Origin of the sequence: Flavobacterium araucananum (genome assembly GCF_002222055.1) — a bacterium.
In the GTDB taxonomy this organism is placed as follows: Bacteria; Bacteroidota; Bacteroidia; order Flavobacteriales; family Flavobacteriaceae; genus Flavobacterium; species Flavobacterium araucananum.
In genome coordinates this window covers 57672-115342 of the sequence record NZ_MUGS01000015.1, presented here as the reverse complement: position 1 = coordinate 115342, position 57671 = coordinate 57672, and the positions used below count along the sequence as shown (strand labels likewise).

At 33.0% G+C, this 57671-nt stretch carries 52 protein-coding genes (2 of these 52 cut by a window edge); 22 read left to right on the top strand and 30 right to left on the bottom strand.

Annotated features, from left to right (window positions below; translation table 11 throughout):
- The 4 genes in view from B0A64_RS10580 to B0A64_RS10565 are tightly spaced (at most 31 nt apart) and all read left to right on the top strand, a layout consistent with a single transcriptional unit that may run on beyond the window.
- A protein-coding gene (locus B0A64_RS10580) for a porin family protein (RefSeq protein ID WP_123875910.1) crosses the window boundary here: on the top strand, positions 1-1118 show its 3' end. It extends 1387 nt beyond the left edge of the window; the window shows 1118 of its 2505 coding nt (coding positions 1388-2505); its start codon lies beyond the left edge, outside the window; the stop codon is at positions 1116-1118.
- Positions 1119-1149: 31 nt separating this feature from the next.
- A complete protein-coding gene (locus tag B0A64_RS10575) occupies positions 1150-6567 on the top strand; it encodes a fibronectin type III domain-containing protein (RefSeq protein WP_089479485.1) in 5418 nt (1805 codons plus the stop codon).
- A 6-nt stretch (positions 6568-6573) separates the two neighbouring features.
- Positions 6574-7368: a hypothetical protein gene (locus B0A64_RS10570; protein ID WP_089479484.1), complete on the top strand. Its 795-nt coding sequence runs from the start codon at positions 6574-6576 to the stop codon at positions 7366-7368.
- Positions 7365-7910, top strand: coding sequence for a hypothetical protein (locus B0A64_RS10565; protein ID WP_089479483.1), 546 nt, complete (start codon positions 7365-7367; stop codon positions 7908-7910). The genes B0A64_RS10570 and B0A64_RS10565 overlap by 4 nt, the downstream gene beginning before the upstream one ends.
- Positions 7911-8213: 303 nt before the next feature.
- Here B0A64_RS10565 and B0A64_RS10560 read toward each other — a convergent pair whose 3' ends face one another.
- The 3 genes from B0A64_RS10560 to B0A64_RS10550 all read right to left on the bottom strand — a co-directional run bounded on the left by B0A64_RS10560 (position 8214) and on the right by B0A64_RS10550 (position 12733).
- Positions 8214-9131: a LamG domain-containing protein gene (locus tag B0A64_RS10560; protein WP_089479482.1), complete on the bottom strand. Its 918-nt coding sequence runs from the start codon at positions 9129-9131 to the stop codon at positions 8214-8216.
- A 354-nt stretch (positions 9132-9485) separates the two neighbouring features.
- The gene (locus B0A64_RS10555) at positions 9486-10526 is read right to left on the bottom strand and encodes a PLP-dependent cysteine synthase family protein (protein WP_089479481.1); all 1041 of its coding nucleotides are present in this window, start codon (positions 10524-10526) and stop codon (positions 9486-9488) included.
- Between the two features lie 71 nt (positions 10527-10597).
- On the bottom strand, positions 10598-12733 hold the full coding sequence (locus B0A64_RS10550; RefSeq protein ID WP_165769794.1) for a S9 family peptidase: 2136 nt from the start codon (positions 12731-12733) through the stop codon (positions 10598-10600).
- Between the two features lie 67 nt (positions 12734-12800).
- Here B0A64_RS10550 and B0A64_RS10545 point away from each other — a divergent pair, with 67 nt between their 5' ends.
- Both B0A64_RS10545 and adhE read left to right on the top strand, forming a co-directional pair.
- Positions 12801-13121, top strand: coding sequence for a YbaB/EbfC family nucleoid-associated protein (locus B0A64_RS10545; protein WP_089479480.1), 321 nt, complete (start codon positions 12801-12803; stop codon positions 13119-13121).
- Between the two features lie 477 nt (positions 13122-13598).
- Positions 13599-16298, top strand: coding sequence for a bifunctional acetaldehyde-CoA/alcohol dehydrogenase (gene adhE / locus B0A64_RS10540; RefSeq protein ID WP_089479479.1), 2700 nt, complete (start codon positions 13599-13601; stop codon positions 16296-16298).
- A gap of 97 nt (positions 16299-16395) precedes the next feature.
- On the opposite strand, the gene B0A64_RS10535 is transcribed toward adhE, so the two are convergent.
- Positions 16396-17415: a threonine aldolase family protein gene (locus tag B0A64_RS10535; protein ID WP_089479478.1), complete on the bottom strand. Its 1020-nt coding sequence runs from the start codon at positions 17413-17415 to the stop codon at positions 16396-16398.
- Positions 17416-17769: 354 nt separating this feature from the next.
- On the opposite strand from B0A64_RS10535, the gene prfB reads away from it, so the two are divergent.
- From prfB to lpxD, 3 genes are all read left to right on the top strand, one after another.
- Positions 17770-18868 (top strand): peptide chain release factor 2 gene (gene prfB / locus B0A64_RS10530; protein WP_109746178.1). Its coding sequence is split into 2 segments (ribosomal slippage): positions 17770-17832 and positions 17834-18868, totalling 1098 coding nucleotides; the frame shifts between segments, so codons are not numbered across the junction.
- An 86-nt stretch (positions 18869-18954) separates the two neighbouring features.
- Positions 18955-19401, top strand: coding sequence for a peptide-methionine (R)-S-oxide reductase MsrB (gene msrB, locus B0A64_RS10525; protein ID WP_089479476.1), 447 nt, complete (start codon positions 18955-18957; stop codon positions 19399-19401).
- A gap of 632 nt (positions 19402-20033) precedes the next feature.
- Entirely contained in the window at positions 20034-21032 is a 999-nt protein-coding gene (gene lpxD / locus B0A64_RS10520) for a UDP-3-O-(3-hydroxymyristoyl)glucosamine N-acyltransferase (RefSeq protein ID WP_089479475.1), read from the top strand.
- A gap of 52 nt (positions 21033-21084) precedes the next feature.
- Here the strand turns inward: lpxD and B0A64_RS10515 are convergent, their stop codons facing one another.
- The 4 genes from B0A64_RS10515 to B0A64_RS10500 form a co-directional block, all read right to left on the bottom strand.
- Entirely contained in the window at positions 21085-21291 is a 207-nt protein-coding gene (locus tag B0A64_RS10515) for a hypothetical protein (protein ID WP_089479474.1), read from the bottom strand.
- 2 nt (positions 21292-21293) lie between these two features.
- Positions 21294-21608 carry a DUF3817 domain-containing protein gene (locus B0A64_RS10510; RefSeq protein WP_089479473.1) on the bottom strand — a complete coding sequence of 105 codons (315 nt, stop codon included), beginning with the start codon at positions 21606-21608 and terminating at the stop codon, positions 21294-21296.
- Between the two features lie 6 nt (positions 21609-21614).
- Entirely contained in the window at positions 21615-22073 is a 459-nt protein-coding gene (locus tag B0A64_RS10505; RefSeq protein WP_089479472.1) for a hypothetical protein, read from the bottom strand.
- Positions 22074-22141: 68 nt separating this feature from the next.
- Positions 22142-22732: a TetR/AcrR family transcriptional regulator gene (locus B0A64_RS10500; protein WP_089479471.1), complete on the bottom strand. Its 591-nt coding sequence runs from the start codon at positions 22730-22732 to the stop codon at positions 22142-22144.
- 261 nt (positions 22733-22993) lie between these two features.
- Here B0A64_RS10500 and B0A64_RS10495 point away from each other — a divergent pair, with 261 nt between their 5' ends.
- The 5 genes from B0A64_RS10495 (at position 22994) to hemN (ending at position 27708) form a co-directional block, all read left to right on the top strand.
- Complete coding sequence (locus B0A64_RS10495) at positions 22994-24622, top strand: acyl-CoA carboxylase subunit beta (RefSeq protein ID WP_089479470.1); 1629 nt, start codon at positions 22994-22996, stop codon at positions 24620-24622.
- 119 nt (positions 24623-24741) lie between these two features.
- A complete protein-coding gene (locus B0A64_RS10490) occupies positions 24742-25164 on the top strand; it encodes a DoxX family protein (RefSeq protein ID WP_089479469.1) in 423 nt (140 codons plus the stop codon).
- Between the two features lie 121 nt (positions 25165-25285).
- Complete coding sequence (locus B0A64_RS10485) at positions 25286-25633, top strand: hypothetical protein (protein ID WP_089479468.1); 348 nt, start codon at positions 25286-25288, stop codon at positions 25631-25633.
- Between the two features lie 114 nt (positions 25634-25747).
- Positions 25748-26224 (top strand): hypothetical protein, encoded by a 477-nt coding sequence (locus tag B0A64_RS10480; protein ID WP_089479467.1) that lies wholly within the window; start codon positions 25748-25750, stop codon positions 26222-26224.
- A gap of 119 nt (positions 26225-26343) precedes the next feature.
- Positions 26344-27708 carry an oxygen-independent coproporphyrinogen III oxidase gene (gene hemN, locus B0A64_RS10475; protein WP_089479466.1) on the top strand — a complete coding sequence of 455 codons (1365 nt, stop codon included), beginning with the start codon at positions 26344-26346 and terminating at the stop codon, positions 27706-27708.
- On the opposite strand, the gene B0A64_RS10470 is transcribed toward hemN, so the two are convergent.
- From B0A64_RS10470 to B0A64_RS10435, 8 genes are all read right to left on the bottom strand, one after another.
- The gene (locus B0A64_RS10470) at positions 27705-28406 is read right to left on the bottom strand and encodes a sulfite exporter TauE/SafE family protein (RefSeq protein WP_089479465.1); all 702 of its coding nucleotides are present in this window, start codon (positions 28404-28406) and stop codon (positions 27705-27707) included. The two genes, hemN and B0A64_RS10470, sit on opposite strands and share 4 nt — an antisense overlap.
- Positions 28407-28887: 481 nt before the next feature.
- Positions 28888-29337 carry a FixH family protein gene (locus B0A64_RS10465; protein ID WP_089479464.1) on the bottom strand — a complete coding sequence of 150 codons (450 nt, stop codon included), beginning with the start codon at positions 29335-29337 and terminating at the stop codon, positions 28888-28890.
- A 12-nt stretch (positions 29338-29349) separates the two neighbouring features.
- The gene (gene ccoG, locus B0A64_RS10460) at positions 29350-30768 is read right to left on the bottom strand and encodes a cytochrome c oxidase accessory protein CcoG (RefSeq protein WP_089479463.1); all 1419 of its coding nucleotides are present in this window, start codon (positions 30766-30768) and stop codon (positions 29350-29352) included.
- A gap of 12 nt (positions 30769-30780) precedes the next feature.
- On the bottom strand, positions 30781-31722 hold the full coding sequence (locus B0A64_RS10455) for a cbb3-type cytochrome c oxidase N-terminal domain-containing protein (RefSeq protein ID WP_089479462.1): 942 nt from the start codon (positions 31720-31722) through the stop codon (positions 30781-30783).
- A gap of 1 nt (position 31723) precedes the next feature.
- A complete protein-coding gene (locus tag B0A64_RS10450; RefSeq protein ID WP_089479461.1) occupies positions 31724-31918 on the bottom strand; it encodes a CcoQ/FixQ family Cbb3-type cytochrome c oxidase assembly chaperone in 195 nt (64 codons plus the stop codon).
- A 7-nt stretch (positions 31919-31925) separates the two neighbouring features.
- The gene (gene ccoN / locus B0A64_RS10445; RefSeq protein WP_089479460.1) at positions 31926-34112 is read right to left on the bottom strand and encodes a cytochrome-c oxidase, cbb3-type subunit I; all 2187 of its coding nucleotides are present in this window, start codon (positions 34110-34112) and stop codon (positions 31926-31928) included.
- A gap of 2 nt (positions 34113-34114) precedes the next feature.
- Positions 34115-34306, bottom strand: coding sequence for a cbb3-type cytochrome oxidase assembly protein CcoS (ccoS, locus tag B0A64_RS10440; protein WP_089479459.1), 192 nt, complete (start codon positions 34304-34306; stop codon positions 34115-34117).
- 108 nt (positions 34307-34414) lie between these two features.
- Positions 34415-36808 (bottom strand): heavy metal translocating P-type ATPase, encoded by a 2394-nt coding sequence (locus tag B0A64_RS10435; RefSeq protein ID WP_089479458.1) that lies wholly within the window; start codon positions 36806-36808, stop codon positions 34415-34417.
- Positions 36809-37012: 204 nt separating this feature from the next.
- Here B0A64_RS10435 and B0A64_RS10430 point away from each other — a divergent pair, with 204 nt between their 5' ends.
- Positions 37013-37693, top strand: a complete 681-nt coding sequence (locus B0A64_RS10430; protein ID WP_089479457.1) for a Crp/Fnr family transcriptional regulator — start codon at positions 37013-37015, stop codon at positions 37691-37693.
- On the opposite strand, the gene mazG is transcribed toward B0A64_RS10430, so the two are convergent.
- The 4 genes from mazG to def form a co-directional block, all read right to left on the bottom strand.
- On the bottom strand, positions 37694-38464 hold the full coding sequence (mazG, locus tag B0A64_RS10425) for a nucleoside triphosphate pyrophosphohydrolase (protein WP_089479456.1): 771 nt from the start codon (positions 38462-38464) through the stop codon (positions 37694-37696).
- A gap of 103 nt (positions 38465-38567) precedes the next feature.
- Positions 38568-39344 (bottom strand): carbonic anhydrase, encoded by a 777-nt coding sequence (locus B0A64_RS10420; protein WP_089479455.1) that lies wholly within the window; start codon positions 39342-39344, stop codon positions 38568-38570.
- Between the two features lie 254 nt (positions 39345-39598).
- Positions 39599-40084 carry a DUF5606 family protein gene (locus tag B0A64_RS10415; RefSeq protein ID WP_089479454.1) on the bottom strand — a complete coding sequence of 162 codons (486 nt, stop codon included), beginning with the start codon at positions 40082-40084 and terminating at the stop codon, positions 39599-39601.
- A 67-nt stretch (positions 40085-40151) separates the two neighbouring features.
- Entirely contained in the window at positions 40152-40742 is a 591-nt protein-coding gene (gene def / locus B0A64_RS10410; protein WP_089479453.1) for a peptide deformylase, read from the bottom strand.
- Between the two features lie 192 nt (positions 40743-40934).
- Between def and B0A64_RS10405 the strand changes: the two genes are divergently transcribed.
- Positions 40935-43157, top strand: a complete 2223-nt coding sequence (locus tag B0A64_RS10405) for an FUSC family protein (protein WP_089479452.1) — start codon at positions 40935-40937, stop codon at positions 43155-43157.
- Positions 43158-43195: 38 nt separating this feature from the next.
- Here the strand turns inward: B0A64_RS10405 and B0A64_RS10400 are convergent, their stop codons facing one another.
- The 5 genes from B0A64_RS10400 to B0A64_RS10380 all read right to left on the bottom strand — a co-directional run bounded on the left by B0A64_RS10400 (position 43196) and on the right by B0A64_RS10380 (position 46550).
- Positions 43196-44692, bottom strand: coding sequence for a malate:quinone oxidoreductase (locus B0A64_RS10400; protein ID WP_089479451.1), 1497 nt, complete (start codon positions 44690-44692; stop codon positions 43196-43198).
- A gap of 121 nt (positions 44693-44813) precedes the next feature.
- Positions 44814-45230, bottom strand: coding sequence for a Holliday junction resolvase RuvX (gene ruvX, locus B0A64_RS10395; RefSeq protein ID WP_089479450.1), 417 nt, complete (start codon positions 45228-45230; stop codon positions 44814-44816).
- Between the two features lie 41 nt (positions 45231-45271).
- Positions 45272-45553, bottom strand: a complete 282-nt coding sequence (locus tag B0A64_RS10390; RefSeq protein WP_089479449.1) for a type II toxin-antitoxin system RelE/ParE family toxin — start codon at positions 45551-45553, stop codon at positions 45272-45274.
- Positions 45543-45776: a hypothetical protein gene (locus tag B0A64_RS10385; RefSeq protein WP_089479448.1), complete on the bottom strand. Its 234-nt coding sequence runs from the start codon at positions 45774-45776 to the stop codon at positions 45543-45545. Before B0A64_RS10385 ends, B0A64_RS10390 begins: the two co-directional genes overlap by 11 nt.
- A 132-nt stretch (positions 45777-45908) precedes the next feature.
- Positions 45909-46550 (bottom strand): PAS domain-containing protein, encoded by a 642-nt coding sequence (locus B0A64_RS10380; protein WP_089479447.1) that lies wholly within the window; start codon positions 46548-46550, stop codon positions 45909-45911.
- Positions 46551-46838: 288 nt separating this feature from the next.
- On the opposite strand from B0A64_RS10380, the gene B0A64_RS10375 reads away from it, so the two are divergent.
- From B0A64_RS10375 to B0A64_RS10365, 3 genes are all read left to right on the top strand, one after another.
- Entirely contained in the window at positions 46839-47654 is an 816-nt protein-coding gene (locus B0A64_RS10375) for a 2,3,4,5-tetrahydropyridine-2,6-dicarboxylate N-succinyltransferase (RefSeq protein ID WP_089479446.1), read from the top strand.
- 109 nt (positions 47655-47763) lie between these two features.
- On the top strand, positions 47764-48837 hold the full coding sequence (locus B0A64_RS10370) for a glycosyltransferase family 9 protein (protein WP_244285391.1): 1074 nt from the start codon (positions 47764-47766) through the stop codon (positions 48835-48837).
- A complete protein-coding gene (locus B0A64_RS10365) occupies positions 48837-49607 on the top strand; it encodes a glycosyltransferase family 2 protein (RefSeq protein WP_089479445.1) in 771 nt (256 codons plus the stop codon). The genes B0A64_RS10370 and B0A64_RS10365 overlap by 1 nt, the downstream gene beginning before the upstream one ends.
- Here B0A64_RS10365 and B0A64_RS10360 read toward each other — a convergent pair.
- Entirely contained in the window at positions 49604-50401 is a 798-nt protein-coding gene (locus B0A64_RS10360; RefSeq protein ID WP_089479444.1) for a lipopolysaccharide kinase InaA family protein, read from the bottom strand. The two genes, B0A64_RS10365 and B0A64_RS10360, sit on opposite strands and share 4 nt — an antisense overlap.
- Before the next feature lie 393 nt (positions 50402-50794).
- On the opposite strand from B0A64_RS10360, the gene B0A64_RS10355 reads away from it, so the two are divergent.
- Positions 50795-51901, top strand: coding sequence for a glycosyltransferase family 4 protein (locus B0A64_RS10355; protein WP_089479443.1), 1107 nt, complete (start codon positions 50795-50797; stop codon positions 51899-51901).
- 37 nt (positions 51902-51938) lie between these two features.
- Here the strand turns inward: B0A64_RS10355 and B0A64_RS10350 are convergent, their stop codons facing one another.
- From B0A64_RS10350 to B0A64_RS10340, 3 genes are all read right to left on the bottom strand, one after another.
- Positions 51939-52760, bottom strand: a complete 822-nt coding sequence (locus B0A64_RS10350) for a polysaccharide deacetylase family protein (protein WP_089479442.1) — start codon at positions 52758-52760, stop codon at positions 51939-51941.
- A gap of 9 nt (positions 52761-52769) precedes the next feature.
- Entirely contained in the window at positions 52770-53882 is a 1113-nt protein-coding gene (locus B0A64_RS10345; protein WP_089479441.1) for a glycosyltransferase, read from the bottom strand.
- Positions 53883-53991: 109 nt separating this feature from the next.
- The gene (locus B0A64_RS10340) at positions 53992-54945 is read right to left on the bottom strand and encodes a hypothetical protein (protein ID WP_089479440.1); all 954 of its coding nucleotides are present in this window, start codon (positions 54943-54945) and stop codon (positions 53992-53994) included.
- Positions 54946-55016: 71 nt separating this feature from the next.
- Between B0A64_RS10340 and B0A64_RS10335 the strand changes: the two genes are divergently transcribed.
- The gene (locus B0A64_RS10335) at positions 55017-55577 is read left to right on the top strand and encodes an L-threonylcarbamoyladenylate synthase (RefSeq protein ID WP_089479439.1); all 561 of its coding nucleotides are present in this window, start codon (positions 55017-55019) and stop codon (positions 55575-55577) included.
- Between the two features lie 112 nt (positions 55578-55689).
- Here the strand turns inward: B0A64_RS10335 and B0A64_RS10330 are convergent, their stop codons facing one another.
- Complete coding sequence (locus B0A64_RS10330) at positions 55690-56814, bottom strand: cysteine desulfurase family protein (RefSeq protein ID WP_089479438.1); 1125 nt, start codon at positions 56812-56814, stop codon at positions 55690-55692.
- Positions 56815-56901: 87 nt separating this feature from the next.
- Between B0A64_RS10330 and B0A64_RS10325 the strand changes: the two genes are divergently transcribed.
- On the top strand, positions 56902-57671 hold the 5' portion of the coding sequence (locus B0A64_RS10325; RefSeq protein WP_089479437.1) for a hypothetical protein. 217 nt of this gene lie beyond the right edge of the window; the window shows 770 of its 987 coding nt (coding positions 1-770); its start codon is at positions 56902-56904; its stop codon lies beyond the right edge, outside the window.

Below are 57671 nucleotides of genomic sequence, written 5' to 3'. Positions count from 1 at the left end.
ATAACTCTGCACTTACCTATTCTATTGGGTATCCTGAAAAAGATTTAAGCTTTAATGGTTCCCTGAATAATACGTACGGACAAACCGATGCAGGTAAAAATTTTATTATTGGACCTACAATAGGAGCTTCAAAATTATTTTTTGACAAAAAACTAAATACTAGTGCTACTACAAGTTACAATACGAGTTACAGTAACGGTGATAAACAAAATGATGTTTTCAATTTTAGATTAAACGGATCATATATTTATCTCCAAAAACACAATTTCAACATGAGCGTAATCTCTTTGTTTAATAATGCTGCCGGCAGAAAAAACAATGATTTAACAGCCACTCTATCCTACGCCTATTCTTTTGATAAAATAAAAATGCGTCCAAAAAGAGAACCCAGAACAGAAGATGACTTAAACTTAAAATCTACAAATCCTATTTTAAAAATAAACCTCAACGGAAAAGCTTTTGAGGGAACTCGTGATCAAATCACAAATCAGTTAAAAGAAATGCAACTTGCCCTAAATCCTTTACCGGAAAAAGAAAGTACCAATTTAGAACATTTATTAACATTGGCTACACTCGCCCCTGATGATAAAGATTTTAAGGAAAAAGTTTTAGATTATCTCGAAGTTTATAATGTAGAAGATCAAACTCTCAAACACTATAATGACTACCTTTTTGAAGCTGCTCAAAAACTGGAAAAAGAAATAAAAGACAAAGACGAAAGTATCGAAAATGGATATGTTACAGCCATAGGACGAGTAAACAGCCATAAATTAAACGGCACAGTCGAGTCTGATGTTACAGACAAAGCAGCTTATAAATCCTACCTAAAACTAGTAGAAAGAAGCGACAGCAAGCGTGATCAGTTAATGCATCACAGATGGATGTTGAAAGAAATTTTGGCATTGACAAAAATACCTGCAACCCAAATTCAACAAAATCAAAATATAGCTGATTTTAGTAAAGAAGAAATTGAAGAAGCTTTTAAATTAATAAAAGACAAAAAATCAGCTACTGAAATAACAGCTGCAATCGAATTAAAAATGATTCCGTTTTATCATGAACTAGCCGTTAAAAATGCGACAATTGATGCAATCGATCTAAAACATATTCAAAAATAAAGTAGTAAATAAGATACTGACCTGACAAAAAATGGATAAAACTCAATTACCCAAGATGCAAAAAAAATTACACCTATATTTATTACTGTTATGTTCCCTGGCAGGATTTGGAAGCTTTGCGCAAACCTTTCCTATATCGATCACGACCCAACTTACGCAGCCCTCTCCTATTTATTTGACTAAATATGCAGATGCGACTACGATAAATAGTCCTATAAAAATTCAGTTAGTCCTAAACGATTTGACCATTTCAAACCGTCAGGTACGACTTAAAATTTATTTTCAGGGGAACGGTATAGCATTTAATACCAATGATTTTGTGGTAGGTGCAAAACCATTGTATCTCGAAGGAGGATTTCCGCTTCAGTTAACCAATGTCGACTTAGCTCCTTATTTTGAGTATCAAAACTTGTTAGGATTAAACCAAAATCAATATGCACAGCCTTTACCAGAAGGCATTTACAATATTTATGTAGAAGTTTATGATTTTGCTACAGGAAAAAAACTGTCTAAAAAAACAGGCTCAACCACTATTATATTTCAGAATGAACCACCATTTTTAAACCTCCCTTTGAATAATGCTTCGATCATGCAGCAAAATATTCAAAATATTGTTTTTAGCTGGACACCGCGAAGCATCAATGTCAGCAATGTCGAATATGAATTTTCATTGGTAGAAATTTGGGACAATTACACCCCGGTTCAAAATGCATTTGCCTACTCGCCAGCATTGTATACCACTACAACCAAAATGACAACCCTGCAATATGGTATGAGCGAACCTCAACTTATTCCGGGCAAAAAATATGCGTGGCGCATAAAAGCAAAGGCAATTTTAGGTGCCGAAGAAATTGGTGTGTTCAAAAACAACGGTTATACCGAAATTTTTGCTTTTACATACGAAGTATTCTGTACCTCACCATTGGCGATTACAACTTCAGGAGTAAGTCAGGATCAGGCCAAAATAACCTGGAGCGGCAATATAGAAAATTATGATTATCAGGTAAATTACCGCGAAAAAAACGCCAATTCTGACTGGTATAAAGTGGTAACACCTCGAGAAAACATTACCCTTACCAATTTAAAACCAAATACAACTTACGAGTATACCGTAGGATCATCCTGCGATCTTGGTAAATATGTTCATAGTACAATTAATGAATTTACAACCATTGCCAAAGACGAAATTGCTTTTGCCGGTTGTGGTATACAACCCGACCCAAATGACCTGGCCAACAAAACTCCGTTGCCTAATCTTTACCCAAATGATGTTGTATCAGCAGGAGATTTTCCTATAGTAGTGTTGCACGCTACAGGAAGTAATGGTAATTTTTCCGGAGATGGTTATGTAACCCTGCCCTTTTTAGAAAAATTCAGGAAACTGATTGATGCAGCCGATGCATTTGCAGGAAAAGATGAAAACGGAAAATCAAAAAGTAACATTGGTAAATATACCAGAATCCGAATCACTTTTAATAACATTGGTCTTAATACCGACTTTAAATTAATCTCAGGAGAAATTCTTGCCAGCTACGATCCTAACTGGAGCAGTATGGCTGATTTGGATGGGGTTGTAAATGATGTTTTTGGCGATAACGGAAAAGTTATAAATCAAAATGTAGATTTTATTGTAGAATCTGTAACTAAAAACCCTGATGGTACCGTAACTGTAAAAGGTCCTGGTGATGTTAGCTATACGATTCCTAAAACTGTAAATGACATAATAATTACAGATAAAAACGGAAAACAATTTTCTGTACCGGCTAATGCTCCAACAGGAAAAATCGATCAATCCGGGCAACTTGCGGCAGGCGGAATTCCTAATTCTAAAAACACGAACGGAATGGGATCTGGTGGCGAAGTCACAGAAATTTCATCAGAAGATGTAAATGTTATATTCTCTAAGGGAGATGGGAAATATGCTTTTGATATTTCTCCAACAACCGAAAATGGAAACCTGAATAAAACGTATCAAACCATTACAAAAAAAGGCGGTGGTACTTATAAAGTAAATTACAAAGCTATATCAGATAAACCAAATACCGATATTATAGTCGCAACAGCAACTTTCAAAAACGGAAAAACAAAAAAAGACATTATCTTTAAAACACAAAATGGTACTGCTATAGACAGCACTCAAGTGGTTTGGAAAGATGATGTTGCAACACTAACACTAAAAAAGACGTTAGATTTTGCTAAAGAAACAATTATTGCCACTGTAAAACCTGCAACCCCAAAAGATCCAAAAGAGGCTGCTGGCAAATATGATATTGCAGGAACAATTGATTTGTGGCATTTGACCAATAAAAACATTAATCTTAAAGTAATAAGTATTAATAACGCTTCAATTTCTAATGTCGAAAAAGATCTTAATACTATATACAATAAGGCAGGAATTAACTTTAATGTATCAACGCAAAATGTAGATTTGCCTTCAAGTTATTACCCTAAAAATACTATAGAATGTGGAGATAGTGGCTGGCTGGCACAATATACAGCAGAGCAGCAAGCAATAATTGCCTACATAAAAACACAAATAACTTACGAAAAAGATTCTTATTATATTTTAGTAACAAATATTCCGTCTTCAAAAGGTTTAGCTGGTTTCATGCCGCTAAAACGTCAATTCGGTTTTGTATTTGGTAGTGCCAAAGATAAAGAAGAAGACAAAGGAAGCACTTCTAAAACTATTGCTCACGAATTAGGACACGGTGTATTTGGGTTACAACATCCGTTTACGGAATACAAGACTATTACTCCTACCGATTTATTGATGGATTATGGTACTGGAACAGAATTTAGTCATAACGACTGGCAGGTGCTACATGCGCCTGGATTGCAATTGTATTTGTTTCAAGGAGATAAAGACGGAGAAACTTACGGTACTTATGAAAAAATTCCTTATACATTTATCAATTTAGATCAAGATTCCAAAGATAATACTAAAGGGACAGTATCATTTATTACACCAGATGGCCAGGTTGTATCTATCGAGCATCAAAAATTAATAAAATACTACTTTACATATGGATCTGTAGAAGGAACCATAGATGCAATGTCATACTCTAACAAGAGTAAAACAGGATCTTTAAGTAAATTTCAAAAACTTGAAGATGACGGAAAGACGATAAATGAATATATATATGAAACCTCAAAAGGTTATGTTAATCAACAAAATAAAACTATCTATAAAGATCTGGCTGATTTTAGTAAAGTAAATGGTTTTATATTTCCTCTATTAAATGCAAATTCAAATTATGCAATTTTTAAATTATCATTTCCTGTATCAGAACATCAAAATATAAAACAATATAGCTCTGGTACCACAGAAATTAGCCTTGATGTATTTATAAATAAAGTTTCGCCATACACTACTACATTCTTAAATAATTTAAGCAAAGAAATTTCTGTAAATACGGCATGTTTGTGGTGTTATGATCAAAATACAAAAAATATGCTTAAAGGACATTTTGGCAAACCTGAGCAATTATGGATTAATAAAATTGCCGAAATGCGAGTAGTATATCCTGCCTTTTTTGACAAATTTACAGATACATATTCAGAACAATCAGGCGCAGGTGCCACAGCATATGCCGGGACTATAAAAACTACTTATAAATGGGATGAAAACTTTAGAATTAATTTAAACGATCATACCGGATGGAGAGGACAAGCAAAAACATATAATTTTGTTTACGAATTATACAATAGTACTGATAAACAAAAATACTATGAAAAATATTTCCAGTATTTCGACACATCACTAAATGAGCAAGTAAAAACAAATAATGAATGTCTAAAGTCTTTATTTGATCCAAACGTTGCATTACCTGCATTATTAAGTGACGAACAAGTAAAATGTTTAAAATTAGCAACTCAGCTAGAGTTTCAAAATTTAAAATCCGAAAGAGCAATCGCATTGGTTAAAACATTAATGCAAAGAAATTTATGGGCTCAGGAAGAAGAAAAAATTGTAGTAAACATACTTGCCTACACTAAATTTGATTCAAATATTTTAATAGATTTATTAGAAAATGACAAAGTAGTTTTTAGCTGGCCAAACACAAGAGGTGGTTCAGGTCCGGCAACGATCAAAAGAGAGTTCCCTCTTTGGTACATTATGTATCTTAAAATAGATGATGGTAACTTAGTTATTTCCGGAGATAATAGAAAATTACTAATGAGTGTATTCTATCAGCATTTTCTAAGATCAGAAAAATACAATAATGGCATGAAAGAAATCATAGCCAAATATCAGTTAAAATCAATAAAAGAACTTACAGACTACTTCAAAAAACCCGAAGTTGCTTTGACCTATGATTACAAAAATATTTTTGTAAGAGGCTACGCAGACTTTGCATCCTATCTTTCAAATTATACTCAAATTGGTCTATTTTACGATTATGAAAGCAAGGATCATAAATTCCTGTCTATAGATGCTAAATATGATGAACAAACTAAAAAGATCCATGTGGAGCAGTCATTAAAAGAAGGCCTCTTTAAAAGCGAATCAGTACCAATGGATAAACATAAATTTTCTCCATTTGATTTTATGCTCTTTAAAAATCTATCAAAAGAGAATCTTCTTAAAGATTATGAACTTAATAAAGATAAAGACGGAAAACCAATTGCACTTCCTGTTCCCGCTATCTTATCTCTTTATTCTAGTGATGTTGGTGATATGCAAACCCGAGCAGATATTATTCAAACTTCATTAGATGCACTTACTTTGGCTATACCAGGAGGGCAACTAACAAAATTAGGAAGAATAATATTTTATGCAGATAAAGTAAGTTCTGTAGCAAGTATGGCTGGTACAGCTTTTAGAGAACAAAATGAGGAACTTGCCGGCTTTTTTAATAAAGCAAGTTTGGCAACAGGTATCTTATCGGTTACTGATTTGGTATTACCAAATAACATGTTGAAAATTTCTAACGAATTTGCTGCTGTCAATGAGGCTCAAAACATTTTTGATGTTGTTGGCGAAAAGACATTGACTTATAAAGCGATAGATATAAATACGCAAACTGTTGAATTTGCAAAAGAAACTCAGCTTTTAAATACTAATAATAATATAAAACTACTTACAAAACCAACAAAAGAATTGTCTGCGATACAATTAGAAAAAAATCTAAATGCTCTAAAAGAGGCAAACGCAATTACAGCAGCAGAAATAAAAGTCGTAGAGAATGCAATAACAATACTAAGATCAGAAAAAGCAGTTACAGAAACTAGCAGCCTGTTAACTTTACTTGATAAAACTGAATTAAGTTCTTTAAAAACAAAGTTAGATAAGCTTGACAAAGTGTTATATGAAAGATTCATGCTGGATTTTGCAGGTGCAAGCGAAGATGTTTTAAAAGAAATGAATAAAATAGATTCAGAATTTTTCATAGGATGGAAAAATTTTAGAACAAAATACCCAAAAAAACAAATCTGTAATTTTTAAAATACTATGAAAAACTATTTAAAAAGAATATTAATATTACTTGTTTTTTTAGCAAGTTCGTCTTTTACTGTACAATGCTGGTTTTCCTCACTTCAGGATGATTTAAAAATTGGTAGTTCTGAATTCAAGAGCTTTGTTAAAAATAATGATGAAGCATTTGCTTCCTATGAAATTTTATATAACCAGGCACCAGCTTTAAAAACTAATGTCGACGAATTAACATTAGTTTCTAAAAACTTAGAGGCTATTAAGAATGGTGGCGGATACTTAAAATGGAGAGTCACTAGTAAATTAGCAAGCCCAGTTAGTCTTGGAAAACTAATAAAAAAGGTTGGGGATTATGAGATTTACGAAGGGGGCGAAATTTTTTATAGAGCTATGACACAAGAGCATTATGATAGAGTGCTTAAGGGTGAAGGAATCATTGCATCTGGAGAAACATTTACATCTCCAACTCTAAATTACATACTTTATGGCACGAGGACTGGAAATGGTTATGATGGAATTATAGTAAAATTTCAAATGAAACCAGGAACATTCGATTTATTGAAAAGAAAAGCATTAATTAATGATAAAACTGATTACATGAGAGAAATATTCGTAGATCAATTTCCAAGAGGAGTAAATGATGTAAATAAATGGGGTACGAGAGATTATGCACTATTTAAGACAGAAAGTTATCACATGAATAGTCCAAAAGAAATATATCAAGTAAATATTGCATTAGGAAAAGCCGATGCATTGGCAGAATTTAATAAAAATATTTTGTTTTTTGAAGTAATACCAAGAGTAAAAAAATGATAAAAGTAACAGAAAAAGATTGGGAGATTTTTCATGAAAATTTTCGAATTAGTAGAGAGGAATTATTACCTATATTTCCTTACAAAGCAAATTTTAAAGAGCTAAAACAATTGCTATTAGAGTCAAAAAATGATTCTGTTTTTAACAGAAGATTTAACGCAATATTGTGGAGATTTCCAATTTCTATGTCGGAAAGTGATTTTATAAAACTATTGCATTTTTTTTTATTAGAATACTGGCATCATGATCATGAACAAATTATTACATCGTTACAGCAATATTACAATAATGATAAAAATAGTATAAATTATTTAATCAAAATAATCTCAGAATTACCTGATTTTTACAAACATGATGAGGACCTTAAATACCCCTTTATTCGAAAAATAATTTATGCCATTGGTGCACAGCCTGAGCCATACAATATTGAAGCATTAGAAACTCTTTTACAAACGGACGATGAAGAGATCAAAAAATTAGTACTGCATCAAATTGAAAAAAGAAAAGAACTTGGTCGATGGGAAGCTGAGGATAATGAATAATTTAAAATTACATCGCTCTGCGAAATGACTTCATAAAAAACTGCGCAATTGTCTTTGCGCAGTTTTTTTATTGCTTTTTTACTCATAAAGATGTCAAAAGTCTCCTGACTTTTTCCAATTGTATTAGATAGTGGATTAAGCGATAGATTAGTTGATTTTATAGAAAAGTCAAAATAAATTAAGATTAAAAAAACCTTTTAAAGTTAGACTTTAGAAGGCTCCTACCATTCAAAAAAAATAATTGCTTACTAAACAATATAAAAATGATTATTTGTACAATCGAAATCTTATTTTAATTTGAACTTATTTTTTTGCCGGATTATTTGTTATTTTCAATAAATAGGTTCCTTCGGGCAAATCGGCAATATTAGAAGCATTACTTCCTATTATTTTTCTTCCTTGCGAGAAAACCTCAACATTTTTAGAACCTGTATTGGTCTCAGTAGTTGTTGTAGGAACCGCTGTTACTGTCTTTGCAGGAACTGTAGCTTTTACAGTTGCAACAGTAGCTTTTTTGACTGCTGTACTCGAAACCGGAGCAGTTTCTGCAACGGTCGCAATAGTCGATTTTGAGCTGTTGTAAGATTCCATAACCTGCTCAGCAGTCATGGCAACATTATATATTTTTAGATCGTCTACATCTGCGTTGATTCCTGCCGTACCGTTTAAGGCTCCTAACCTAAGGATATAACCTTTGGTCAAACGTGAAATTCCGTCTGCTGATTTTAATAATTCGCCATTGCGGTATATTTTTGAGTTAGTACCATCATAAGTAATACTATACAAGTACCAAACTTCTTTTGATAGCGGAACAGAAACTATAGCGTTGTTTGTATCTCCCCAGCCAACAAGACTTAAGTCTGAATTTCCTGCGGCGGCTGTTTGTTGCAATAGTCCAAAATATTGTGTATTTACGGCTGTACCATAACCCAAAATATAATTTGGCGCAGTAATAGTATTAAATTTTACCCAGATAGATATTGATCTTGGTTTATTATCTTGCGGCAGATCCCCTACTACACCTTGCAAAACCTTATTAGTAAGACGTTGCGCTCCCTTGGCAACTCCCATTCTGTCATTTACAAAATTAGCAGCTCCCAAAAAGGAAATGCTATTATCAGTATTGTTTAAATTTCCGTTGAAATTGAATTCCTGAACTGGATTTTGAGCATTACTATTTAAAAAACTTACAAACATTAATGTTAGTAATAATTTTTTCATATTTACAGATTTAAGGGGATTTAAGAAAGTGTTTCTTTAAGAACACTAAACTATATTATAATGTATATGAGCAAAAATTTATTCGACAACAAACCTAAATAATCGTTAAATAACCAAAATTGATGCTTTTAAACTCTTAATTAAATTTGCTTATACTTTTATAAATTTTGTTAAAACTATAAATTTAATTCAATATTTCCAAACAGTTCTTACTTATAAATGTAGTATTCTTACTTAAATAAAGAAAAAACAACGTTTAAGGGTAACGACATTTAAGTTTTGTAAAAACATTTTTACAAAAAAAACTCCATTCGAAAAACGAATGGAGTTTTATATCTCAGAAAGTAAATTATATTACTTTACAAATTCAATTTTTTGAACTTCTTCTTCATTGACACTATCAAAAAAGCCTTGTTCGTTCATCCAGTCATCGCTAAATACTTTACTCATATAACGAGAACCATGATCAGGGAAAATCGCAATTATATTGCTGTCTTTTGTAAACTCACCTTCTTCTGCATATTGTTTAATCGCTTGCATTACTGCTCCGGAAGTATATCCAACAAATAATCCTTCTTTTCTGGTGATCTCTCTGGCTGCGTGAGCACTCTCTTCATCTGTTACTTTGATAAACTTATCGATAATATCGAAATCTGTAGCAGATGGAATCAGGTTTTTGCCTAAACCTTCTATACGATACGGATAAATCTCTTTGTTATCAAATTCTCTTGTTTCATGGTATTTTTTTAATACGGAACCAAAAGCATCAACACCTAGAATTCTAATATTTGGATTTTGCTCTTTTAAGAATTTTGCAGTTCCGGAAATAGTTCCTCCCGTTCCGCTACAGGCCACAAGATGTGTGATTTGTCCTTTTGTTTGTTCCCAAATTTCAGGACCTGTAGTGTTGTAGTGTGCATCAATATTTAATTGATTAAAATACTGATTGATGTAAACTGAACCTTTTGTTTCTTCGTGCAAACGTTTGGCTACATTGTAATAAGATCGCTCATCATCTGCTGAAACGTGTGCGGGGCAAACATAAACCTTTGCTCCTAAACTTCTCAACATGTCAATTTTATCTTTGGATGATTTTGAGCTTACTGCTAAAATACAGCTATATCCTTTTATAATGCTCACCATTGCTAAACTAAATCCTGTATTTCCTGATGTCGTTTCGATGATGGTATCACCTGGCGTTAGAATTCCTTTTTTCTCAGCTTCTTCAATAATATATAACGCTATTCTATCTTTTGAGGAATGTCCTGGATTAAAAGCTTCTACTTTTGCGTAGAAATTACCTTCTAACTCTTCGGTAATTTTATTTAGCTTAATAAGTGGGGTATTACCTATTAACTCTAAAACATTATTATAAGCGTTTATTTCTTCTTTCATAAAAAAATAGTTAATCAAAGGTATATTTTACATAACCTTGATAGGTTGCAAATTTAACAAAAAATTTCTAATTAGCTTTTAATTTTTTCTAAATCTAATAAAAAACTAAATTCTTTTGCTAAGTCTTTTAAAGCCTCAAAACGTCCAGAAGCACCGCCGTGTCCAGCATCCATATTGGTATCTAAAAATAAAAGATTATTATTTGTTTTTAGATTTCTCAATTTAGCCACCCATTTAGCTGGCTCCCAATACTGTACCTGCGAATCGTGCAATCCTGTAGAAACATACATGTTAGGATAGTTTTGCGCTTTTACATTATCATACGGTGAGTAGGATAACATATAATCGTAATATTTTTTATTATTTGGGTTTCCCCATTCGTCATATTCTCCGGTTGTTAACGGAATACTGTCGTCCAGCATGGTTGTGATAACATCTACAAAAGGTACCTGAGCTATAACTCCTTTGTACAATTCCGGCGCTTCATTTACAATAACGCCCATCAAAAGTCCTCCTGCAGATCCTCCTTCGGCATATAAATGTTCCGGAGATGTGTAATTCTCGTTTATTACAAATTTAGAGCAATCGATGAAATCTGTAAAGGTATTTTTCTTTTTTAACAGTTTTCCATCCTCATACCATTGTCTTCCCAAATCTTCGCCTCCTCTAATATGCGCGATAGCATAAACAAAACCGCGATCTAAAAGCGAAAGTCGTGTCGATGAAAAATAAGTATCCATTGTGATTCCGTATGAGCCATAAGCGTAAAGCAATAACGGATTTTTGCCGTTTTTATTTAATCCCTTACGATAAATCATCGAAATTGGCACTTTTACACCGTCTCTTGCAGTTGCCCAAACACGTTCTTCGATATAATTATCCTTATCAAACTTACCTCCTAAAACCTGCTGCTCCTTTAAGATTTCTTTGGTTTTGGTTTTCATATTAAAATCGATTACAGACGAAGGTGTTGCAAGCGATTGATAACTGTAACGCAAAACATCCGTATCAAAATCTATATTTGTTGTCGTGTAGGCGTTGTAAGTCTCGCTGCCAAAAGGAAGATAATAATCGGCATCACCATTCCAGGGCATGATACGGATATGGTTTAATCCGTTTGAGCGCTCCTCAACTACTAAATAATTTTTAAAAATTTCGATATCTTCTAATAAAACATCTTCACGATGTGGTATAAGATCGGTCCAGTTTTTCTTTCCTGTTTTATTTTCAGGCGTTTTCATTAACTTAAAGTTAGTTGCCTTATCTTTATTGGTTAAAATGTAAAAAGAGTCCTGAAAATGCGAAATACTGTACTCTAAACCACGTACACGAGGCTGGAAGACAATAAATTCTCCATCAGGCTCATCAGAATTCAAAATTCTATATTCGGTTGTCAGCGTACTTCCTGAACCAATAACAATATATTTTCTTGATTTTTCTTTGCTTATCGAAACATTAAAAGTATCATCGGTTTCATTAAAAACCAAAACATCAGCATTCGAATCTGTGTTTAATTTATGTCTAAAAACTTTGTCAGCCCTTAAAGTAACCTCATCTTGTTTGGTATAGAAAATAGTAAAATTGTCATTTGCCCAAACTGATCCGCCCGTAGCATTTTCGATTTTATCGGATAAAATCTCGCCTGTTTCCAGATTTTTTACCTGAATAGTATAGATTCTCCTTCCCACAATATCAACTCCAAAACTGGCAAATTTGTTATCCGGACTTATACTTAAACCGCCAAGTTTAAAATAAGCATGTCCTTTTGCCAATTCGTTACAATTGAACAAAATTTCTTCTTCTGCCAAAAGGCTTCCTTTTTTTCTGGAGAATATTGGATAATCCTGACCAGTTTCGAAACGTGTAATGTAATAATAACCATTATAGAAATAAGGAACAGACGAATCGTCTTCTTTAATTCTGGCTTTCATTTCTTCATACAAATTTTCCTGAAGGCCTTTTGTATGCGAAGTCATACTCTCGTAATAAGAGTTTTCTTTGTTTAAATACTCTATAACCTCAGGGTTTTCGCGGTCGTTTAACCAAAAATAATTATCTACCCTTATTTCTTTATGTTTTTTTAATGATTTTGAAATTTCTTTGGCTTGTGGAGCCATTATATCGTTTTGCATTGATTGAGCATTAGTTTTTAAATACGAAGAAGCAAAAATACTACAAAGACAACAGAACCAAATTAATTTTTTCATAAAATATTCTATTGTTATCATACAGCAATATACTAATTTTGTATGAAATAATTTAAAATCAACAAAAATGGATTTAATGGGAATGATGGGTAAACTTAAAGAAACCCAACAAAAAATTGAAGATACAAAAAAGCGTTTAGATACTGTTTTGATTGATGAACAAAGCGCTGACGGATTATTGAAAGTAACCTTGACTGCAAATAGAAAAGTACAATCAATCTCTATTGATGACTCTTTGCTGGAAGATAAAGAACAACTGGAAGATTACCTTATTGTAACCTTAAACAAAGCAATAGAAAAAGCAACAAGTGTAAACGAGCAGGAGCTTGACGCCGTTGCAAAGATGGATATGCCAATGATTCCGGGAATGGATAATTTGTTCAAGTAAGATAAAAAAACACCTTTTTACATAAATTCGATTCATTTATAAACATAAATGAATCGAATTTTTTTTTGTGCAAACATTTTTCAAACTACTTTCAATTCTATTTTTTTTCAACTACAAAACAATGGAAATCAACAGAAAACGTTTGCGTAGATTTTTTTTTATCCTGACAAATATCAGCTTTATTCTCTTCGTATATCTTGATATTTGATAGAGATAAAAAGCATAATGAAATATATTTTGGCTACAAATAATAAAACAATTGTAGTATTTATTTTTTTTAATTGATAAAATCCGAGGTCTTAAAAAAGGGAAAACAATTAAGAAGGCATACACAAAAGTATAGAATGAAAAATTATTTACAATCAGATCTTTAGAGTTACTTCCTACTTCAGACTCAAAACATTCGTAAAAGATAATTAGTGATCACAATCTGCAAAACTGTATTAAAAGTGAATATTAACTATAACACAAATTATTATGAATGAGAAAACTTTAAGTCCAAATGGAACCGAAAACAAAACGGCAGACAAACAAAATGCCGGTTTAGTAAAAGATGCCGTTAAGGAAACTCAAAAAGTTGATGCTGTTGCTCATGTCGAAGAACTTGCCAAAAAAGGAGCTGTTGCACTCGAAAAATTCCTGGAACTCAATCAGGAACAAGTTGATTATATCGTTGCAAAAGCCTCGGTTGCTGCTGTCGATCAGCATGGTGTACTTGCCTTGCATGCTGTTGAGGAAACCGGTCGCGGTATTTTTGAAGATAAAGCAACCAAAAATATGTTTGCTGCCGAGAATGTAACCAACAGCCTGAAAAATTTAAAAACCGTAGGTATCATAGGCGAAGATCAGTTATCGGGAATTGTAGAAATTGCAGAACCAGTTGGTGTTATCTGCGGCGTTACACCAACAACAAACCCTACTTCGACCACAGTATTCAAAGCCCTGATCGCTCTTAAAACCCGTAATCCAATCATATTTGGTTTTCATCCCTCGGCACAACAATGTTCTAAAGCCGCTGCAATTGTTGTTCGCGATGCTGCAATTGCTGCCGGAGCACCGGAAAATTGCATTCAATGGATCGAATACCCATCTGTAGAAGCAACAAATGCGCTAATGAATCACCCAACGATCGCAACAATTCTGGCAACAGGAGGAAACGCAATGGTTCGTGCCGCTTACTCTTGTGGCAAACCTGCATTGGGTGTTGGCGCCGGAAATGTTCCTGCCTATATCGAAAAAACCGCCAATATAAAACAAGCCGTTTACGATATTGTACTTTCAAAATCATTTGACTGGGGCATGATTTGCGCTTCTGAACAAGCCGTTATTATAGATAAAGAAATTTATGAAGAAACAAAAGCAGCCTTTAAACACCATCATGTTTATTTTGCCAACGAAAAAGAAAAAGAAAAATTAGAACAACTAATGTTTGGTGTTACTGCCAAAGGTGTAAACTGTGCCGGTGCAAAACTAAACGCTGCTATCGTTGGAAAATCTCCCCAATGGATCGCAGAACAAGCCGGTTTCTCTGTGCCTGAAAATATTGTAATCATAGCAGCCGAAGTAACAGAAGTTGGTACAAACGAGCCATTAACCAGAGAAAAACTATCTCCCGTATTAGCGATTCTAAAATCAAACTCAACTCAGGAAGGTATTCGATTGTCTGAGCAAATGGTAGAATTTGACGGACTTGGTCACTCTGCAGCCATTCATACAAAAGACGAGAAAATAGCCAAAGAATTTGGAGTTGCAGTAAAAGCCATTCGTATTATCTGGAATTCACCTTCGACCTTTGGTGGCATTGGAGACGTTTACAATTCATTTATTCCCTCTCTAACCCTTGGATGCGGATCTTATGGAAAAAACTCTGTTTCCGGCAATGTAGGAGCTATAAATTTAATAAATATCAAGCGAATTGGTAGAAGAAACAATAATATGCAGTGGTTCAAAGTACCTTCAAAAATCTATTTCGAGCCCAACTCGATTCAATATCTAAAATCAATGCAATCTCTTGAAAAAGTGATGATCATAACTGATTTAAGCATGCTAAAACTTGGTTTTGTTCAAAAAATCATAGACGTTTTAAACCGTCGTGCCAACAAAGTCGATGTTAGGATTTTCTCTAATGTAGAGCCGGATCCAAGTATTGAAACTGCAAGAGCAGGTGCCGAAACAATGTGCGAATTCCAACCCGATACCATTATTGCCCTGGGCGGAGGATCTGTTATGGATGCTGCCAAAGTCATGTGGCTATTGTATGAGCAACCTCAGGTTTCGTTTGATGATGTCAAGCAAAAGTTCTTAGACATTCGTAAACGTGCCGTAAAAATTCCTACCCTTGGAAAAAAAGCAAAAATGATTTGTATACCTACGACTTCAGGAACAGGATCAGAAGTAACTCCTTTTGCTGTGATTTCAGATCATTCTGTCAATAAAAAATATCCATTGGCAGATTATGCTTTTACACCAACTGTTGCTATTATCGACTCTGAATTAACCAAAACCGTCCCTCCTTCTATTATTGCAGATACCGGTATGGATGTTCTTACACATGCAACAGAAGCGTATGTTTCTATTGTTGCCAACGATTATACTGACGGACTTGCCTTGCAGGCTATAAAAATGGTCTTTCAATATTTGGAGAGAACCTATCTTGATGTCAAAAATGACGATGAGGCCCGTGATAAAATGCACAATGCCTCAACAATTGCAGGTATGGCATTTGCCAATGCAATGCTAGGAATTTCTCATTCTATGGCGCACAAAATAGGCGGAATGTTCCATACACCACACGGTCGTACAAATGCTATTTTATTGCCTTATGTAATTAAGTATAACGGAGAGGTTCCGGGAAAACTTTCGGTGTGGCCAAAATATTCTACCTACAAGGCAGATCAAAAATATTTTGAAATTTGTCAAATGTTAGGCCTTCCTGCAAAAGGACCAAAAGACGGACCTCAGGTTTATGCTCAGGCGTGTTATGAATTAGGCAAAAAAGTGGGAATAAAAATGAGTTTTAAAGAACAGGGAATTGATGAAAAAGAATGGCTGGCAAAATTAAACACTCTTGCCATGAATGCCTTCGAAGATCAATGTACTCCTGCAAACCCACGTTTGCCGCTGGTTAAGGATATGGAAGAAATTATGCGTAAGGCCTATTACGGAGAAAAAATCTAGAGATAGATTTCGATAAATACTTAAAGAGGCTGTTTCATAATTAATGAAATAGCCTCTTTTTTTAACCTTTGTTCCTCTAAACCTTTGCACCTTTTTTTTAAAACTTCTGCAGTGTTTCGATTACATACGTATGCATTACCTCTTTATAATCTAAATGTGTTACAACTCTTAGTTTGTTATGTCCCATTGAGCTTATCAAAATATTTTTTTGTTTTAATTTTTCAATCAAAAGCTGATCGCTATATCCTTCTGTTAATGAAAAAATTAAAATATTGGTTTCTACAGGTTCAATAAAAGAAACCCAGGGTTTTGTACTTAAAACTGCTGCAATCTCTTTAGCTCTTCTATGGTCTTCGGCTAATCTTTCGATGTTATTTGCCAAAGCATACAATCCGGCTGCTGCCAAATAGCCAACCTGACGCATTCCACCACCTAATATCTTCCTGATTCTCAACGCCCTGTGAATATCAGCTTTGCTTCCTAACAAAATTGAACCTATTGGAGCACCCAATCCTTTTGACAAACAAACCGAAATAGTGTCGAAAATAGCTCCAAATTCTTTAGGGTTTTGTCTTTTGGCAACCAATGCATTCCAAATTCTGGCTCCATCAAGGTGGAATTTTAAATTATTAGCATCACAAACCTGTTTTATTTCTCTTAAATCTTCTAATTCATAACAAGCCCCACCACCTTTGTTGGTTGTATTTTCGACACAAACCAAACTGGTCAACGGACTATGGTAAAATTCAGGATCATTAATTGCCGCTGCTACCTGACTTGCTGTTATCATCCCCCGGTCCCCATCTAATAAACAGCAGGAAACGCCACTATTAAACGAAACTCCGCCACCTTCATAATTATAAACGTGGGCATATTTATCTGCTATTAATTGCTCTCCCGGTTGTGTATGTAATTTTATAGCGGTTTGATTTGCCATAGTTCCTGACGGAAAAAAAAGTCCGGCTTCCATACCAAAAAACTCTGCCACTCTGGTTTCCAACTCAATAACCGTTGGATCCTGCCTGTATACATCATCGCCAACATGAGCGTTAAACATATACTGCAACATTTCGTATGTAGGTTTGGTAATGGTATCGCTAATTAAATTTATTTCCATATTCTAAAAAGTATATCTTTTTTGTACAGCAAAATTACGTATTACTGCTAGTTATTCTTGGCAAGTTTTGCTAAAATTTAACTTGCGAATACTATTGAACCAAATTAACGTAATATTTATAAAAAAAATATAAAACTAACATTAATATTCTAAAATTGACTTATAATTTTAAAAACCAATTTGTTAGCCGAGTAAAATACACTATATCTATAGCCCGGAAAACAAGGCGAAATATGTTAAAATTAATTCTATAATCTAAAAACTATATCTTATTTTTGTACAACAAAATTACGTCTTAGATAAAATCATTTTATCGCGTAATATTCAAAAAACAAATAAAACTACTATTAATTTATGACAACTACCGAACAAATAAAAGGTATTGTGGAGCGCCTTGGTGCGTTGAGGAGGTATCTTTGACGTTGATGCCAAACTAATTGAAATTGCCAACGAAGAAGAAAAAACTTTCGCACCAGACTTCTGGAACAATGCAAAAGAAGCTGAAGTCATTGTAAAAAACCTTCGAAACAAGAAAAAATGGATCGAAGATTATAACAAAGCAATCGAACTTACAGATGAATTGCAACTTGCCTATGATTTTTATAAAGAAGGAGAACTTTCTGCAGAAGAATTAGACGGACATTATAATACGACACAAACTCATATCGAAAACATCGAGTTCAAAAACATGCTTTCTGACGAAGGTGACAGCTTAAGTGCCGTAGTGCAAATTACTGCTGGTGCCGGCGGAACCGAAAGTTGTGATTGGGCCGGAATGTTAATGCGTATGTACATGATGTGGGGCGAAAGCTATGGTTTTAAAATAAAAGAGCTTAACTTTCAGGCTGGTGAGGTTGCAGGAATCAAAACTGTGACACTCGAGTTTGAAGGCGATTATTCTTTTGGATATTTAAAAGGAGAAAACGGTGTGCATCGTTTGGTTCGAATCTCTCCTTTTGACAGTAATGCCAAACGCCATACTTCGTTTGCCTCTGTTTATGTTTATCCCCTTGTGGATGACAGTATCGAAATTGACATTAATCCTGCCGATATCGAAATCACCACATCTCGTTCCAGTGGTGCCGGAGGACAAAATGTGAACAAGGTCGAAACTAAAGTACAGCTAGTACACAAACCAACCGGAATTCAAATTCAGTGTTCTGAAACAAGATCTCAGCAAGACAACAGACAACGCGCCATGCAAATGTTACGTTCTCAATTGTATGAAATCGAGTTGAAAAAACAGCAAGCACAACGTGCAGATATTGAAGCCGGAAAAATGAAAATCGAATGGGGTTCACAAATACGCAATTATGTAATGCAACCTTATAAACTGGTAAAAGATGTTCGTACAGGATATGAAACCAGCGATGTTGATGGCGTTATGAACGGAAATATAGATGCTTTCCTAAAAGCATTCCTTATGATGATGGGACAGAAAGAAGAAGAATAGCTGTTAATATTCAGTTTTCAGTCGCAGTTTTCAGTAAACTGAGACTGTAAACTGTAAACTGAGACTGTAAACTAAATAAAAAAGTTATGATTAAATGGGCAGATATAATTCGTTATACAAATAAAGGAAATCCAGTTCCTGAAAAAAGAGTCGAGAAAACTCCTGAAGAATGGAAACAAATTTTAACGCCGGAAGAATTTCAGGTAACACGTTTAAAAGGTACCGAAAGATCCTTTAGTTCTGAGCTTTGCAGCTTATTCGATCCTGGAATATACGAATGCAAATGCTGTGGTACTTTACTTTTTGACGCCAGCGAAAAATTTGAATCAGGAACAGGCTGGCCTTCTTTTACTCAACCCTTAAAAGAAAATGCGATTGCTTATCACGCTGACAAATCATACGGAATGATTCGTGTAGAAGTCGTTTGCAATACCTGCGATGCACATCTGGGGCACATTTTTCCTGATGGCCCTGAACCAAGTGGTTTACGCTATTGCATCAACGCAATATCATTATCTAAAATAAAAGAATAAATATACTAAAAGCGATTCCTCCCAGAGTGAATCGCTTTTTTTTTAAATTAAAGTTGTAAACCTATAATGAGGTTAAAAAACCGTTTTGATGACCTTTTAAAAAAATTAAAAAACAGCCATCAAGTAAGTTTTAACCTACCAACTTTAGCAATACCTAAAGTTAAATTAAAAAGCAGGTCGAAAAAATTAAAAATAAATTCTTCATTTTGATTATTTAACACAAATCAATTCCTGAATTTTTTCAAAAAAAGAATATATCGAAAAAGGCTTAAGAGAAACTTACAAAATACTAAGTTCCTTATACCATCAACAGCAGCATGAATCCAGCATAAAAACACTCTAAAATCAACTGATTTAAAATAAGATAGCGTAGAACCAATCCGGTCTCCAATTTTAATTTTGCTGGCTACAAAAAGACATTTAAAAACTTACAAATAGTTTGACAAGAAGGTTTTACGATCTGTAATAATTCAAAAACAATCAATAAATTAATAGATTTAATGTTAAATTTGTAATATTTAAACTATTATTTAAAATACTATTTAAAAAACTTCAAAATAAGATTAGGTAATTTAAATCTAATTGATTTTATTTGGTGCGAAATAACCCCTAAATCAATTAAATTCATTTCAATGAAATCCTATTCAATTCACGAAATTAATGAAGTTATCAATGGCGTAATTTACGGCACAACTTCGCAAAGCATAACAGCAACAGAACAATTAGAAAAAGCGACTACTTCTGAAATTTCATTTATAGGAAATAAAAAATATGAAAAATTCTGGGAAGGATCAAAAGCTTCAATTGCGGTTGTAAATGAAGACATTTCTATTGAACCTGGAAACAATCGTGCTTTTATTAAAGTAAAAAATGCAGATTTGGCGATGTCTCAAATTTTAGCCCTTTTTGCCCCACCTACTCCAATTTTCCGTAACAACATTCATAAATCAGCAAATGTTGATGAAACCGCTATTATTGGCGAGGGTGCACGAATTGGTGCAGGATGTTATATTGGTCCAAAAGTTGAAATTGGTGCAAATGTCACGATTTATCCAAATGTTACTATTTTAGACGAATGTACTATTGGTAAAAATACAATCATTTGGTCCGGAACTGTCGTTAGAGAACGTTGTCATATTGGTAATGATTGTATCATACATCCCAATGCAACAATAGGTGCAGACGGTTTTGGATTTCGCCCTTGCAGTGAAAAAGGATTAGTTAAAATTCCCCAAATTGGAAATGTAATTATTGGAAACGGAGTTGAAATTGGAGCAAACACTTGCGTGGATCGCGGAAAATTTAGCTCAACTGTTCTTGGTGACGGATGCAAAATTGATAATTTAGTTCAAATTGGACATAATAGTAAATTAGGTAAATTTTGTATTATGGCCGGAAACAGTGGTTTAGCCGGTTCTGTAACTTTAGGAAATGGTGTAATTATTGGCGGAAGCGCTTCTATAAAAGATCATACCAAAATTGGCGATGGTGCAATTGTAGGTGCTGGTTCAGGTGTCGTTGGTGATGTACCTGCCGGTAAAACAATGTTGGGATATCCTGCTGTCGAAGCTCGTGATGCCTTAAAACAATGGGCTATTCTTAAAAGAATGGTTTGCGATTCTAAAAAATAAGATACAATATCGATATAAAAAAAACAGAAGCGAAAGCTTCTGTTTTTTTGTTTTATAAAGCTTCACATTCAAAGCCAACAACTTTCATTAAAAAAATTACTTTCTCGATAATATTATCTTTACACTCAAATCGCAAAATATTATCGCAGTCTTCAAGATCAAAGTTCCATTTTGAATTTGGGAATAGCTGATTTAATTTAGGTGCAATTCTCTTTACTTTTGATATACTATCAACGTTTGTTTTAAATACAAAAATCATAGTTACGAATGGTTTTTAATTTTACTTAGAATTTTAGAATCAATATAAAAAGTTCCAAACGGAATCATACATGCCAAAAGTACTTTCCAGGTTGTATCTCTAAACTTCCAATTTTGCTCTACACCCACACTTAAGGCATTAAAAATAAAGAGCAAAAATAAAGCACCATGAATTGTCCCGATGGGTCTGGTTAGAAAAGGCATTTCAAAAATATATTTTAATGGAACAGCTATAAAAAGTAAAGTCAATAAGGAAACCCCTTCGAGAAAGCCTATAATTCGTAATCTTCCGGTATTTGTGTGTAATAAGTGTATCATAAAAATTTATCTAAAGTAAGGTCTGTTTGCTAAAAATGAAAAGGGCCATGGAATCGCTAAAAAAATGATGACTAAGGCAATAGAAAACCAAATTAGCATGGTTTTGAATTTATCAGGATCATTGACTTTTCTTTTTGCCAAAGCGGAACCAATCGTTATTAAAACAATCGAAGTGAGCATTAAAAAAATGTGTATTAAACCAAAAAAGGCAGCATCAATATTTTGAATGGCAACTGAAAAATTTATCCAAAAATATTTTACAATCGGGCTTTGCACATATATTAATATTCCAAAAATTAATTGAATATGAGCAATTGTTGCAGTCCAATGCCGTATTAAATTATCTCTTTTTGTAAAGATTAGTTGTAAACTATACCCTTTGTAAGCGATAAAAATGGAGTATAATAAGCTTCCTAAAACAAACCATCGCAGAATCGAATGGCAAAATAATAACGTTGTATACATTGTTTTAAAATTAAGACAATGCAAATATATTCAAAAACATACTAAGTAGTATGTTTTATGTTTAAAAATCATTTAAGGCTGTTTAAATAATTTTTAAATTCCTTTAAATAAGAAATATAACTATTATTATTATCCTGAAGTTTTCCAAAATTTCGTATCCCCCAATATCCTGACATGATAAAGAAGGCTACTTGTTGGCCATTCACATCTTTCCTGACCAATCCGGAATCCTGCGCATTCAAAATCGCTTTTTCAATAGTTTGTTGCCATTGCTCTACCAATTCTGCCAGAGCTTTACTAAACTGATTGTTCCAGGGTGTCATCTCCTGAGTCAAGTTCCCAACGGGGCAACCATACTGTACTTGCAAAAAAGGATCTTCAAGCAGCAAATACGAAATCATATTATACAAATCAATAACAGGATCTTTTGAGTCTTGAATAGGTTGTATAAAACTTTCTAGCATTGTAGGTTTTAAAATCTCATCGATAATGGCAACTCCCATTTCATCTTTTGTCTTAAAATGATAATAAAAAGCTCCTTTTGTAACCTGAGTAGTAGCTATAATATCATCGATACTTGTGGTTTGATATCCTTTTGAATAAATTAGCTCAAATGCTTTATTAAGAATTGTAAGTCGGGTGTTGGCAGCTTTGGACATAAAAAATACTAGTTGGTATGAAATAACAAATAAAGATAAAAAAAAGAAGCAAAACAAATTCAGCTATTTAGAAGCAACAATTACCAATAGGTTCCTTTTTTTTGAAAGGAGATAAAAACTGCTTATTTATTTCCTCAAAATTTTTAAATTTTGAAGATCAGTAACTCCTTTTTATTTCATCTTCAGATACTATTTTATAGTGTCAATTTCAATTGATTTTGTAAATTAGCCAACACTATTTTGTAAAAACAATACTATATCATGGATTTAAACTTCAATAAAAACGAAGATCACAATAAACTATTACTTTCAGACTTAAAACAAAGATTTGCTAAAGTAAAATTAGGCGGAGGCGAAAAACGTATAGAAAAACTGCATGCCGAAGGTAAAATGACAGCTCGCGAACGTATCGCATATTTGCTGGACGAAGGCTCAAAAAGTATTGAAATTGGAGGTTTTGTTGGAGATGGTATGTATGCGGAGCATGGTGGTTGCCCGTCTGGTGGAGTTGTCATCAAAATAGGATATATAAGAGGCAAACAATGTATTGTTGTTGCAAATGATGCTACTGTAAAAGCCGGTGCCTGGTTCCCTATTACCGGAAAGAAAAATCTTCGTGCACAGGAAATTGCAATGGAAAACAGATTGCCAATTATTTATTTGGTAGATAGTGCAGGTGTTTATTTGCCGCTTCAGGATGAAATTTTTCCGGACAAAGAGCATTTTGGCAGAATTTTTAGAAATAATGCACAAATGAGCAGTATGGGAATCACTCAAATCGCTGCCGTAATGGGGAGTTGTGTTGCTGGTGGCGCTTACTTGCCTATTATGAGCGACGAGGCTTTGATTGTTGACAAAACGGGAAGTATTTTCCTTGCCGGAAGTTATCTTGTAAAAGCTGCGATTGGAGAAACCATTGACAATGAAACTTTGGGTGGCGCAACAACACACTGCGAAATTTCGGGAGTTACTGATTATAAAGCCAAAGATGATAAAGATGCGTTAGACAAAATAAAAAACATTGTAGATAAAATAGGTGATTATGACAAAGCAGGATATAACCGGATAAAAGCCGAAAAACCTGCTTTAGACCCAGCAGCTATATACGGAATTCTGCCAAAAGCCAGAAATGAGCAATATGATATGATGGAAATCATCAATCGTTTGGTAGATAATTCAGAGTTCGAAGCCTACAAAGAGGGCTACGGTCAAACAATAATTACGGGTTATGCCAGAATCGATGGCTGGGCTGTGGGAATTGTTGCCAATCAAAGAAAAGTAGTAAAAACCAAAAAAGGCGAAATGCAATTTGGTGGTGTTATATACTCTGATAGTGCTGATAAAGCGACTCGTTTTATTGCCAATTGCAATCAAAAGAAAATTCCGTTAGTCTTTGTACAGGATGTTACCGGTTTCATGGTAGGATCAAAGTCGGAGCATGGCGGGATTATAAAAGATGGTGCTAAAATGGTTAATGCCGTTAGTAATTCTGTAGTTCCAAAATTTACAGTAATTGTTGGTAACTCGTATGGAGCAGGAAATTATGCCATGTGTGGAAAAGCTTATGATCCGAGATTAATTTTTGCCTGGCCAAGTGCAGAACTTGCCGTTATGGGCGGGACTCAGGCTGCAAAGGTTTTAGCGCAAATTGAAGCTTCTTCGCTTAAAGCAAAAGGAGAAATTGTAGACGAAGCCAAAGAAACAGAACTTTTTAATAAAATAAAAGCACGATATGATGAGCAAACTTCACCTTATTATGCTGCTTCCAGATTATGGACAGACGCTATTATTGATCCTTTAGATACCCGTACCTGGATTTCGATGGGCATCGAAGCGGCTAATCACGCTCCTATTCAAAAACAATTTAATCTTGGAGTTATTCAGGTATAAATTTTGTAAAATTTCATTGTTACGTTAAAAAAATACAAAAATCTCACTTTCAGATACTTAAAAACAAATATTTCATTAAAAATTAGTAACTTTATATGTAATTTTTAATCAGTAGTATCATGGAAAATGTTAAAAGTCTAAATAAATGGGCAAATGCGCACACTTATTTACCAGTAGATTTGGCACGTATTGTTTTGGGTGTTTTTTTATTTATGAAAGGAGTTTCATTTGTAACAAACGTTCAGTATTTACATGATTTAATTTCTCCTATAGATCAATTTGGTGGCGGAATGTTTTTATTACATTACATTGCACCAGCTCACATGATTGGAGGTATAATGATCGTTTTTGGATTACTTACCCGCTGGGCAATTGCCGCACAATTACCAATATTATTTGGGGCAATACTTATTAATTTTATGGGACACATGCATTCTGAAAACTTAATATTGGCGATAGTAATTTTATTGGTTTGTGTTTTCTTCCTGTTTTATGGAAGTGGAAAACATTCTGCTGATTATTATTTTAAAATGCAACAATAATCTTATTTTATCCTCAACTATATTTATCAAAACGTTGAGGATAAAATAATAAGACTACATTTAAAGTTAATTAATTCTTTAAAATTTCTTTAATTGTATTTTATGAGTTAAATTCGCCGCCATGAATTGGATTCGTAAAGCCGTTATTTTTGTATCACTTTTGATCATTGCCTTTTTTGCTACTCAGGCAAACGAGTCTGTTGTACAAAGAGATGAAACGCAAAAAACAGATTCCAATTTCTCTATCGACCACGCAGATTCATTAGCTTTTATACAACCGCAGGCAAATTATCAATTTGCAGCAAATATAAAAACCAACCCATCAAACTTAGTTAAATGGTTTGATGCCTTATTGATGGTGATTCCTCAGCACAAAGCAGTAAAATCAACATCAAACTTTGCAAATCAATTTGCAACACAGAGCAAGAAAGTTCTTTTAATGCTCTATCCCTTCCATTTTTTCTGGTAGATAATTTATGAAGTTTCAAGTAGAAAACAATCTGTTTTCTAACAAACTGAACCATTTTCTAATCTGAAAACCGGTTCTTATTTCATCATAATTTATCAAATATTAAAACCCACAATGGAAACAAGTGTAACCATAATTGGTATTGTGATTGCGATCATAGTAGCCATTCCTATTTATTTTTCGGCACGATCAAGTGCTGCAAACAAAACAAAAATTTTAACCATAAAAAAGAAGTTCAATCCTACTCATCCGGAAGAATTTGATTTAACAGAATCTCAAAGCAATAAAACGCTTACGATAGATCAAAAAAACCGAAAATTTATTTTAATGAATTTCAATCCTAATCAGCAGGAATCGACCTATCTGGATTTAAAAAGTGTTTCGTCATGCAAATTAGTTTTGACAACAGAAGGACATGCTGACACGATCATAAAAATTGATTTTGAATTTCAGGAAAAAGAAACACTTAAAAAAATTACAATCCCATTCTATGATTTTGATGATGACCGCATTAAACAAATAAGTGCTTATCAAGACCATCAGTTTGCAAAAAAATGGCTTAAAATCATCCAAGATTCTATTTCACGTTAGTTATTTAATTCAGAAAAGAGGCTCCTGGTGAGTCTCTTTTTATTTGTTAGATACATGATATTTGTCATTTTATATGAGGTTCATAAATTTTAATTTTGACAGATACAAAATCCGACTTTATGAAAATCTCTCTGACTCAAAAGTACAATGTCCCAGGTCCCAGATACACAAGTTATCCAACTGTTCCGTACTGGAACGAAAGCGATTTTACAGCGCAAAAGTGGATAGAGTCATTTCAGAGAGCATTTATAGAAAGTAATTCTCAAAACGGAATTAGTTTGTATATCCATTTACCCTTTTGCGAAAGTATGTGCACCTTTTGTGGCTGCAATAAACGCATTACCAAAAATCATTCTGTTGAAGAAGTTTATATAACAGCCCTCTTAAAAGAGTGGGATATGTACTGCCAATTATTGCCCGAAAAACCAATTATAAAAGAAATCCATTTAGGCGGAGGCACTCCTACCTTTTTCTCTACGAGCAATTTAGAACATCTTATCAATACCCTATTTTCTAAAGCTGAGAAAGCCGTAAATTATGAATTTAGTTTTGAAGGTCATCCTAACAATACTACATACGAACAACTTAAAAAATTATATGATTTAGGCTTTCGCCGGGTAAGTTTTGGTGTTCAGGATTATGCAGAAAAAGTTCAAAAAGCGATTCACAGAATCCAGCCCTTTCACAATGTCGCAAAAGTAACTTTTTGGGCAAAAGAAATAGGTTATACTTCAATTGGTCACGATATTATATTTGGATTACCTTTTCAAACGATTGAAAATGTAATTGATACTGTAGAAAAAACAAACTCCTTAAAACCGGATCGTTTGGCTTTTTACAGCTATGCTCATGTGCCTTGGATAAAAGGAAACGGGCAACGTGGTTTTAATGACGAAAATCTCCCTAAAGATGCAGAAAAACGCATATTGTATGAAACCGGAAAACAAATGCTTTCTAAAAATGGTTATCATGAAATAGGAATGGATCATTTTGCATTAGCATCTGATAGTTTATACAAAGCAACAGAACATAAAAAACTGCATCGTAATTTTATGGGATACAGCGCTTCAAAAACACAACTTATGATTGGTTTAGGTGTTTCGTCTATTAGCGATAGCTGGTACAGTTTTGCTCAAAACACAAAAAGTATAGAAGACTATTATCAATTATTAGAAAATGATAAATTACCTGTTGTAAAAGGTCATATTTTAACCAATGAGGATTTGATTATTAGAAAGCATATCTTAAACTTAACATGCGAATTTGAAACTTCCTGGAGTAATGAAGCATTATATTTTAAAGAAATCCCTAATGTTTTGGCAGATTTAAAAGAAATAGAGAAAGACCAACTAATTGTAATTGAAGAAAATAAAATCAAAATTACAGATGCAGGAAGACCTTTTGTTCGTAATATTTGTATGGCTTTTGATCTGCACCTAAAAAGAAAATCACCGGAAACAAATTTGTTTTCAATGACAGTTTAATGACAATTAGGAGTTCCCTGTACAAACAAACTCATATTAGAAGGGGAAATATAAGGAATTCCTAAACCTAGCCCTCTAAGGATAAATAAAACACCAATTATTACCGCTACATAGGGAATTGCTTTCTGAATTTTATTTCTAAAAGGCAGTCTTAACAAAGAATGTACATAAACCACGATTGTCATTAATGGCATCGTTCCTAAGCCGAATAAAATCATATACAAAACCCCAAAACTGGCACTTTGCATTGCAATAGCACCAAATAGAGCAACATAAACCATACCGCAGGGTAAAAAGCCATTTAGTAAACCTATGATAAAAAGTGATTTGTAGGTTTTCTTTTTAAACTGATTTCCTAAACTTGATTTTATTCTTGAAATAATTTTATAGACAGGTTTTGAAAAATTGTATTTAGAAAAAACTTTTTCAGGAATCAAAACCACCAAAATCATCGCTACACCAATAAAAACAGACATTTTTTGTTGTAATCCAGCGAGAAAAAAGCCTCTTCCTAATAAACCAAAAATCAAACCTATTGTTGCATAAGCAGTCAAACGACCTAAATGATAGGTTATAATTTGAGTTACTCGTTTAGTTTCATTTTGTCGATCTACCGGTAACATCATAGCAATTGGACCACACATTCCAATGCAGTGCAAACTACTAATTAAACCTAATATAAAAGCGGAGTAAAACATTTGCTATATATTTTCTATTAGTCACAGATTAATTGGATTAAAAGTGATTGTTTTTTTATTCCAATTAAATATCAATTTATATGGTGTAGTCCCTACGGGACATTTTTTTAATGCGAATTATTTTTTCTACCGATATGCAACTCCTAACGGAGTATATTCTCCAAAGATTAGAGCATTTTAAAGAATAGCTCCATTTATAAACGTTAACAAAGTATATCTCGTAGAGATAACATGTCGGTAAAAAAGAATTACCGATATGCAACTCCTAACGGAGTATATTCTCCAGAGATTAGAGCATTTTAAAGAATAGCTCCATTTATAAACGTTAACAAAGTATATTTCGTAGAGATAACATGTCGGTAAAAAAGAATCATAAAATCCCCTTTTGTCCTTAGGAACTATATATTCCAATCCAACATTAGATACTTTTCCAAAAAAATCTGTGTGAATCATTATAATCTGTGGCAGAAAAACATCCTATTTAATTTACATAAATGACTTCTTTCGAAAGGTATTTTGTTCCTTTGTATTCCCATTCCATATTAACATCCCAACGTCCTTTTATCAACTTCTTTTGAGGTATAAGTAAAGATGAATTCGTTAATGCAATTTGCGTATCAAAATCAAATTTTTTGTTTGAAGGTCTGTACAGTAATACATTCCCTTTTATTTTATCACTTTCAAAAGTTGCGGGAAAAGCTATTTTTACGCCATTTTCATTATAGGTGATAGAAGGTCTTTGTTGCAAATCATGCGCATTTTGAATTCGAGCCATTTCTTCCTGAAAATGAGAATCGTGTTTGTAATATTCTTCAACAACCAAATCATTATCGTACTTACTATTGGACTGTACTTCAAAAACAAAATATAAAATAAAGGTCATAAACAATGCAAATGCAATGACAATTCCGGTTCCCCAATTTATTTTCATAATAGTATATTTTTAATTAAAACTTCGTGGTCCTAAAAAATTAGTTGTTGTAGTTTCAAGCAGTTCTTTACCGTTATAAACTCCAATTTCAACTTTGGTTTTATCACTTTCCAGAAGAGCCTGATCGATCTCTATAAATAATGTTCCTTGTGAGATTCCTTCTTTTAAAACTTTAAAATGCTGTTTTCCAACATTTTTAATAGTGCCTTTTTGGTCTATTAATTCAAAATGAATATCATGATAATCTTTCATCGTTTTATTCACGATCTTATACGTATAAACATTACTGATCCTATCTCCTTTATGCTGAAACAATTGACCCGGTAAACGTAAAACAACAGCCTGAACATCTGTTCGTAAAAATAACATTCCAACAAAAACACTTAACAAGATAAATAGAACGGCTATGTAGCCTTTCATTCTTGTTGTAAATTTAAAAGGTACTTTCTTTGCAATTTCATCCTCAGAGGCATATCGAATAAGACCTTTTGGCAAACCAACACTTTCCATAATTGTATCACATTCATCGATACAAGCGGTACAATTAGTACACTCTAATTGTGTTCCGTTTCTAATGTCAATTCCCATTGGGCAAACATGAACACATTGATGACAATCGATACAATCTCCTTTTCCTGTTGTAACTCTGTCTTCTTTTTTATTGAATTTTGCGCGACCGGCTTCTTTTTCTCCTCGTACAAAGTCATACGCTACATTGATCGATTTATCGTCTAAAAGTACGCCTTGCAATCTTCCGTACGGACAGGCAATAATACAAACCTGTTCCCGAAACCAAACAAATACAAAATAAAAAACGGCGGTAAAAATTAGCAATGCAGTAAAATTACTTGACTGCTCGATTGGTCCTTGTTCAACCATTAAAAAAAGTTGATCACTACCTACTAAATAAGCTAAAAATACATTGGCAATACCAAACGAAATCAAGAAAAAGATTGTCCATTTAACAAGTCTCTTTCTGATTTTTTCACCATTCCATTCTTGCCTTGCTAATCGGGATTGAGCTCCACGATCACCATCAATCCAATACTCGATTCGACGAAAGACCATTTCTAAGAAGATGGTTTGCGGGCAAATCCATCCGCAAAAAATCCTGCCAAATACAACGGTAAACAAGATTATAAAAACAATACCTACAAGCATTGAAATTACAAAAAGATAAAAATCCTGTGGCCAAAACGGAAATCCAAAAATATTAAAGCGACGTTCTAAAACATTGAACATCATAAATTGGTTTCCGTTTACTTTTATAAACGGATTAGCAATTAAAATAGCCAATAATACATAACTGACTATTTTTCGATATTCATAGAATTTACCAGACGGTTTTTTAGGAAAAATAAATTTTCGATTACCTCCTTCATCAATCGTTCCAATGGTATCTCTAAAAGCTTCGTCTGGTAAATTTGACATGATTTATTCTAATTATTTTTTAACTTGAGTACTATCTGTTGGTGTACTCGCTGTGGTATCTTTTTTTGCAACACTGTCGTCTACCCAAATCTCGCCTTCGGGAGCTTTTGGTTCTTTAGGGTTACTACCCTGCAACGACAAAATATAACTGGCAACTTTTTGAATTTCTTTTGGTTTTAAACCATTTGTTTTCCAGGAAACCATTCCTTTTCCGTCTCGTCCTCCGTTGGTAATAGTGTGAAATACATTTTTAATTCCTCCACCCAAAATCCAATGATCATCAGTTAAGTTTGGTCCAATTTGCCCTCCCGCATCAGCACGGTGACAAGCAGCACAATTGGTTGTAAATATTTCTTTACCTGCTGCTAAACTTTCCGGATCAGTAAGCAAAACAACTGTTTTTTCATCCATTAAATCCGGTGCTGTTTTTAAGTATTCGTCTACATCAATTTTTGCCTGAGCCATTTCTTTTTTAAGCTCCATTTCCTGATCATCTCCTCCAAAAACTTCGTAGCGGGCAAAATAAATTACGCCAAAAACAATACAGATATAAAATAAATAGACCCACCAAGGCGGCAAATTATTATCTAACTCTTTGATTCCATCATAATCGTGATCCAACAATAAGTCACCTTCTCTTTCTATAGGCTGAGTTTTGGTAAGCTTGTGCATTAAATCTTTGTACCAGGTACTTTCTGTTAAGCTCAAGCTGTTTTCATGGTTTAGCTTTGCCTTTTCTTCTGGCGACATTAATTGGTACATAATGCGATTAACAGCGCTTAATGTAATTTCGATAGCAATCAGAATAAAAAGAAAAACGAACAAAAAGACGGAAACCATTGGGTATTTTATAAAAGCCGGTCTGTCGCCTGAATCTATAAAGTATTCCATTAAAGCAAATACGATGAAGAAAATCAGCGGTACTCTTACATATACTGGGAAAAATTTTTTCATTTTAAATATCTTTTGAAATTATACTACACCCTTCATCTAAAGGTATTTCACTCATTTCCTGTATTTTTTCTTTTTTATAGGAGAATACCCAAAAGCCTAATCCTACAAAAAAGAAAAAGAATATCAAGAGAGAAAGTATCGGGTAAATTTCTATACCCGAAATATTCTCCATATTGTGTTTTATTTGTTCAAACATAATGCTGTTATTTAGAAGTATCTTTTACTTTTATATCAGTTCCAAGTCTTTGTATATAAGCAATCAAAGCAACAATTTCTCTTTCGTTCATCGGGATGAATTTTTCGCCTTTTGCAGCTGCTTTTTTCTTACTATCCGCATAACTTTTTACATAGTCTGGATCATTTTCTAAACTTTTTTCGATTGCAACAGCCTGAGTTCTCAATATTTTTTGAGCATTTGCAACTTCATATTCTGTATAAGGAACTCCAAGTGTAACCATGACTTGGATTTTCTTTTGAGTTAATGAAATATCCATTGGCTCATTATCAAACAACCATTTGTAACCTGGCATAATCGAACCGGCAGAAATACTCTGTGGATTCCAGAAGTGATTAAAATGCCAATTGTCATTATACTTTCCTCCTACTCTTAACAAATCAGGGCCTGTACGTTTTGATCCCCAAAGGAACGGATGGTCGTAAACAAACTCTCCTGCTTTTGATTGTGGTCCGTAACGCTCTACTTCACTTCTAAAAGGACGAACTGATTGTGAGTGACAACCAACACAACCTTCTCTAATATACAGGTCACGGCCTTCAAGTTCTAATGGGGTATAAGGTTTAACACTTGAAATGGTTGGAATGTTAGACTTAACCATTATCGTTGGTACAATTTGAATAACACCTCCAATTAAAATAGCTACAGTTGCTAAAATCGTTAACTGGATTGGTCTTCTTTCTAACCAGGTATGAAATTTTTCTCCTCTAAGTCTGCTGTTACTTATTCTTTGTAAAGCCGGAGCTTGTACCAATTCATCTTCTATGTTTTCACCAGCTCTTACCGTCATTATAATATTATAAACTAATGTCAGCATTCCAATTAAATACAAAGTACCTCCTATTGCTCTCATCCAATACAATGGCATAATTGCAGTTACTGTTTCAAGGAAGTTACCATAGGTTAATGTACCATCCGGATTAAATTGTTTCCACATTGATGCTTGTTGAAAACCAGCCACATACATTGGTAAAGCATATAAAATAATTCCTAATGTACCAATCCAGAAATGGAAATTTGCTAATTTTTTTGAAAACAAGTTGCTTTTGGTCATTCGGGGAATCAACCAATAAATAATACCAAAAGACATAAATCCGTTCCAGGCTAAAGCTCCTACGTGAACGTGTGCAATAATCCAGTCTGTATAATGTGCAATAGCGTTTACATTTTTAAGCGAAAGCATTGGCCCTTCAAAAGTTGCCATTCCGTAACCTGTTATGGCTACCACAAAGAATTTTAGAACCGGCTCTTCACGAACTTTATCCCATGCACCTCTTAATGTTAAAAGTCCGTTGATCATACCTCCCCAAGATGGAGCGATAAGCATTACAGAAAATGCAACACCCAGATTTTGGGCCCAGTTTGGTAAAGCAGAATATAATAAATGGTGAGGACCTGCCCAGATATAAATAAAGATCAAAGACCAAAAGTGGATAATTGATAATCTATAAGAATAGACAGGACGGTTAGCTACTTTAGGGATAAAGTAATACATTAAACCTAAGAATGGTGTTGTTAAGAAAAATGCAACTGCATTATGCCCGTACCACCATTGTACTAAGGCATCCTGAACACCTGCGTAAACGGAATAACTTTTTAAGGCAGATACCGGAATTTCTATATTATTAAAAATATGCAACACCGCTACGGTAACAAATGTGGCAAGATAAAACCAAATTGCAACATACAAATGGCGTTCTCTGCGACGTAACATTGTACCAATCATATTGATCCCCATAACCACCCAAATAAGAGCGATTGCAATATCAATAGGCCACTCCAGTTCTGCATATTCTTTTGATGAAGTATATCCTAATGGTAATGTAATAGCGGCTGCAACAATAATAAGCTGCCAACCCCAAAAATGCAGGTTACTTAAGAAATCACTAAACATCCTGGCTTTCAGCAATCGCTGAAGCGAGTAATACATACCCGCAAAAAAGGCATTCCCAACAAAGGCAAAAATAACAGCATTGGTGTGCAAAGGTCTTAACCTACCGTAGCTAAGCCACGAAATACCATCTGTAATGTTGGGAAAAAGGTACATAACCGCTAAGGTTAGCCCTACTAACATACCTACTACTCCAAAAAGAATAGTGGCGTAAATGAATTTTTTTACAATTTTGTTGTCGTAATAAAACTGTTCCATTTCCATAATTATACTTGTTTTTCTTCTGTTGGTGAATTATTATTTTTGGGAGTAATCTTAGTCTCATCGTCAAAGAGCATTCTGACTGAGGGCGTATAATCATCATCGTATTGTCCAGATTTGACAGCTACGATAAAGGCAATAAAGAAGCATATTGCAACAAAAATACTTACTGAAATTAATAGATAAATAACACTCATACCTTAAGTTTATGTTAACAAAATTAGTCGTTTACAGGCTTTTAAAATATGATAATTATCATGGGAGAAGGCGTATGTTAAATTTATGCAAAAAAAGCCTTGAATTATTTATAATCGTTTTAAATTATTGTTACTGAAATAGTTAGACATTAAAGTAACAAAACTAACGATCGTAATTGTGCTTAAAGGCATGATTATAGCCGCCACTAAAGGAAGTAAGTTTCCGGTAACTGCAAAAGAGAGTCCTACAATATTATAAAGTAATGATAAAACAAAACTCATTTTGATTATTGTAATTGATTTTTGAGATAATTTAAGGAAATAATCCAGTCGAAAAAACTCTGATGCATCTAAAATGGCATCGCAAGCAGGAGAAAAAACATTGACATTTTCAGAAATAGAAATTCCAACATTACTTTGTGCCAAAGCGCCTGCATCATTCAACCCGTCTCCTACCATCATTACATTATTACCTTTTTCCTGCAGTGCTTTAATAAAATCCAGTTTTTGTTCCGGCTTTTGATTAAAAATCAGTTCGGTACCTTTAGGCAGGATTGCTTCAAGATTATACCTTTCGCCATCATTATCGCCCGAAAGTACTTTTATTTGATAACTACTGCTGAGCGTTAGAAACAGTTTTTCAAGACCTTCCCTATATTGATTCTGAAAAATAAATTTCCCTACATATTGATTGTCAATATTAATATGTAATGCTGTCTTTTCAATTTCAGATCCCTCTAAAACCGGGCTGTCTATAAATGCTGCTGAACCAATCTTTATAAGGACATTACCAACCAAAGCCTGAATTCCTTTTCCGGTTATCTCCTGAAAATCATCTATTTTAATCTTTTTTGTTTCTTCTAAAAAGTCATATAACATTCGGCTTAAAGGGTGATTTGAGCCTCGCAGCGTATTTTTAATCAGTATATAATTTTCGCTCGAAATCGTATTTCCTTCGTATGCAATATTCGATTTTTTATTGGTAGTGATTGTTCCGGTTTTATCAAATACAATGGTATCAACTTTAGCCAATTGTTCGATTACCAAAGCGTTTTTAAGATACATTTTTTGTTTCCCCATGATTCTCAAAATATTACCAAATGTAAACGGTGCAGTCAGCGCTAAGGCACAAGGACAAGCGACAATTAGAACGGCTGTAAAAACATTAAATGCAGTATTGGCATCAATAAGTATCCAATATCCAAAACCTGCAAAAGCAATCAGTAATAGTATAGGTGTAAAATAGCGACTTATGGCATCTGTTATTGTTTTATGCTTTTGAAATACTTTTTTCTGAAAGATTTCATTGCTCCACAATTGTGTCAGGTAACTTTGAGAAACAGAATGCAAAACTTCCATTTCGATTACTTTACCAATTTGTTTACCGCCGGCAAAAACCTTATCCCCGGATTTTTTAGTAATAGGCACGGCTTCACCCGTTACAAAACTATAATCTATTTCGGCTTTATCACTAATCAAAATACCATCAACCGGAATTAATTCCTGATTTCTAATCAATAATCTGTCTCCTTTTAAAACATCATATATTGGAACGCTTTCTTCTGATGTATCTGAATTAATTTTTGTGACAGCAATAGGAAAGTAGGATTTAAAATCTCTCTCGAAACTTAAAAAACTATAGGTTTTGATCTGGAACATTTTTCCGAGCAGCATAAAAAAAACTAAACCTGTTAAGCTGTCAAAAAAACCTGATCCGTAGTTCATTACAATATCAAAAGTACTTCGAACAAACATAACGATTATCCCTAAGGCAATTGGAATATCGATATTTAACATCTTAGATCTTATACTTTTATAAGCCGAAACATAATAACCACTTGCAGAGTAAAAGAAACTTGGCAGGGCCAACAGAAAGATTAAAATCCTAAAAAATGGTTTGTAGTTATCCAACCAGAATTCTTTAATTTCAAAATATTCGGGAAAGGATAAAAGCATGATATTTCCGAAACAAAAAAAGGCAACACCCAATTTGTAGGTCAAAGTTCTGTCTACATTTGTTTTGCCTGTTTCGTAGTTTTCTAAACTAATATAAGGTTCGTAACCAATCGAACTTAACATATAAGTGATTGTTTTGAGTGAGACAAGATCTGAATTGAAGGTGATTCGAACTCTTTTTTCAGGAAAATTTACTTGTGAAATACTTATTCCGGGTTGAATTTTGTTTAAATTTTCCAGGATCCAAATACAGGAACTACAATGAATATGAGGGATATTTAAGGAAACTATTGAAGTATTTGCTTCTTGAAATTCTAATACTTTTGACAAGATGGCTTCATTATCCAAAAAATCATATTTTCCCTGAATGTCTTGTGGAGTAGCACCTGGCGATTTTTCAAAATCATAATAACAGGTCATATCATGAAGACTAAAAATTTCGTAAACGGTTTGACAACCCTTGCAACAAAACTTTTTTTCATCAAAATTGATTTCTTCATTTTTAACAATGGTTAACCCACAATGAAAACAACTCTGCTCACTCATAAAATTTGCTTTTTTTGATGCCACAAATGTTAAAAAAACGAGAGATTATAAAAATGATATTTATCATATTACAACGAAATCGAATTCTAAATTTAGCGAAATAAAATCGGCAAATTGAAATAATAGTTTTTTTCTGCTTTTTTTAAGGAATAATAATACCTAGCAATGCGAATATTGGTTAATTTTGCAGTAAATTTTTTTGCCATGAATAAATGTGATCAATGCATCGTACGACAACTTTCTTCTCTTAAAGCACTTAATAAAGAGGAAGTTGTAAAATTGGCTAATAGTAAGACTACCTACAAAATTAAAAAAGGGGAATCCATTTTTGAAGAAGGCGAAGTAACTAATGGCGTTTTTTGTATCAAAGATGGTGTTGGAAAACTCTCTAAATTAAGTGCAAATGGAAAAGATCAGATTGTAAAACTGGTACAATCGGGCGAACTTTTAGGGCAACGCTCTATGATTAGCAATGAACCTGCGAATTTATCTGCAAAAGCAGTTGCCGATATGGAAGTTTGTTTTATTCCGAAAAACGAGATTTTACACTTCTTTAATAACAATAATCAGTTCTCGATGAATTTGATGCAATCTGTTTGCGAAGATTTAAAAGAATCTGAAAACGATAAAATTGCTTTAGTTCAAAAAACAGTAAAACAACGTTTAGCCGAAACCTTATTGCAATTGCACGACGCTTTTGGTGAAAGTGCAGATAAAACCCTAAAAGTTCAACTTACAAGAGAAGAACTTGCCGGTATTATTGGTACAGCTACAGAAAGTTGTATACGGTTATTATCAGACTTTAATAAACTGGAATTGATTGAATTAGTGGGAAAAAAAATTATGCTTAAAAATATTAAAGCATTAAAAAAAATGGCCGAATAATCAGAGCTTTTTAGCTTCGTTCCAGAATACATCCATTTCTGCCAAAGTCATATCCATTAAAGGTTTTCCTAATTGACCAGCTTTGCTTTCCAGATATTGAAAACGCTTTATAAATTTTTTATTGGTACGTTCCAGAGCATCTTCGGGATTTACATTTAGAAAACGGGCATAATTGATCATAGAAAATAAAACATCCCCAAATTCGGCTTCAATTTTATCCTGATCACCTGATCTCACTTCTACTTGCAATTCTTCTAATTCTTCTTGTACTTTGTCCCAAACCTGATGTGGTTCTTCCCAATCAAAGCCTACACCTTTTACCTTATCCTGAATTCGGCTTGCTTTTACCAAAGCCGGTAAACTTCTTGGCACACCTTCCAGAACTGATTTTTTTCCTTCTTTAAGCTTTAATTTTTCCCAATTTTGCTTTACTTCTTCTTCATCTTTTACAACTGTATCACTATAAATGTGAGGATGACGGTGAATTAATTTTTCGCAAATCTCATTGCAAACATCTGCGATATCAAAATCATTGGTTTCTGAGCCTATTTTTGCATAAAAAACAATATGCAGTAACAAATCGCCTAATTCTTTTTTTACTTCATTTAAATCATTATCGAGAATAGCATCTCCCAACTCGTAGGTTTCTTCGATCGTAAGGTGTCTCAGGGTTTGCAAAGTTTGTTTTTTATCCCAGGGACATTGCTCACGAAGTTCATCCATGATAATTAATAATCGCTCGAATGCCTTAAGTTGAAGTTCTTTGCTCATGTTGTGTTTTATATAACATCAAAATTAATTTATTTTATTAATTAAGTGCTTTTATATGCAAAAAAAAGAAGGTCTTTCGACCCTCTTTTTTTGGTGATAATAATTATATTGATTCTTTTATTACTCGCCCATTTAATTGTTGGACATTTCTAAAATTATTGACAGGCATTATTTTTCTTAAGTCTTCAATCATTTTTAAAGATACATCTACCGGGTTTTTAAAAATATACCATTGCACTCCTTCTGTACAAGGCGGAGTGGTAAGTGAACCTGTATAGGTATAATACGTTTGATTTTCCGGTAAGACGTTATTTAAATTAAAAACATCTTTTACCTCTATGGTCTCATTAACTTTGACAGGTAAATATTTGTCAAGAAAATCAAAAGTTTCGCTGTTCTCTTTGCTTTCTTTTGCCATAATTGCAACTACTGCATACTTACCTTCACTATTCATATGTACCATGTGAATTACTAACGGATATCTAATTCCTCGAATAGTATGTTCTGCTGGTTCATGAAAATGAAATTGTTTCAGATTGTATTTGTCTCCGTTAAGGGTTATGTAATCACCCTCTTCGAAATCAAACTGAATAGAATGCCCATTATTTACAACATCATGTATTTTTGTTTCGGGGCTATAATGAAACTCAATTGGTTTTAATGTTTCATCTGTTACCGTTTCTACGATATCGATAGGCGATTGTGCACTGCCGCCGCAATCGTTCTGATCAATTTCTGACCAATGTTCGGGTCCGGTTTCCCCTTCATAATTCCAATGCTTTTCAGGTTCTACGGGTTTTTTATCAGATTTACTATTATCACATCCCATAAGAGTGATCAGTGCAAATCCAAGCAAAATTTTTGTAATCTCTTTTTTCATTTTTTTTATTTAAAATTAATTTTCATAAAAATCACCAACATTATCTCAACCTTTTAAAAATTAAAAGTGCCTATTCTGAAATGAAATTCTTTTTGGCTAAAGCGAAACAATATAAATAATTTCCTACAAAATTAAATTTTAAATTTTAGTTATTACGTTTAGAAAATCATAAATATTTCTAAACGGGTACAAATAAAAAATCCTGCCAGGAAAAATTTCTTAGCAGGATTATTATTTTTGAAGGTAGAAAATTACTATTCTTCTTTTTTAGCTTTTGCTTTTTTAGCAGCCGGAGCTTTTTTTGGTTTTTCTTCAACAACCGGAGTTTCTTCTGTAGTTTCAGCAGCAGCCGGAGCTAAATCAGTAACTAGTCCTTTTGCCTGAAGTGTATTGTACCAGTTTAAAACTTTTTTGATATCAGAAGGATAAACTCTTTCTTCATCATAATCAGATAGAATTTCTTTAAAGTAAGCTGCCAGTGTAGCATTATCTTCTTTATGAGAAATAGCCTGACCTTTATTTTCTTTAGTTGCAATACGTTGCATTACTTCAGTCAATGGTTTTTCTCCGTCGTAGGTATAAATAGAAATCTCTGATAATAAACTTACGTTACTTTTCAGGTTAACAGTAATTTTTTTTCCGTCTGTCAATGATTCTGCCACAAAACCTGTACGAGTTTGCACTTTCAATACATATAAACCTGGTTTCCCAGAAATGGCTAAAATTTTCTCTAAATTCATGTTTATTAAAATTAGTATTAAGAATTTGATTTATTATATTTTTATTGCTTCTGATTTCTCAGATCAATTATCTCCCTTTTTTAGCAGCAGCAAATTTCATTCTATATTCCTGAAACGTCTTGCCCTCGGTAATATTTTTTAATTTCTTTTGAATCAAACGTTTTTTTAAAGTAGATATTTTATCTGTAAACAAAACACCTTCTATATGGTCATATTCATGCTGGATAACTCTGGCAATCAAACCATCAAAAACTTCTGTTTTCATTACAAAATCCTCTTCACAATATTCGATCGTAACGGTTGGTTTTCTATAAACATCTTCGCGTACGTCAGGAATACTAAGACAACCTTCATTAAAACTCCACTCTTCGCCTTCTTCTTTAACAATTTTAGCATTTATAAAAGTCTTTTTGAAACCTTTTAAATCTTTTTGTTCTTCTGATGGTAAATCATCGTCATCACTAAAAGGAGTAGTATCTATCACAAACAAACGAATCGGCATACCTACTTGCGGTGCGGCAAGTCCTACTCCGTAAGCGTGATACATGGTTTCATACATGTTTGCTATTGTTTCTTTTAAGTTTGGATGTTCTGGCGTAATCGCCTCTCCCACTTTTCTTAAAACAGGATCACCATATCCTACAATTGGTAAAATCATTTGTATTAATTTAATGTATTATCTACTGAAAACTCCTGAATATAGTTCTCATAATTCAGCTGGCAAAAATAGTAAAAAATAGTCAATGAATAATTCTAAAGCTATATTATATGATAATTTTTGCTTTCTGCTCAAAATCTCATCCATAATTATGCCAAATTAATTCGTACTTTTGTTTGTAAACCTCACTATATGTTTAATCGCATCTCGAAATTTACGAACAGTACTTCTTTTTTAAACGCCTCTAAAGTAACTATTGCTTCTGTTGTTCCGGTTTTAATTTTGAATTTCCTCGGCCATTTCGAAATAGGTTTTACAATTGCTTTGGGTGCATTTTATACCTACCCCAGTGATGTCCCTAGTTCCCTAGGTCATAAAATCAAAGGACTTATTGTAGCGTCGTTTATTGTCTCCGGTGTAAATTTATTGGTAAATCTTGCCTATCCGTATCCTTTTTTGTTTTATCCTTTTTTAGGTTTTTTACTTTTTTTATGCTCGATGATTTCCGTATACGGGCAACGTGCTACTTTGGTATCCTTCTCTGCTTTATTATCTATATCCCTCTCTTTTGGACATTTGCACCAAGGTTGGGAAGCTTTTGAATATTCCGGATTTATATTCATTGGAGGAATACTCTATTTAGTAGTATCTCTTGTATTTCATTTTGTACAACCTTATAAATATGTCGAATTGCAAATTGCTGAAGGCATAAAACTAACCGCAAAATATTTAAAATTAAGAGGTGATTTATGGAGCCCCGAAGCCAATAGAGAAGCGATTATCGAAAAACAGCTCGGTGTTCAGGTCGATCTGAACCTGATTCATGAAGATTTAAGAAAAATGCTTATTGGCAATCAAAATGCCTCGGGAACTACAAGTCAGAACCGAAAAATGTTACTTGTTTTTATCACCTTAGTAGAGATTCAGGAACTCGCCTTATATACTTCATTTGATCACAGCAAACTACATGAAAAATTTGCGAAACATCCTGATGTACTCCGAACGTATCAAAATGTAGCTTATAAACTGGCATCGACTTTAAAGAAACTGTCTAAAAATGTGCATAATATTAGTATTTACATTGATAAAAATGATTTAAAGAATGAACTGGACGCTCTTGAATTTGCCATTTTTGACTACGAAAAAACTTTAGGTAAGGAGGAAGCAGCAGAAGGTGTTTTGATGCTGACCAATATGCTGAAATATGCCAGAAATCAGGTTGGAAAAATAAAAATTATACAACGTGCTTTTTCGCTCGCAATGCAATCTTTTAAATTAAATGATAAGGACAAAGAGTTAGAAAAATTCCTGACACCACAATATTATCCGTTGCGTACTTTAATCGAAAACTTAAGCTATTCGTCTTCTATTTTCAGGCATTCGTTGCGATTAACGATTACAATTTTGATAGGTTTTGTGATTGGTCAACTTTTACCTTTTCAAAACGTCTATTGGATTTTATTAACGATTGTCGTGATCATGCGTCCGGGTTATGGCTTAACAAAAGAACGATCGTATAACAGGATTTTTGGAACTATTCTGGGAGGATTACTAGCTTTTGGAATTGTTTCTGTTATCCAGAATCATTTTGCACTTAGTATATTATCTATTGTTTGTATGCTTCTTGGTATCTCTTTTACTCAGATTAACTATAAGGTAAGTGCCACTTTTGTTACGATGTATGTGGTTTTTATTTACGGAATTTTAACTCCTGATGTTGTCAAAGTTATTCAGTTTCGCGTTCTGGATACTTTAGCCGGAGCTACTTTGGCATTTTTAGCCAACCAGTTTTTATGGCCGGCATGGGAGTTTATCAATACCCCAATACATATCGAAAATTCGATTCGTGCCAATAGAAATTATCTTAAAGAAATTGCCGATTTTTATAATAAAAAAGGAGAGATTCCTACTGCATACCGTTTGGCGAGAAAAAATGCTTTTGTTGAAATTGGTAATTTGATGACGTCATTTCAGCGTATGATGCAGGAACCAAAATCTAAGCAAAAAACATTGCCCCTTGTCAATAAACTGGTGGTATTAAATCATTCGATATTGTCCGCTTTGGCCTCTTTATCGACTTATATTCAATCGCACCAAACCACATCAGCTTCAGAATCTTTTAATTATATTATAAAAACGATACTTTTAAATTTAGATCATTCTATTGCTGTTTTGCGAAACGAGACAATCTTAACAGATACTTTTTTTGACAAGGAAGATGTCATTTTGCAGTTTGAAGAACTTAAGCGAGTCAATTTTACCCGTTTAGCGCAAGATGATGAATTAGATAAAGAAACGCGTCAGGCCAAGATGCAGGAAGCTCAAATGGTTATTGAGCAATTGATCTGGATGAGTAATCTGACTGAAAAGATCTTGAAAATCACAGAAGAATTTAAAGCAACAAATCCAGATTAATTCATCTGGATTTGTGATTTATTATAAAAAATATGAGCTTAGTTATTTAGTTTTAAAACTTCTGAAGTATGTTTTCTAAGTTCTGTCAAAAGCTCTGGTTTATCATTTAAAGTTTGCCCGTAAGAAGGAATCATGTTTTTCATTTTCGCTTCCCATTCCGGTGTTTTAATTTGGCTGGTAAAACATCTGCTAATCAAATCGATCATAATTGCAACTGCTGTCGATGCTCCGGGAGAAGCCCCTAATAATACTGCCAAAGTTCCGTCGTGTGTATTAATTACTTCTGTACCAAATTCTAAAACTCCACCCTCTTTTTCATCTTTTTTAATTACCTGAACACGTTGCCCCGCTCTTTCTAATTTCCAATCTTTAGAACGTGCTGTTGGCAAATATTCACGTAGTGCATTCATTCTGTCTTTTGGAGACTGACGAACTTGCTCGATTAGATATTTGGTCAATGGTATATTATGAAATCCGGCTGATAACATCGGAATCAGGTTATTTGCTTTTATAGATAATGGTAAATCCAGGTAAGAACCATTTTTTAAGAAACGAGTCGAAAATCCTGCAAAAGGTCCAAAAAGCAATGCTTTTTCACCATCAATTACACGAGTATCAATATGAGGAACAGACATTGGAGGTGCTCCAACGCTAGCTTTTCCGTAAACTTTTGCCTGATGTTTAGCAATAATTTCAGGATTTGTACATTTTAACCATTGTCCGCTTACCGGGAAACCGCCATAACCGTTTCCTTCAGGAACGTTTGCTTTTTCTAATAATGGCAATGAACCTCCACCTGCACCAATAAATACAAATTTGGTATAGGCTTTACGTTTTTGACCTGTAGCGATATCTGTAATTTTTATTCTCCATGACTTGTCATCACGTTGTTTTAATTTGGTTACTTCGTGATTAAAGTATAAAGAAACACCGTCTAGTTTTTCTAAATAATTAAACATACTTCTGGTCAAAGCTCCAAAATTTACATCGGTACCAATTTCCATGTGAGTAGCTGCTAATTTATCGTTAGCGTCTCTGCCTTCCATAACTAGTGGCATCCATTCTTTAAGCTTTTCAAAATCAGAACTAAATTCCATTTGAGAAAAAATAGGATTACTTTGCAAAGCCTCAAAACGCTTTTTAAGGTATTTTACGTTTTTTTCTCCCCAAACAAAACTCATGTGAGGAACGCTTTTGATAAAATTTTCGGGAGATGGTACTTTATTTTGTTGCACTAAGTAAGACCAAAACTGACGAGAAATCTCGAACGATTCTGCTATACTTACTGCTTTCTTAGGATCAATACTTCCGTCAGCCTTTTCCGGAGTGTAATTTAGCTCACAAAAAGCTGAATGTCCCGTTCCTGCATTATTCCAAGCATCAGAGCTTTCGGCAGCAGCAACATCTAGTCTTTCGTAAATTTCAATTTTTATGTCAGGTTGTAATTCTTTTAAAATCACTCCAAGAGTGGCACTCATAATTCCCGCTCCAATTAGTACTACATCACTATTAGAACGTATTGTTTCATTAGGCATAACAGTATTGTTTTTAAAGTGCAAAGGTACTTTTTATAATTGCAAAAAAAAACTAAAATTACATGATAAAAGTTATGTTTTTCTAAAAAATAAAAGGCTATGGCTTTGAAAGTTAAAAAATCTAAAAACGTTTCGACGAAAGATAATCCTGAAGCATTATTGTTGCCGAAATTTCATCGATCAAAGCTTTATTCTGACGCTGCTTTTTACTTAGTCCGCTATCGATCATGGTTTGAAAAGCCATTTTTGAAGTAAAACGCTCATCCATGCGAACTACTTTCATATCCGGGAAAATATTGGAAAAATGTGTTACAAAACCTTTAATTACAGGAGCACTTTGTGATGGTTGCCCGTTCATTTGTTTAGGTTCACCAATTAAAACAGCTTCGACCTTTTCTTTTGAAAAATAATCCTTCAAAAAATCTATCAAAGTATTGGTGGGGATTGTGGTTAATCCTGAAGCTATAATTTGCATTTCGTCAGTTACAGCAATTCCGGTTCGTTTTTGTCCGTAATCTATAGAGAGAATTCTTGGCATTTTTTAATTTTTAGCAAAGGTAGAAAGGAAAAGTCACAATCTTAAAGAGAATTTTTATATTTGATAAATGCGAAAACAGAAACATTTTGCAGATCAATATCAATTTCATAAACTGATGTATATCCTTTAAAAACATAATCTCTAATATTTTCATTATCAAAGTATTTTGACTTAGGAAAATGAAATGGGCATTTTAGATCTTTTTTAATATTTTTAAGCAAATCTTTCCTAAACTTTAACGCTGCTCCTGGTTTATCTTTATAAATATAATGAACTTGTTCTTTTAATAATTTTAGAAATTCATTCGAAATTTTAATTATCATATTCCGAAAATGTATCATCTAAAATTGAATCGACTTCATCTATTGAATATAATTTTTCACTACCACTTTTTAATTTAGCGTAAGCTGCATGTACTTTTCTTCTATCGTTTTCAAAATCAGAATCCTCCTCGATAATTCTCAATTCATTAGGAGAAAACTCACTTAACAATTTAAGCACTTTCTCCTTAATCTCCGGCTGAAATTCTAATCTTATCGCTTCCATAATACTTTCATTTACAATACAAATATAAACCTTTTCAGTCTAATCTTATTTAGATTTAACTTTCCAATAAAAAAATCCGTTCCAAAAATTCGAAACGGACTTTATCCAAATATTCAAAACCTAAAAAAATCTCTATCTGTTAAATAATCTTCTAAAAAAACCTCTTTCTTCTTCCTCTTCTTCTTCTTCGATTACTGCACGTTCTTCGTATTGAGCAAATTTCGCCTGACCTTTTTCATGTTCAAAAATCAAATCCTTAATATATTCTACATAACTTTTCTTTTTTTCTTCCAAAAATCCAATAAGGTATTTTTCGCTAAATTCCATTCCGCTTGCAGCTTCAATTTGCAACAGTTTTTTATACAAGGGCTCAATGTGTAATGCAATAACTTCTTGTGGTACTGCTTGTCTTCTTCCAAAATAGTTAACAATAACACCGTTCTCATCTCTTGAAATTTCAAAATCTGTAATAACCCAATAGTACCTTCCTGATTTGGCAAGATTTTTTACGATTGCATGAAAGTTTTTTCCGTTTTTAAGATTTTCCCAAAGCACTTTAAAAATTACTTTTGGCATATCCGGATGGCGAATAATATTATGTGGCTGACCCATTAATTCATAATCTTCATAACCTGAAACATCAACAAAAATCTCATTGGCATATTCAATAATACCAAAGGCATTTGTTTTACTCATAATAACCTGAGTTTTGTCCCATGAGACCTCTTTATCGATAATAGTTCTCTGTCCGTGAAGTTGATTTTCCTGATTCATATATATATGTAGATTAAAGCTTTTGTCTTGGATTGGTATTGATAATTAACAGACTTTGTCTCTGAATTATGCGGCAAAATTAATTCTAAGTAAAATCTTAAAACCTGATTTTTGTCATATTTTGATATTAAAAAAACTTTTAAAGGACTTTTTAGTTAATTAAATTCTATAAAGCGAAGAAATTTATTTATCAAATTAAAAACAAAAAGTTATATCTGTAACATTTTACAAAGGTTTAACTTTTTTGCTTTTGCTCAAATACGCTATCTTTGCCAAAAATTAAAACTTATGAATTCTTTACAAACTATAATTGAACAAGCTTGGGAAAACAGAGCTTTATTACAAGAAGCTACTACTACAGATGCTATTAGAGAAGTTATCGAATTGGTTGACGCAGGAAAATTACGTTGTGCTGAACCGGTTGGAGACAAATGGCAGGTAAACGAATGGGTTAAGAAAGCTGTTGTAATGTATTTCCCAATTCAAAAAATGGAAACATGGGAATCTGGTATTTTCGAATATCACGACAAAATGTTGCTAAAAAGAGGTTATGCTGAAAAAGGAATTCGTGTAGTACCAAACGCCGTTGCACGTTATGGAGCTTACATCTCCAGCGGTGTTATTTTGATGCCAAGTTATGTAAACATTGGTGCTTATGTAGACGAAGGTACCATGGTTGATACCTGGGCAACTGTTGGTAGTTGTGCTCAAATTGGTAAAAATGTTCACTTAAGTGGTGGTGTTGGTATTGGTGGAGTTTTAGAACCCTTGCAAGCTGCTCCGGTAATCATTGAAGATGGTGCTTTTATTGGTTCCCGTTGTATTGTTGTAGAAGGAGTTCATGTTGGCAAAGAAGCTGTTCTTGGTGCTAATGTTTGTTTGACTGCTTCGACAAAAATTATAGATGTGACAGGTGATGAGCCTGTTGAAATGAAAGGTTTTGTTCCTGCCCGTTCTGTAGTGATTCCTGGAAGTTATACTAAAAAATTCGCTGCAGGTGAGTTTCAAGTGCCTTGTGCGTTAATTATTGGTACACGTAAACCATCTACAGATTTAAAAACTTCATTAAACAACGCCCTTCGTGAATACGATGTTGCGGTATAGATTTTAAAGAAAATCCAATTAAAAAATCCAAATTCCAATCATTATCAATTGGAATTTGGATTTTTTTTGCTTCAATTTGTATACTCTTAATTAAGATGCTACTTTGTATATGAAGATACTTGTAATTCAACAAAAAATGATTGGCGACGTTTTGATTAGCAGCATAATATGCAATAATTTGCGTACTGCTTATCCTGATGCTCAAATAGACTATCTGGTTTATGCCTCTACTACTCCTGTTTTAGAAGGTAATTCGAGTATTGACAACATTATTTTGTTTGAAGAGAAACATCGAAAAAGCAAAAAAGAACTACTTAAGCTTGCGTTTGAGATTAGAAACGAAAAATACGATCTTTTAATCGATGCGTATTCTAAACTGGAAAGTTGGATAATCGTTTTATTAAGTAATGCCAAACGAAAAATATCCTACAAAAAACCAGGCAGAAACTTTTTGTACACAGATAATGTTCCGTTTGAACCTTTCCCAAAAACTAATTTAGGACTGGCGATCGAAAGGCGTCTTTCTTTATTAGAACCTATAGGCCTAAAAATAAAAACAGATCCTATCCCAAAATTATTTGTTTCTACACAAGAAAATCAAGAAGCAATGGCAATTTTTGAGAAACATAACGTTCAAAAAGACCGAAAAACAGTCATGATTAGCCTTTTGGGAAGCGAAAAATTAAAAACGTATCCACTGGAGTTCATGTCTCAAATTGTAGATTATATTGCCGATCACGCAAATGTAAATATACTTTTTAACTATTTTCCCAAACAAATTGAAGACGCCAAGACCGTTTATAATGCGTGTAAAGCTTCGACTCAGGAAAAAATATATTTCGATTTATTAGGAGGAGATTTACGCTCTTTTATTGGCATTGTGAATCAGTGCGATTTGATTATTGGTAATGACGGAGGCGCCATAAATATGGCAAAAGCACTCGAAAAACCCTCTTTTATTATTTTTTCGCCCTGGATAGAAAAGAAAATATGGGCTACTTTTGAAGACGGGATTCAGCATCTCTCGGTGCATTTAAAAGATTATCGCGAAGATCTATTCGAATATAAAACAGAAAAAATGCTCAAAAAAGAATCTTTATCCTTGTATCAGGAATTTAAACCAGAATATTTTGAAACGCAATTAAAGTCTTTTTTAAATCAAAATCTTAGTACTGAAATCTAATGACTTTGGCTAAAAAACAAGCATTAACGGCATTAGTAATTACTTATAATGAAGAACAGAATATAAAAACTGTTCTTGATCATTTGGCTTTTGCCGATGAAATTATAGTAGTCGATTCTTTTAGTTCAGATAAGACTTTTGAAATAGCTTCTTCATTCAAAAATGTAAAGGTCGTACAGCGGGCTTTTGACAACTTTGCTTCTCAACGCAATTATGCATTGAGTTTAGCTACAAATTTATGGATTCTTTTTATTGATGCCGATGAAATATTAACTCCTGAACTTGAACAGGAAATTAGTTTTACAATCAATCAGCAAAATAGTGCAGCAGCCTATTTTATGTACAGAACTTTTATGTTCGAAAACAAAAAACTACATTTTAGTGGCTGGCAGACGGACAAAATTATTCGTCTTTTCAAGAAAGAAAACGCCATCTACAATCATGAAAAAATTGTACATGAGAAGCTAATCGTAAAGGGAGAAATAAAAAAATTAAAAAATAAGCTAATTCATTATTCTTACTCAAATTATGCTAATTATAAACAAAAAATGGTTCTTTACGGACAACTAAAAGCTCAGGAAGAGTTGCAAAAAAGAACTAATCCTAATTTCTTTCATTTTTACATTCGTCCTGTTTATCAATTTCTTTATCAATACATTGTTCGATTAGGCATACTAGATGGCAAAAAAGGAATTATTATTTGTTATTTGAATGCCTTGAGTGTTGCTGTGCGTTTTCAGGAATTAAAAAAAATCAAACAGAAAATTTAAGACTTCCAGAATTTAAGCTTCTTTTTAAGTCTTTTCTTTTTTGCAAATTCTTCCTGAAAATGAGTTGTGGCAAACCACATCTTATCAACGATTTCCGCTTCGGTCTTATCCGTATAAAACTTTGCATATTCATTACTCATTACTTCAATCATATCTTTTCTGGGCGTTAAACGTCTAAAATTATTCATACGTTGCTCAAAACTCATTGAAGCATGAAAATTCATTCGGTTTAAATCGACCAAATAAAATTCATATTGGTTTTCATTACCCTTTTTTATCAAAGTATTTCCGGGAGAATGGTCTAAAAACTCCACTCCTTTTTCATGCAAATCAAATGTAAATTTGGTAAATTGTCTTAAAATAGTATCGTGATCCGGATAGTCCGGGATTTCTACCAATTCTCTATAGGTTAATTCTGTTACTAAATGTTCACTGATGTAGTAACTATCCTTTAAGCCTATCCAATTAAAATTTTCGTAAAAAGCAATAGGTTTCGGAGTTCCAATACCTTTCTCTAATAAAATAGTAGCATATTCAAACGAGCGCCTTGCTTTTGATTTTCTAAAATATCGGTACGCTACTTTATTGATAATATTCGGAATTTTAAATGATTTAATGTTAATCGTTTTTCCATTCCAATTAAACAATTTAATGGTATTGCGATCTCCGTTTCCAAAAAGTTCTCCAGAATTATGGAAATTTTGAACTAGCGAAAGTATATTATCATACTCTTTCTTATCGTCGTACTTCTTAAAATCTTCCTTATTATCAGAAAGAACTAATTTATTAGCCATGTATATTTTTAATATTAAACCTGCTTATAGCCTACAGATTGGGTCAATATTTTTATCTCCAAAAAAAAAATGCTTTTTTTTCATTTTTGAATTAAACCTTCTGCAACAAAATTAATCTAATATCTAAATATAACCTGATTTCGGATAACAATTTTTTATTTATCCATACAAAAGTTTATTGCATTAAGCTAATTTTCAGGATTTGATGAAGGAATAAAAAATAATCCTGCTTTAAATTGATATTAAAATCTGACTTATTACGTTATCATATTGCGTTTTTAAAGTTAAGGATGTGTGAATTAGAATAAGGGAATATATAATTTTTAAGATACAGGCTTACTCATTTTTGTGAATATCAATAAAAAATTAACAACCAATTAAACCCAATACGGTATGAAAATATTAAATGTGACGTCTATTACAGAATTAAGAGGTGGAGATGCTCAAATGTATACCGTTTATAATCTTTTGGATAAAAAAGATGATCTAAAACAATATATCTTATGTCCTGAAGATTCTGTATTGGCAACTATATGCAAAAATGACAATGCTAATTTTTTTACCTATAAAAAGAAAAACATAAAGCTCTTTAATCTTGTTTCTGCCATAATAAAAATTTGCAAAAAAGAAGCTATTGATGTTGTACATATTCATGATTCCTCTGCCCTTAATGCCGGATTAATTGCGATGAAGTTTTTATCTAAAACAACTTTAATTTTAAGCCGAAAACGGAACAATATTATAAAGAATAAGTTTTTAAACCGATATAAATATTCACACCCAAGTATTCAGAAAATTATTAGTGTATCAAAAGCTGTCGAAGCAATTTTTGAAGATATTGTTCCTGACAAAAAACGTTTAGTAACTATTTATGATGCTATAGATGTTGATAAATTTGCACATCAAACAAACAAAAATCTTTTGCATGAAGAATTTAGTTTTGCTCCTGACACCAGAATAATTGGAAATATAGCCGGTTTAACAAACCAAAAAGATCTTTATACTTTTATCGATACCGTAAAGAGAATAAAAGCACAAAATAACACTGCTCATCCCATTAAGTTTGTTATTATTGGAGATGGTCCATTAAAAAAAGAACTTATCGATTATGCCAAAAGCAATGATCTGGAAAAAGATCTGTTTTTTGCGGGCTTTAGAGAAAATGTAGAAGATTTACTTCCTGAATTTGATGTTTTCCTGCTTACTTCAATTACCGAAGGACTTCCGCTTACAGTATATGAAGCATTTGCCTGCAAAATACCTGTTGTCGCAACTGAAGCAGGAGGAATTCCAGAAGTTATTACCAACGGAAATAATGGTTTTTTAGCAGCTTTAAAAGACTCCGGATCTCTTTCTGAATCTGTTTTAAAAATACTTAAAGACCCGATTTTAGAAGAAAAAATTAAAACAAATTCTTTCAAATTAGTCAAGAAAAATCACGATTTGAGTGTTATGCAAAAAAACTATTTTGACTTTTATAAATCTCTTGAAACTACTTAATCAGAATTAAATCATTAAAGTATTTAAATAAGAATACTTAAAATATTTTTTTTCTGCCAAATGTTACTTTCTTTTTAAAAGTCTCAAATGAATCTTTACCTCGAATATCAATTCTTTGTACTGTATAAATATCTTTCATTGGAAATATGTTGATTCTGTTTCCAATTCTAAGACCATATTTGATACCGTATTTTTCTAATAATTCAAAAAACTGATTTTGTTTTGGGCCTTTTTTTCTGTAATAACCTCCAAAAGTATACGCCAAAGCAGGAAAAACATTTAGTTCTTCTTTTGCAATTACTTCCTGGCAAAGTTGCAAATCCTTTTCTATTTCTTCAAGCGATAATTTAGCATAGTTATCATGCTTAAAAGTGTGATATCCTAACTCGATATGAGAACCAATTGCCAACAACTGCTCCTTATTCATCAAATGCATATTGTCATTAATATATTTTCCGTTCCAATCTACTTTTTGCCCTATTCTTCCCAATACCATAAAACAAACTGCCTTAAAATCGTATTGTTTTAATAAAGGATATAATTCAGTATAATTATCTACAAAACCATCATCGAAAGTAAGCACAACCGATTTTTTTGGCAATTGTTGGTTCTTATTTTTTATAGCATCAACCTCAGACAACCATAAGGTTTGATAGTTATTCTTCTTTAGATATTCGAATTGTTCAATTATATTCTCTTTTCTAATTGTAATCTGATCTTCGAAACCATTTGTAGAAATAGAATGATATTCTAAAATTCTTAATTTATTCTTGGCAGGATAAAACAATTTAAACTGAACATTAAGAACAATTAAAAAAATAACTAAAAGAATAACCAAAACTGAAACTATATAAATCATAAGTCTTTTTTAAAATGCATTATTAATAACAACCTCATTTGTAACATTTGAAATCTTGCTTCCTATAATCAAACGGGTTGAAGTATTCATTAAAAATTCGTACCCTTTTTCGACAAATTTATCTTTCATTAAATCGTTGTTGATAATTGCTTGCACTTTGTCTGCAAAGTCAATCGAATTTCCAACTTCTGCAAGTAAACCTGTTTCATTATCGATTAAAACGGTTGGTATTCCACCAGCTTTTGCCGCTACAACCGGAACTTTGCAAGCATAACTTTCAAGAATTACTCCTCCTGTTGCTTCATTTTTTGAAGTAAACAAAAACAAGTCAAACTCTGGAATACATTTTTGAACGTCTTTTCTAAAACCTGCAAATATAATTTCTTTTTCTAATCCTTTTAAAGCAACATACTCTTTAATATCTTTCTCCAGCGAACCTTCACCAATCAGAATATATTTTGCTTTAAGTCCTCTTTTAAACAATTCATCAACAGTATCAACCCAGGTAAAATGATCTTTTACTTTGCAAAAAGCAGATACATTACCAATTATTTTGTAGTCTAAAGGTATACCAAATTCCTGATGAAGAAATCCTTTTTTAGTATTATTTATAAACTTATCCGTGTCTACAACACTACCAATAACGGTAAGTTTTGAGTGATCCTTGACCGATAATTTAAGAATTTCGGCTACAGGATCTGATACACAAATAATTTTTTTGATCAACTTGTAGTTGTACTTATACTTTCTGAAAAAATTTGTTCCAACATTTTTTATTAAAGTCCTGAAAAGAACCATTGGCACTTTTAGCTTAAAAAATATTGATGCCAGTACGGCAATAGTATGCGCCTTACTGTTATGAAGAAATAAAATATCAGGGTGAAATTTATCAACTTCATTTTTGAAATTTTTAGCAAAACCAAGACTGTATTCAGATTTAAAATGTAAACCTAAAACGGCCATGTTTTTTTGAGTCGCAACCTTAAAAATTTCAGAATCTTTTGAGCAAATAATCAACTGATCTTTTACAAAACCATTGTCTCTTAAAGACTCAAAAATATCTATTATCATTTGCTCATGTCCTCTCCAGACCTTTGAAGCAGTAAAATGTACTAAGCGCATATTTTTAAAGATGTCTTTTTATTTTGCGAATGTACTGGATTTTCGTATTCCAAATTATTATATCCTGAAATTTTACCTTAAAAATACCTTAAGAATATATTGACCATAACTAAACTCCAAAGACAGTAAAGATCCAGCGCTCTAATGTGTACTTTTTGATAGTTTCAGAATTTACTTGCATATATTCTGTTTCGAAAAAATCTATCGGAATATTGACATCATTTTCTGTGACAACAAAGATGTTATTTGGGTTATAAAAATCATAATTTACAACATCCTGATTGTTTGTAATTAACTTTTTGCTGTATCCCAAAGCTTCAAAAATTCTAAAACTCAAGCCGTTTTGATTCTTTTGTTGCAAATCGAGCAATACTAAACTGGAAGCAATAAGATCTTTTACCTCATTAATTGGCAAATAGCATTTTGAAATCTGAATCGTATCGTGCTTAAATGGTTTATCTTTTTTGACAATAAAAAGGAACGATATTTTCTTTTGGGTTAAATATGAAGCTATTTTTTCTAAAAAAGAAAAACGCTGATCAAAGGACATAATATTAAATGCCAGGTTTTTTATTTCTTTCTTTTCGATTTTATCATCATAAATATAGTTAGTCAAAAACGTAAAATTATAGTCTTCGACATCTTTTTTATCATAACTATAAATGGTATCAAAAAAAGATAATGTCTTTTTTTTGTCAGTAAAATTTTCAATTCCATCAAAGAAAAAACTAATCAAATTTACTGTGTTTTCCCTTAAAAAAATAAGCGCTTCTTTTTGTAATTTGTCGGGTCTTATCACTAAAATCTGATCAAATTTCTGATCACTCAAAAGGGCTTTTTTTATAAAATCTGTTCTGTTTTTTTCTTTGAGTCCACAAAAAGAAAATAACTTTAAAACTGAATTTTTAAATCTTGAAAGCTTATTCTTATATTTAAAAGGTATGGCATCTATGTTAATATAGACCAAATCGACATTCTCATAGCTGTTTAGCTTATTTACCAGAAAATCAATATACCCAAAGGAATGGGTAGCAATGATCGCTATTTTTTTATTATCTGCCATTATCCTTATATTTGTGGTTAAATTTGTTGCAACAAAAATAGAAATATCTCTAACAATTCCTAATATATAGAATGAACGAAGAAATAATAAAAGCATACGAAGTGATCAAAGAGGGCGGAATAATTCTTTATCCTACTGATACTGTTTGGGGAATTGGTTGCGATGCCACAAATCCTGAAGCTGTGGCAAAGATATACAAACTGAAGCAACGTGCCGAAACACAAAGTATGATTGTGCTAATGAACGGTGAAAAAATGATGTACAATGTGTTTAAAAATATTCCTGAAGTAGCGTGGCAAATATTAGATTTATCTGAAAGACCTACTACATTAATTTTAGATGAACCCAGAAATGTGGCTCCAAATATAATAGCGGCAGATAATTCGCTTGGAATTCGGTTGGTAAAAGAACCGTTTTGTTTCAAATTATTGGAACGAATGAAGAAACCTTTAGTGTCTACTTCTGCCAATATTTCAGGACAGCCTACTCCTATTGCTTTCAAAGATATTAGCCCTGAGATTGTTAAAGGAGTTGATTATGTAGTAAACTTATATCACGACAAACTTGCCGGAAAACCATCGACTATCATAAAATTAACGAAAGATTCGCAGGTAAAAGTGATCCGGAAATAAGAGAATAGAGATAAGAGTATAGAGGCAAGAGTATCGAATCAAGATTTTAGAGTTTAGATACAGGTCTACACTCTAAAATTTTGAACCTTTGTCGCTCTGAGACTTGCAACTTTTATACTGTTTTCAAACTCTCAATAAGCCAATCGATATCTTCTTTGGTATTATAATGACTGAATGAAATTCGAAGATTTGGTAATTTTAAATCTGTGTCTGAAAGCATTTCTTTTAAAACATGTGATGGTTTTATGCTTCCGGATTGGCATGCGCTTCCTCTGGAAACTGCAATACCTTTCATATCTAAACTAAATAAAAGCATTGCAGTTTTATCTGCAGGAAAAGGTAAAATAATATTGATAATATTATAAAAATCATCTCTTTTGCCATTGATTCTAAATCCCGGAAAGTGAAGTTCAAGCTGGTCAATAAGATACATTTTCAACTCGGATATATAGCTTTTTTCATGCTCTAAATTTTCGTATGAAAGCGACAATGCTTTTGCCATTCCGGCAATTTGATGTACTGCCTCTGTTCCTGCACGAAGCCCTTTTTCTTGCTCTCCTCCAAAAATTAAAGGCTGTAAACCAGTGTTTTTTCGAATAAAAGCAAACCCTACTCCTTTGGGCCCATGAAATTTATGTGCGCTTGCCACAATAAAATCGACAGGTATTTTTTGCAAATCTATTTCCGTTTTACCAATAGATTGTACAGTATCTGAGTGAAATAAAACATTGTATTGTTTGCAAATAACGCCAACACGATCTAAATCAAGAATAGTTCCCGTTTCGTTGTTTACATGCATTAAACTTACAATAGTCTTTTTTTCCTGAGTCAATAAGTTTGATAAATGCGTTAAATCTATGCTACCGTCAGGATTTATTTTGACATAATCAACCTGAATATTATATTCTGATTCTAATACCAAAACAGTATGTAAAACAGCGTGATGCTCTATTTTGGTGGTTATTATACGTTCTATTTTCAGGTCTTCAACTGCAGAGCGAAGAATCCAGTTATCTGCTTCAGTTCCTCCCGAAGTAAAAATAATTTCTTGTGCAGAACAGTTTAAATGTTTGGCAATACTTTTTCTGGAAAGCTCTAAAATAGTCTTTCCGTTTCGTCCAAAACTGTGAGTAGAAGACGGATTACCAAAATCTTCTGCCATAACTTTGGTCATTTCCTGAATGACTTCAGGTCGCATAGCAGTTGTAGAGGCGTTATCGAGGTATACTTTTTTCATCGCTGCAAAGTTAAGAAATATCAATTGTCTAATCTTAAATATCATTTGCGAAATTTTTCACTATTTTTGACCTCAAATAAAATTACGATGAAAAAATATGCAAGCCTTCTACTATTCGCCCTCTTGTTAAACGGTTGTGATGATGGTGATTTAACAGTAGATACTATTGATTTTAGTGATCCTACTATTACAGCCCAAACCTGCAACACACTAACTAATGGCTTAATATATAAAATAAAAAGCCAGGAGTCCTTACTGATTCAATTACCGGATAATCTTCTTACAAACGATGCAACATTACCAAATGTTCCGTTGACTTATGATATTAACAATTCTACCTATCGCGTTGTTTACAGAGCTTATGATGGTACTGTGGCTACTGCAAATATTTGCGGTGCAATACCTCCAACAACACCCAAAGTAACAGAAGAGTGGCAGGCAACTGCCGGTAAAATTGTTGTTAACAGTTCGCAAATTACAGTATCTAATGATACGGATGGTAGTACTAAAATTACAGGTTACAATTATAACTTTACGTTTAAAAATATTACCTTTTTAAAACCTTCAGGAATAAGCCAGGTGCAAGCCGAGTATGTTTTTGGAGATTTTGTAACTGCTTATACATCGCCAAGTACATCGTTTACAAGTCTTGCACAGCAATGTCCGGATTCAAAACAAATTTACAATTATAATACAACCTCTGCCTTAACAATTGACAACATCGATGCTGCATTAATAAAAAATGAGGTTACGCCAATTGGCACACCAAGAAGAGGATTAATAAATACAATTACAAACAAAGTTTTACTGCGCAGTTATATCAATGGTACTTTGACACAATCTTATTTTTGTGGCAC

Excerpts from the sequence above, each read along its gene's own strand:
- B0A64_RS10575 (WP_089479485.1), top strand. The coding sequence starts at position 1,150 with ATGGATAAAACTCAATTACCCAAGATGCAAAAAAAATTACACCTATAT.
- B0A64_RS10570 (WP_089479484.1), top strand. The coding sequence starts at position 6,574 with ATGAAAAACTATTTAAAAAGAATATTAATATTACTTGTTTTTTTAGCA.
- B0A64_RS10565 (WP_089479483.1), top strand. The coding sequence starts at position 7,365 with ATGATAAAAGTAACAGAAAAAGATTGGGAGATTTTTCATGAAAATTTT.
- B0A64_RS10560 (WP_089479482.1), bottom strand. The coding sequence starts at position 9,131 with ATGAAAAAATTATTACTAACATTAATGTTTGTAAGTTTTTTAAATAGT.
- B0A64_RS10555 (WP_089479481.1), bottom strand. The coding sequence starts at position 10,526 with ATGAAAGAAGAAATAAACGCTTATAATAATGTTTTAGAGTTAATAGGT.
- B0A64_RS10550 (WP_165769794.1), bottom strand. The coding sequence starts at position 12,733 with ATGAAAAAATTAATTTGGTTCTGTTGTCTTTGTAGTATTTTTGCTTCT.
- B0A64_RS10545 (WP_089479480.1), top strand. The coding sequence starts at position 12,801 with ATGGATTTAATGGGAATGATGGGTAAACTTAAAGAAACCCAACAAAAA.
- adhE (WP_089479479.1), top strand. The coding sequence starts at position 13,599 with ATGAATGAGAAAACTTTAAGTCCAAATGGAACCGAAAACAAAACGGCA.
- B0A64_RS10535 (WP_089479478.1), bottom strand. The coding sequence starts at position 17,415 with ATGGAAATAAATTTAATTAGCGATACCATTACCAAACCTACATACGAA.
- msrB (WP_089479476.1), top strand. The coding sequence starts at position 18,955 with ATGATTAAATGGGCAGATATAATTCGTTATACAAATAAAGGAAATCCA.
- lpxD (WP_089479475.1), top strand. The coding sequence starts at position 20,034 with ATGAAATCCTATTCAATTCACGAAATTAATGAAGTTATCAATGGCGTA.
- B0A64_RS10515 (WP_089479474.1), bottom strand. The coding sequence starts at position 21,291 with ATGATTTTTGTATTTAAAACAAACGTTGATAGTATATCAAAAGTAAAG.
- B0A64_RS10510 (WP_089479473.1), bottom strand. The coding sequence starts at position 21,608 with ATGATACACTTATTACACACAAATACCGGAAGATTACGAATTATAGGC.
- B0A64_RS10505 (WP_089479472.1), bottom strand. The coding sequence starts at position 22,073 with ATGTATACAACGTTATTATTTTGCCATTCGATTCTGCGATGGTTTGTT.
- B0A64_RS10500 (WP_089479471.1), bottom strand. The coding sequence starts at position 22,732 with ATGTCCAAAGCTGCCAACACCCGACTTACAATTCTTAATAAAGCATTT.
- B0A64_RS10495 (WP_089479470.1), top strand. The coding sequence starts at position 22,994 with ATGGATTTAAACTTCAATAAAAACGAAGATCACAATAAACTATTACTT.
- B0A64_RS10490 (WP_089479469.1), top strand. The coding sequence starts at position 24,742 with ATGGAAAATGTTAAAAGTCTAAATAAATGGGCAAATGCGCACACTTAT.
- B0A64_RS10485 (WP_089479468.1), top strand. The coding sequence starts at position 25,286 with ATGAATTGGATTCGTAAAGCCGTTATTTTTGTATCACTTTTGATCATT.
- B0A64_RS10480 (WP_089479467.1), top strand. The coding sequence starts at position 25,748 with ATGGAAACAAGTGTAACCATAATTGGTATTGTGATTGCGATCATAGTA.
- hemN (WP_089479466.1), top strand. The coding sequence starts at position 26,344 with ATGAAAATCTCTCTGACTCAAAAGTACAATGTCCCAGGTCCCAGATAC.
- B0A64_RS10470 (WP_089479465.1), bottom strand. The coding sequence starts at position 28,406 with ATGTTTTACTCCGCTTTTATATTAGGTTTAATTAGTAGTTTGCACTGC.
- B0A64_RS10465 (WP_089479464.1), bottom strand. The coding sequence starts at position 29,337 with ATGAAAATAAATTGGGGAACCGGAATTGTCATTGCATTTGCATTGTTT.
- ccoG (WP_089479463.1), bottom strand. The coding sequence starts at position 30,768 with ATGTCAAATTTACCAGACGAAGCTTTTAGAGATACCATTGGAACGATT.
- B0A64_RS10455 (WP_089479462.1), bottom strand. The coding sequence starts at position 31,722 with ATGAAAAAATTTTTCCCAGTATATGTAAGAGTACCGCTGATTTTCTTC.
- B0A64_RS10450 (WP_089479461.1), bottom strand. The coding sequence starts at position 31,918 with ATGTTTGAACAAATAAAACACAATATGGAGAATATTTCGGGTATAGAA.
- ccoN (WP_089479460.1), bottom strand. The coding sequence starts at position 34,112 with ATGGAAATGGAACAGTTTTATTACGACAACAAAATTGTAAAAAAATTC.
- ccoS (WP_089479459.1), bottom strand. The coding sequence starts at position 34,306 with ATGAGTGTTATTTATCTATTAATTTCAGTAAGTATTTTTGTTGCAATA.
- B0A64_RS10435 (WP_089479458.1), bottom strand. The coding sequence starts at position 36,808 with ATGAGTGAGCAGAGTTGTTTTCATTGTGGGTTAACCATTGTTAAAAAT.
- B0A64_RS10430 (WP_089479457.1), top strand. The coding sequence starts at position 37,013 with ATGAATAAATGTGATCAATGCATCGTACGACAACTTTCTTCTCTTAAA.
- mazG (WP_089479456.1), bottom strand. The coding sequence starts at position 38,464 with ATGAGCAAAGAACTTCAACTTAAGGCATTCGAGCGATTATTAATTATC.
- B0A64_RS10420 (WP_089479455.1), bottom strand. The coding sequence starts at position 39,344 with ATGAAAAAAGAGATTACAAAAATTTTGCTTGGATTTGCACTGATCACT.
- B0A64_RS10415 (WP_089479454.1), bottom strand. The coding sequence starts at position 40,084 with ATGAATTTAGAGAAAATTTTAGCCATTTCTGGGAAACCAGGTTTATAT.
- def (WP_089479453.1), bottom strand. The coding sequence starts at position 40,742 with ATGATTTTACCAATTGTAGGATATGGTGATCCTGTTTTAAGAAAAGTG.
- B0A64_RS10405 (WP_089479452.1), top strand. The coding sequence starts at position 40,935 with ATGTTTAATCGCATCTCGAAATTTACGAACAGTACTTCTTTTTTAAAC.
- B0A64_RS10400 (WP_089479451.1), bottom strand. The coding sequence starts at position 44,692 with ATGCCTAATGAAACAATACGTTCTAATAGTGATGTAGTACTAATTGGA.
- ruvX (WP_089479450.1), bottom strand. The coding sequence starts at position 45,230 with ATGCCAAGAATTCTCTCTATAGATTACGGACAAAAACGAACCGGAATT.
- B0A64_RS10390 (WP_089479449.1), bottom strand. The coding sequence starts at position 45,553 with ATGATAATTAAAATTTCGAATGAATTTCTAAAATTATTAAAAGAACAA.
- B0A64_RS10385 (WP_089479448.1), bottom strand. The coding sequence starts at position 45,776 with ATGGAAGCGATAAGATTAGAATTTCAGCCGGAGATTAAGGAGAAAGTG.
- B0A64_RS10380 (WP_089479447.1), bottom strand. The coding sequence starts at position 46,550 with ATGAATCAGGAAAATCAACTTCACGGACAGAGAACTATTATCGATAAA.
- B0A64_RS10375 (WP_089479446.1), top strand. The coding sequence starts at position 46,839 with ATGAATTCTTTACAAACTATAATTGAACAAGCTTGGGAAAACAGAGCT.
- B0A64_RS10370 (WP_244285391.1), top strand. The coding sequence starts at position 47,764 with ATGAAGATACTTGTAATTCAACAAAAAATGATTGGCGACGTTTTGATT.
- B0A64_RS10365 (WP_089479445.1), top strand. The coding sequence starts at position 48,837 with ATGACTTTGGCTAAAAAACAAGCATTAACGGCATTAGTAATTACTTAT.
- B0A64_RS10360 (WP_089479444.1), bottom strand. The coding sequence starts at position 50,401 with ATGGCTAATAAATTAGTTCTTTCTGATAATAAGGAAGATTTTAAGAAG.
- B0A64_RS10355 (WP_089479443.1), top strand. The coding sequence starts at position 50,795 with ATGAAAATATTAAATGTGACGTCTATTACAGAATTAAGAGGTGGAGAT.
- B0A64_RS10350 (WP_089479442.1), bottom strand. The coding sequence starts at position 52,760 with ATGATTTATATAGTTTCAGTTTTGGTTATTCTTTTAGTTATTTTTTTA.
- B0A64_RS10345 (WP_089479441.1), bottom strand. The coding sequence starts at position 53,882 with ATGCGCTTAGTACATTTTACTGCTTCAAAGGTCTGGAGAGGACATGAG.
- B0A64_RS10340 (WP_089479440.1), bottom strand. The coding sequence starts at position 54,945 with ATGGCAGATAATAAAAAAATAGCGATCATTGCTACCCATTCCTTTGGG.
- B0A64_RS10335 (WP_089479439.1), top strand. The coding sequence starts at position 55,017 with ATGAACGAAGAAATAATAAAAGCATACGAAGTGATCAAAGAGGGCGGA.
- B0A64_RS10330 (WP_089479438.1), bottom strand. The coding sequence starts at position 56,814 with ATGAAAAAAGTATACCTCGATAACGCCTCTACAACTGCTATGCGACCT.